This is a genomic window from Arenibaculum pallidiluteum (genome assembly GCF_017355985.1).
Classification (GTDB): Bacteria; Pseudomonadota; Alphaproteobacteria; order Azospirillales; family Azospirillaceae; genus Arenibaculum; species Arenibaculum pallidiluteum.
In genome coordinates this window covers 278,142-332,643 of record NZ_JAFIQU010000005.1, presented here as the reverse complement: position 1 = coordinate 332,643, position 54,502 = coordinate 278,142, and the positions used below count along the sequence as shown (strand labels likewise).

Here is a 54,502-nt window from a genome sequence, read left to right as displayed (position 1 = left end):
GATGATGTCGGCCACGATCCGCATGCTGGGCCCGGGCGGGTAGATGTAGGTGTTGCGGACCATGAACTCCTTGAGGATGTCGTTCTGGATAGTCCCCGAGAGCTTGTCCTGGGAGACGCCCTGCTCCTCGGCGGCGACGATGTACCCGGCCAGCACCGGCAGCACCGCCCCGTTCATGGTCATGGACACCGACATGCGGTCGAGCGGGATCCCGTCGAACAGGATCTTCATGTCCTCGACGCTGTCGATGGCGACGCCGGCCTTGCCCACGTCGCCGACCACCCGCGGATGGTCGCTGTCATAGCCACGGTGGGTCGCCAGGTCGAAGGCGACAGACAGGCCCATCTGACCGGCCTTCAGGTTCGCCTTGTAGAAGGCATTGGACTCCTCGGCCGTCGAGAAGCCGGCATACTGCCGGATCGTCCAGGGCCGGTGGGCGTACATGGTGGCCCGGGGACCGCGCAGGAAGGGCGGGAAGCCCGGCAGCGTCTCGGTCTCGAGCCCCTCGAGGTCCGCTGCGGTGTAGAGCGGCTTGATGGCGATGCCCTCGGGCGTCTGCCAGACCAGCCCGTCTGGCCCAGTCCCGCCCGTGTCCTTCGTGGCCAGGGCTTCCCAGTCGGCCAGCGTCTTCTTCGGGAAATCGGTCATGGGTCCCCCCCCGAGGCTTCGGTCTACCGGGCACGCGCCGCGGCGCGGTCCCCGGCCGGGATCGGCCCGAAGGCTCCCGTCGCATGGTCGAGCATCAGCAGCTCGCCGTTCATGATGTCGAACAGGCAGCCTTCGAGGTTCAGCGTCCCCGCCTCGACCCGCTCGCGGATCCAGGGGAAGGTCATCAGGTTGCGCAGCGAGATGCGGATGCCCTCGAACTCGCCCATGCGCTGGGCCTCATCGGGCGGATGCCCCGCACAGGCCGTGCGCGCCTCCTCGGCGATCGCCATCCAGGGCCCGACGAAGTCGCCCTGCTCCACCCCGTTCGTCAGCAGCGAGTGGATGCCGCCGCACTGGCTATGGCCCATCACGATGATGTGGCGCACGCCGAGCCCACGCACCCCGAACTCGATCGCGGCGCTGGTGCCGTGATATTCCGCCGTCGGCTGGTAGGGCGGCACCAGGTTCGCGACGTTGCGGACCACGAACAGGTCGCCCGGGCCGGCCGAGAAGACCATCTGCGGGTCGACCCGGGAGTCGCAGCAGGCAAGCACCAGGGCCTTCGGCGACTGGCCCCGCTGGACAAGCCGGCGGAAGCGGGCGGATTCGGTCCGAAAACGCGTTTCCCGGAACTTCCGGAATCCTGCGATCAACTCGTCCATTCTGTCCTCGGCGAAGCCCTCTCCCCCGCGAAGGGGGAGAGGCGCGTTCCAACAGGCGGGGCGGTCAGGCCGACCGGCGCGCGACCACGTGCCAGGCCGCCTGCATGAGGGCGCAGCCGAGCGCCGTCTTCAGGAGCGTGGCCGCGACGAAGGGCGTCACGCCGAGCGCGATCGCCTTTTCCAGGCCGGTCGCCAGGGAGAGCCAGGCGACGCCCGGAACGAACAGCACGACGTGGCCGATCGCCATGGCGGCGAGGGCCGAGGCCCAGTGGCGGTCCCAGCCGCGCTCGGCCAGCAGGCCGACCAGCGCCGCCGCCATCACGAAGCCCAGCAGGAAGCCCGCGGTCGGGCCTGCGAAATAGGCCGGACCCGCGAGCGGACCGGCGAAGACCGGCAGGCCCGCCAGCCCCTGGGCGAGGTAGAGGGCGACGGTGGCAGCGCCGAGACGGCTGCCATAGGCCATTCCGAGCGCCAGCACGACCAGCGTCTGCATGGTCATGGGAACGGGCTGGAACGGCACCTGCACCTTGGCCGAGACGGCGAGCAGCACGCTGCCGAAGACGGCCAGCAGGGCGGCGCGGGCGAGGCCCCGCTCGGGCATCACCGCGTCGAGCAGCGTCGCGGGACGGGCGGTCAGGGACTGAGCGGACATAGGGGATCTTCCTTCAGGCGAATTCGATGATGATCTGGTCCACGGCGAGCGAGGCGCCGGGCTGGGCATGGATGCGGGCGACCTTTCCGTCGGCCTCGGCGCGCAGGATGTTCTCCATCTTCATGGCTTCCACGATGGCAAGCTCCTGCCCGGCCTTGACCTCCTGGTCCGCCTCCACCGATAGCCGGGTCAGCAGCCCCGGCATCGGCGAAAGCAGGTACTTCGACATGTCGGGCGGCTGCTTGACCGGCATGTGTCCTGCCAGCGCCGCAGCCCGCGGCGCCAATACCACGACATCCAGTATGGCGCCACCATGGGTCAGCCGCCAGCCGATGCCGCGCCGCTCGATCTGGACGGCCAAGGTCTCACCATCGATGGCGCCCGTCCACAGGATCTGGCCGGGCTCCCACGGACCCGCGACCGCGAGCCGGCTCCCGTCCACCTCGACAAGGAAGTCGCCGCCCGCTTGGCCCGGCTGTATTTGGCAGTCGTGGCGCTCCCCACCCACCAGGGCGGTCCAGCGGTCGTGACGGCGCACGGCATCCTGGCCGGGGATCTGGCCGCTGATGGTCCGCTGGCGCTCGGCCATCCGGTGCTGCAGCATGACGGCCAGCGCGGCCAGGCGCAGGTTCTCGGCGCCGCCGGTCTCCCGGCCGTGGAAGCCCTGGGGGAACTCCTCGGCGATGAAGTTCGTCGTCAGCTCGCCCGCGGCGAAGCGCCGATGGCCCAGCAGCGCCGCGAGGAACGGGATGTTGTGGGCGACCCCGCCGATCACGAACCGGTCCAGCGCGCCCTGCATCCGCTCGATCGCCTGGCCGCGCGAGCTGCCGTGGGCGACCAGCTTCGCGATCATGGGATCGTAGAACATCGAGATCTCGCCACCCTCGAAGACGCCGGTGTCGACACGCACGCCGGACGCCTCCGCCGGCGGGCGATAGCGGGTCAGGCGGCCCGTCGATGGCAGGAAGTTCCTGACGGGATCCTCGGCGTAGATCCGTGCCTCGATCGCCCAGCCTTCGAGCTTCACATCCTCCTGGCTGAAGGGCAGCCGCTCGCCCGCGGCGATGCGGATCATCCACTCCACGAGGTCCAGGCCGGTGATCATCTCGGTCACGGGATGCTCGACCTGCAGGCGGGTGTTCATCTCCAGAAAATAGAAGTTGCGATCGGCATCGACGATGAACTCGACGGTGCCGGCGGACCGGTAGCCGACGGCCTTGGCGAGCGCCACGGCCTGCTCGCCCATGGCGCGGCGGGTCGCCGCGTCCAGGAAGGGGCTCGGCGCCTCCTCGATGACCTTCTGGTGCCGGCGCTGGATCGAGCACTCGCGCTCGCCGAGATACACGGTGTTGCCGTGGGAATCCGCCAGCACCTGGATTTCGATGTGGCGCGGCTGCGTCACGTATTTCTCGACGAAGACCCGGTCGTCGGCGAAGGAGGAGCGCGCCTCCGACCGGGCGGAGCGGAAGCCCTCGCGCGCCTCGGCATCGTCCCGGGCGATGCGCATGCCCTTGCCGCCGCCGCCGGCCGAGGCCTTGATCATGACGGGATAGCCGATGTCCCGCGCGATCCGGACGGCCTCCTCCTCGTCGGCGATGGTGCCGAGGAAGCCCGGAACGGTCGAAACTTTGGCCGCATGGGCGAGCTTCTTGGACTCGATCTTGTCGCCCATGGCGCCGATGGCATCCGGGCCGGGGCCGATGAAGGCGATTCCGGCCGCCTCGAGTGCGCGGCAGAAATCGGCCTTTTCGGACAGGAAGCCGTAGCCGGGATGCACGGCCTGGGCCCCGGTGCGGCGGCAGGCCTCGACGATGGCGTCGATGACGAGGTAGCTCTGCGCCGAGGGTGACGGCCCGATGGCGACGGCCTCGTCGGCCATCACCACGTGCAGGGCGCCGGCATCGGCCTCGGAATAGACCGCGACCGTCTTGATGCCCATGCGGCGCGCGGTCTTGATGACCCGGCAGGCGATCTCGCCGCGGTTGGCGATCAGGATCTTCTCGAACATCGCGGACGCCTCAGAGCGGAATGTTGTCGTGCTTCTTCCAGGGGTTCTGGAGCTGCTTGTTCCGCAGCATCGCAAGCGCGCGGCAGATGCGCCGGCGCGTGCCGTGCGGCATGATCACGTCGTCGAGATAGCCGCGGGATGCCGCCACGAAGGGGTTCGCGAATTTCTCTCGATACTCCTCGGTGCGCGCGGCGATCTTGGCCTCGTCCCCCATGTCGGCGCGGAAGATGATCTCCACCGCCCCCTTCGGTCCCATCACCGCGATCTCGGCGGTGGGCCAGGCGTAGTTCACGTCGCCGCGCAGGTGCTTGGAGGCCATCACGTCGTACGCCCCGCCATAGGCCTTGCGCGTAATCACCGTGATCTTCGGAACGGTGGCCTCGGCATAGGCGAAGAGCAGCTTCGCACCGTGCTTGATGATGCCGTTGAACTCCTGCGCGGTGCCCGGAAGGAAGCCGGGAACGTCCACGAAGGTCACGATGGGTATGTTGAACGCGTCGCAGAAGCGCACGAACCGGGCCGCCTTGATGGCGCTCTGGATGTCCAGGCAGCCGGCCAGCACCATGGGCTGGTTCGCGACAAAGCCGACCGTCGAGCCGCCCATGCGCCCGAAGCCCGTGATGATGTTGCGGGCATAGTCCGGCTGGAGCTCGAAGAACTCGCCCTCGTCGGCGACCTTCAGGATCAGCTCCTTCATGTCGTAGGGCTTGTTCGGGTTCGCGGGCACCAGCGTGTCCAGCGAGAAGTCCTGGCGGTCGAGCGGGTCCGTGCACAGACGGCTCGGCGGCTTCTCACGGTTCGACAGTGGAAGGAAATCGAAGAGGCGCCGGAGCTCGAGCAGCGCCTCCAGGTCGTTCTCGAAGGCGAGGTCGGCCACGCCCGACCTCGCGGTGTGCGTCGCGGCCCCGCCGAGTTCCTCGGCGGTCACGACCTCGTGCGTCACGGTCTTCACCACGTCGGGCCCGGTGACGAACATGTATGAGCTGTCCTTCACCATGAAGATGAAGTCCGTCATGGCCGGCGAGTAGACGGCGCCGCCGGCGCAGGGGCCCATGATCATCGAGATCTGCGGCACGACGCCCGAGGCCATCACGTTGCGCTGGAAGACCTCGGCATAGCCGCCGAGCGAGGCGACGCCCTCCTGGATGCGCGCTCCGCCGCTGTCGTTCAGGCCGATCACCGGCGCGCCGACCTTCATGGCCTGGTCCATGACCTTGCAGATCTTCTCGGCATGCGCCTCGGACAGCGAGCCGCCGAAGACGGTGAAGTCCTGGGAGAAGACGAAGACGGGCCGCCCATTGATGGTGCCGTGGCCGGTCACCACGCCATCTCCGGGCACCTTCTGCTCGGCCATTCCGAAATCCGCGCTGCGATGCTCGACGAACATGTCCCATTCCTCGAAGGACCCTTCGTCGAGCAGCACGTCGAGCCGCTCGCGCGCCGTCAGCTTGCCCTTGGCGTGCTGCGCCGCGATCCGTCGCTCGCCGCCGCCGAGCTTGGCCGCCGCGCGCTTCTCCTCGAGCTTCGCAAGGATCTCCTGCATGCCTCGCCTTCCGCTTGCCTGGCCGGGGCTTGTCCCGGCCGGCTGCACTGTATTGACACCGCGGACGGGCTGGCAATCGGCCCGCGGGCCGAAAAGAGCAAAGTTGCGAAGATCGCTGCGACACGTGATAACAATTTGCGAATTTTGCGAAGACGCGGAACTTCCCATGCAGAAGAAGCTGTTCCTGGGCTACAAGCTGCGCCGCCTGCGCGAGCAGAAGGGCCTGACCCAGGCCGCCCTGGCGAAGCTGCTGGAGGTCTCGCCCTCCTATCTCAACCAGATCGAGAACAATCAGCGGCCGCTGACGCTGGCCGTGCTGCTGCGGATCTCCGCGCTCTATGAGGTCGACCTGACCTCCTTCGTCGAGGACGCCGAGGCGCGCCTGGTCTCCGACCTGCGCGAGGCGCTGGCCGACCCCTTCTTCGCGGGGCCGCCGCCCGGCACGGCCGAACTGAAGAATGCGGTATCGGCCTCGCCCGAGCTCGCCCGCCGGGTGCTGGTGCTGCACCAGGCCTACCAGAAGCTCCAGGAGCGGCTGCAGTCGCTGGCGGACACGCTGAACTCCCGCGAGGGTGGTCCGTCCCCGGCGGGAACGCAGTTCCCCTACGAGGAGGTCCGTGACTATTTCCATTACTGCAACAACTACGTGGGGCCGCTCGACGAAGCGGCGGAGCTGCTGGCCGCGCGCGCGGATCTCCGGATCGGCGACATGCAGGCCGACCTCGTGCGCCACCTGAAGGAACGGCACGACGTGCGCGTGCGCCTCGTCCCCGACGAGGAGGCCGGCACCGCCATGCGCAGCTTCGATGCGCCGAGCGGGACGCTGCGGATCTCGGCGCTGCTCGACGGGCCCGCCCGGACCTTCCAGCTCGCGCACCAGATCGCGCTGCTGGACCAGCGCGACACCATCGACCGCCTCGTCGCCGAGGCCAAGTTCACCTCCGAGGATGCGCGATCCATCTGCCGCGTCGGCCTCGCCAACTACTTCGCGGGCGCCCTCGTGATGCCTTACCGCGCCTTCGCGGCGGAGGCCCGGGCGCTGCGCCACGACGTGGAGCGTCTGCAGAACCGCTTCGGGGTCAGTTTCGAGCAGGTCTGCCACCGCCTCAGCACGCTTCAGCGCCCGGGCGCACGGGGCGTTCCCTTCTACTTCGTCCGCGTCGACCCCGCGGGCAACATCACGAAGCGCCACAGCGCGACCCGCTTCCAGTTCGCGCGCTTCGGAGGGGCATGCCCGCTCTGGAACGTGCACGAGGCCTTCGCCCAGCCCGGCAAGATCCTGGTCCAGAGGGCGCGCATGCCCGACGGCGTCGACTACATCTGCATCGCCCGCACGGTGACCAAGCCCGGCGGCGCCTATCTGCGGCCGACCCGGCACTTCGCGATCGGCCTCGGCTGCGAGGCGGCCTACGCGCCCGAGCTCGTCTACGCGACGGGGCTGGACCTCGACGATCCCACCGCGGCGGTTCCTATCGGCGTGAGCTGCCGAGTCTGCGAGCGCACGGACTGCCAGCAGCGGGCCTTCCCGCCCTTCGGCAGCAAGCTGACGGTCGACCAGGACCTGCGCAGCTTCGTCCCCTACCTTTTCTCGCGCGCGCCGGCCGCCGGTGTGACCTCCGACTGACGTTCCGAAGACTGGCGAAATCGATCGGACGGCCTCATACTTCCGACGCGAGGAGCCATCTGGATCTGGTCATGCACACTGCCGACGAGCGTCTCCGCCGCGACCGCGACCGCTTCGTCGCCTTCGCCTTCAGCACCGCGCACCTTCTCCTGGAGATCCGGCCCGACGGCACCATCACCTACGCGGCCGGCGCCGCCTGCGGCCTTGCCCCGCACACGGACGCCCTGGTCGGAGGAAACGTTCTGGACCTCTGCACCGCGGCCGAGCGCGAATACGTCGAGAACCTGCTGCGGCGCTTCGTGAAGCGGGTCACCACGGATCTGGTCCGCGTCTCCCTGCGCACGCTGAACGCGTCCACGACGGAGTTCCTGCTGGGTGGCCAGACCATCGACGGCATACCCGACAGGATCCATCTCGGCCTCATCCTCGCCCCCTCGGCCGTGCAGCAGCGCCCCTTGGGCGCCAACGGGCTTCACACGCGCGAATCCTTTGCCGCAGTCGCCCAGGCGCATCTCGACGTCTCTGGCCGCACGGGGCTGGACGAGGGGCTGACACTGCTGGTGGTCGAGGGACTGTCCCGGCTCGCCACCCGCCACGGCCCCGAGGCGGTCGGTCCCGTCGCCCGGCGGATCGGTTCCTATCTCCGCTCGATCTCCGCGGGCGGGGACGCGGTAGGCGACCTCGGCACGGGGAAGTTCGGCCTGATCCGCGCGCCGGGGGTCAGCGAGCCCGACGTGAAGACCCGGATCGCGGAGATCCTGGCCGAGGAATCCGTCGAGGGGCGCCCGCAGAGCATCAGCCTGTCCTTCGCGACCCCGGGCCTTTCCGAGGCGGATGCGGCGCGGGCGCTGGCCTATTCCATCCGGCGCTTCGTGGATTCGGGGCCGCGGGACTTCTCGATCCGCTCGCTGCAGGACGGCGCATCCGCATTGCTGTCGGAGGCCTCGAAGCTCGTCGTCCAGGCGCGGCAGGTCCTGGACGAGCGCAAGGTCGAGGTCGTCTACCAGCCCATCATTCAGATGGACAATGGTGAGGCCCACCACCTGGAGGCGCTGGCACGGATCTCGGGCGTCTCGTCCATCGGCGATTGGATGCGCTTCACCGAGGAGAGCGGGCTCGCCAACGACTTCGACCTGGTGATGACGGGCAAAGTCCTGGAGACGCTGGAGGAGCATGCCAAGGCCGGATGGCGCCCGCCGGTGGCGATCAACCTCTCGGCAAAGTCGCTGGGCAGCGGCCTCTTCCTGGAGCAGTTCTTCCGCGTCGTGGACGCGGCCCCCGCCTCCGCGCGGCAACTGCTGGTCGAGATCACCGAAACCGCCAGCATCGCGGATTTCGACCAGATGACGAAGGTGGTCTCGGCCCTCAGGGACCGCGGCTTCAAGATCTGCCTGGACGACGTCGGCTCGGGCACGACGTCATTCCAGACGCTGCGTGCGCTGCAGTGCGACTACGTCAAGCTCGACGGCGCGCTGGTCCGCAACGCAGCGCATGACCGCCGCGATCGGGCGGCGCTCCAGGCGGCCGCGCGGCTGGCCCTCGATCTCGGGGCCGAGCTGATCGCCGAGCAGATAGAGACGCGCGAGCAGGCCAACGCCATGCGCGCGATCGGCTGCCGCTTCGGCCAGGGCTACCTGTTCGGCCGGCCGACCGCCGATGTCCGGCTCCACCGGGACCGCTTCCAGATCGCGGAGATCGTGGATCCCCAGTGGACCGCGATCCAGGCACCGCCGCCTCCGCCGCCCGCCGGGCGGCGGAGAACCTGATCCCAGGCCGCCCGCCGGGCGGCGGAGAACCTGATTCCAGGCCACCCGCCGGGCGGCGGAGAACCTGATTCCAGGCCACCCGCCGGGCGGCGGAGAACCTGATTCCAGGCCACCCGCCGGGCGGCGGAATACTTGGGACAGGGCTGCCCGGCTGCGGCTGCGCGGCGCGCCTTGCGGTCCAGCCCGGGCCTGCCAAATTGAGGGGGCTCGGTCCGGCCTTTGTCAGGCCGGGCCTCCGACGCGTTCCCAAGGACCTCTTCCATGATCATCGAAAGCGACCTGAAGCTCGATTTCAAGGACGTGCTGATCCGTCCCAAGCGCAGCACGCTGCGCTCGCGCAGCGCGGTGGACGTGACCCGCGGCTTCCGTTTCCTGCATTCGGGCTCCGAATGGTCGGGCTTCCCGCTGATCGCCGCCAACATGGACGTCATCGGCACCATGGGGATGGCCCGCGCGCTTGCCGGCTTCGGGGCCATGACGGCGCTTCACAAGCACTACCGCGCCGAGGACCTGGCCGCCTTCTTCGCCGAGGAGGCCTCGGCCAATGCCTTCTATTCCATGGGCACTACCGAGGCCGACTACGAGAAGTACGAGGCGGTGCGCCGCCAGGTGCCGGTCACCAGGATCTGCCTGGACGTCGCCAACGGCTACACCGAGCTCTTCGTCGATTTCGTCCAGCGCGTCCGCGAGGGGAACCCCGAGGCCGTGATCATGGCGGGCAACGTGGTCACGGGCGACATGACCGAGGCCCTCGTGCTTGCCGGCGCCGACATCGTGAAGGTCGGAATCGGCCCGGGCTCGGTCTGCACCACGCGCAAGATGACGGGTGTCGGCTATCCGCAGCTTTCGGCGATCATCGAATGCGCCGACGCGGCCCACGGGCTGAAGGGATGGGTCTGCGCGGATGGCGGCTGCACGGTCCCGGGCGACGTCAGCAAGGCCTATGGCGCGGGCGCCGACTGGGTCATGCTCGGCGGCATGCTGGCCGGCCATGACGAGTGCGAGGGCGACATCCGCTACGAGGAGCGGGAAGGCGAGCGCGTTCCGGTCGCCATGACCTTCTACGGCATGTCCTCGGATACGGCGATGCGCAAGTACGCGGGCGGCGTCGCCCGATACCGTGCCTCGGAAGGAAAGACTGTCGAGGTTCCCTATCGCGGCCCCGTCGCGGACACCATGCAGGAGATCATGGGCGGCGTGCGCAGCATGATGACCTATATCGGCGCCACGAAGCTGAAGGAGGTGCCAAAGCGCACGACCTTCGTCCGCGTCTCGAGCCAGCTGAACACGGTCTTCGGAAACTGAGCACGACTGCATGGCCGGCATCTCATGTGCCGGCCCCTCAGGTGCCGAATGTCACTCGCCCGTCCGGCGCGATGGACCATCTCGGATTCCAGGCGATCTCCCATGCGTGGTCGTCGGGATCCGCGACATAGCCCGCGAAGCCTCCATGGGCCGGCTCCGCGGGCGCCTTCAGCAGGCGGCCGCCTGCCCGGAGCAGCCGGTCCATAGCCGGCTGCACGTCGGCGCGCGCAGGAACGTTGTGCGCAAGCGCATGGGCTCCAGGTCGATGGATCGCCGCACGGCCGCTGTCCGCCGCCAGCGCCGACTCGAGCCAGGTGCCCAGGACGAAGCCGTTCATCTGGTAGAACACGATCTCCGCATTCTCGAAAACCGGGCTCCAGCCGAAGCCCTCGCAGTAGAAGCGCCGCGAGCTTGCCAGGTCGCCCACGCCCAGGGTGATGACCGAAACCTGCTGCTGCATCGCGGTTCCCCGCCGGAATGGGCCACCCGGATGCGCGGCACCCAGGAGCCGGGCATTCTAGCCTGCCGCAGCCGGCGCCGCGCCACGATTCCGGATCCTGGCTCTAGCGCTCGGCCGTCGCCTCGCCGAAGGTGTCGCAGGCGCGGAGGTCGCCGGTGCGATAGCCCCTCAGGAACCATTCGGCGCGCTGGCGTGCGCTGCCATGGGTGAAGCTCTCGGGGTCGACCGTCCCGCGCGCCTGCCGCTGGATGCGATCGTCGCCGACCGCCGAGGCCGCGGTGATCGCCTCCTCGACATCGCCGGGCTCCAGCGTGCCGGCGCGCCGTGCCGCATCGCCCCAGAACCCGGCGAGGCAGTCGGCCTGGAGCTCCAGCCTCACCGAAAGCGCATTCCCCTCCCCGGGCGAGGCGCGACGCCGCGCGGCCTGGATCTCGTCCGAGATGCCCAGCAGGTTCTGGACATGGTGCCCGACCTCGTGGGCCAGGACATAGGCCTGGGCGAAGTCGCCGGGGGCCCCGAACCGGTCCCGCAGGTCCCGGTAGAAGCCAAGGTCGATGTAGATGCGCTCGTCGAGCGGGCAGTAGAATGGCCCCATGGCGGCCTGCGCGGCGCCGCAGCCAGAATTGACCGCGCCCGTGAACAGGACGAGCGTCGGCTCTCGGTACTCTCGGCCGAGCTGGTCCCGGAAGACCCGATTCCAGGTGTCCTCGGTATCGGCCAGCACGGTGGCGACGAACGTCTTCAGCTCATCGTCGGAAGCGCTGCGGCCGTGCTGGGGCGCCGTGTAGCCGTATGGCGCCCCGGTGTCGTAGCCGCTCCCCTGCCGTGGATCCCCGTAGCCCGTCTCGTCGAGCAGGATCGACGGATCGACGCCGAAGAACAGCGCGATCAGAAGGACGGCGACGCCGCCGAGCCCGCCGCCGACCAGGCCGCCGCGGCCGAAGCCGCCGCCCCTTGGGGCGGCGCCCCGCAGGTCCTGCACGTTCTCGCTCTGCCTCCGGTCACGCCACAGCATCATGCCACCCCGAGTTCTTTTGCCCTCCGTCCAACAGGGCATGGCGCCCGAAGGGCACGGGCTCGGGAAAAGCGCTAATCCCTCGCACCGATGCCGCTCAGCCGGCCGGGACGGATTCAACCGCCGCGTGGTGCCTCTTTTCTGTCACAGCGACCTTCCGGAGGATCGACTTCCGCCGTTTCCACCACCGGGGCAAGCCCAGGCTACCCTTTCCTTCGCCAGGCCGCGTCGAAGGAGCGAGGAGACCATGCCCAAGGCCATACGGAATGCCGCCTATCTGCTCGTCGCCCTGACCGGAGGTTGTGCCGCCGGCCCGGGCGAGATCCCCGTCGTGCGGCACGAGGCGCCGCCGGTCCAGCTCGCCTCCGCGGGTCCGGTCGAGGCCGAGGCGCCGCGGCGCGCCGAGATCGTCGTCGCCGCCATGGGAACCCCGGCCGACGAGGCTTGGCCGAAATTCGACCTGGTCGTGAATGGGCGCACGGTCGGAACGGCGACCGCCGACACCCGCGCCCTCGTGCACCACGTCTTCGCCGTCGACCTGGACGAGGACGCCATCGAGCGCATCACGGTGCGCTACACCAACGACACCAAGCGCCGGGGTGACCGCAACCTATTCGTCCCGTATGTCAGGGTGAACGGCAGGACCTTCGACGCCGACGGCGACACGGTGACTTTCGCGCGCTCCGGGCGGCCGGAGGTGCAGCCCGGGCGGGCCGCCATGTACTACAACGGGGACCTGACCTTCCGGATCATCGGCCGTTCCTGACGGGAGCCGCCTCAGGAACGGAGCCCAGCCGGCGCAGCAGCGCCGCGCTGGGCTCGCCGGTCACGGGCAGTCCGGAAGCGCGCTCGAACGCCTCGATGGCGGCACGGGTCCTCGGCCCGGCGAAGCCGTCCGGAGTGCCCGCATCGAAGCCGCGCTCGCGAAGGCGCCGCTGGATCTCGCGAATGCCCTCCCGGTCCAGGGGGCCCGGCACTGCCACGCTATCGGCGGCGGTGGCCGGCGGCGGCTTCGCCGTGCTGGCCGGAACCGGCGTGGCCGTCGGGCTCGACGGTAAGGCGGAGACCGCAGCCGGCGCCGCGCGGACCGGCAGGGGCGGCGCACGGTCGGGAGCCGGTGCGCTCAGCGCCGCGATGAAGGCGAGCAGCAGCGCGATGCCCGATGCGCCCGCAACGATCACGGTATCGGGGTGCCAGGGCCTGTAGGCTCGCCGCGCTGCCGTCGCGGGCGTTCCCGCATCCGCGGGCTTCAACTCGGCGGGCGCGTGCACCTCCTCGCGCCAGTATCCATCCTGCATGTCGCGCGGCTCGCTCATGACGGCAGCATAGCATTTCGGCGGCCGTCACGCGTTCGTGACTTCTCGGCGGGCCGGCGCTTCCCACATGTTCTGGGAACGATCGAGGGAGTTTCGCAGATGATGGGGATGTTTCGCGACAAGACCGCCATGCCCGCGCCGGAGCAGGCGCTTCCGGGCCGCGAGCATGCGATGCCGGTCCCCGAGCGTCATCATGTGAACGGCCATTCCCTGAAGGGACCATGGCCCGATGGCTTCGCGACCGCGGTGTTCGGCCTCGGCTGCTTCTGGGGTGCGGAGCGCAAGTTCTGGCAGGCCAGGGGCGTCCACGTGACGGCCGTCGGCTACGCCGGCGGGCACACGCCGAACCCCACCTACGAGGAGGTCTGCTCCGGCAGGACCGGGCACACCGAAGTCGTGCTGGTGGTCTTTGACCCCTCGGTGACGAGCTACGACGACATGCTCCGCATCTTCTGGGAAAGCCACAACCCGACCCAGGGTATGCGACAGGGCAACGACATCGGCACGCAGTACCGCTCGGCCATCTACGTCGCGTCCGAGGACCAGCGGCGCCGGGCCGAGGCGTCACTGGAGGCGTACCAGCGCGAGCTGACGTCCGCGGGATACGGCCGCATCACCACGGAGATCCGCGAGGCGCCGCCCTTCTACTACGCCGAGGACTATCACCAGCAGTATCTCGCGAAGAACCCCGGGGGCTATTGCGGCCTCGGCGGCACGGGGGTGTCCTGCCCGGCATCGCCGCTCGCGGCGCAGGCCTGAACTGGCAAACTGCAACCGGCAGCCTGCCTGGCCCGACACGGGAAAGGATCAGCAGCAAGGCCCGGGCGGCAACGCCCGGGCCTTCGCCTATTTGACCTCCCTGCTCGACAGGTCGGAGGGATTCTCCGATCGCGTCGGCTCGTTGCGCATGTCCGGGTTGCTGCCGACCTCGTTGGGGCGCGGGATGCGGTTGCCCTGAACGTCGGGCGGCGCCTCGTAGAAGTCGGCCAGCGCGGACTGGAGATCCTGGCCCGCGGTGTTGCCGTTCGTTGACGCCTTGGGCGACCGGACGCCCTGCGCGTTCGGCTCCGGCTGCTGGCTGTCCCGCACGGCGGGCGACTGCTGCACCGCCTCGGCCTGGCCGCCATCGGCGGGCTGCTGGGCCATGCCGGGGCACGCGATCAGCGACACAGCGATCATCCCCGCAAGGACGCGAAACGGTGGCACGTGCAAGCCCTTCTCCTTCCATAGGCAGAGCTGTCCTTATGGACCCGAAACAATCGGGTTCCACAGGTGTTCCCTCACCGGAAGCAGGGAATAGGGCGCCGCGATGACCGATGGACGGGCCGGCCTTCGAGGGCCGAGCACGTAGCGTTCGACCCGAAATGCCCCCGGCCTCGGCAGGGCGGCAGCTCGGGTCCGGCCGGTCCGCGCCGTCCTCCCCCTCGCCCTCCGGCGACGTCACAAGAGAACAGCCGCGCGCAGGTGCAGGCGACGCGATGAGGAGCACGGGGATGAGCCGAGACGACACGAAGCCCGGACTGGAACGCCGGCAGTTCCTGAAGACGGTGGGGCTGGCCAGCGCCGGAGCGGCCGCGATCGCCGCGACGGGCACCGAGGCCGAGGCGCGGGAGACACCGCAGGAGCAGGTGAAGCCGCGCTACCAGAGCAGCGAGCACGTGAAGCGCTACTACGCGCTGAACCGGCTCTGAGGGGGATCCGGCCATGCTGACCAAGCGCCGCGCCGACGCACCCGCCCGCCGCTCCCTGTCGCCTGCCCTGGCCGGGGCCGGCGGCGGCATGGACCGACGCTCGTTCCTGCGCAATTCCGGTCTCGCCGCGGGCGGACTGGCGGCTCTTGGCGCCCTCCCGGGCACGGTCGCCCGGCGGGCCGAGGCCGCAGCCATACAGCCCGGCATCGAGACCGTCACCCGCAAGAACATCTGCACCCATTGCTCGGTTGGCTGCACCGTCATCGCCGAGGTGCAGAACGGCGTCTGGGTCCAGCAGGAGCCCGGCTGGGAGAGCCCGATCAGCCAGGGCACCCACTGCGCCAAGGGGGCTTCGGTCCGCGAGCTCACCCATGGCTCGCGGCGCCTACGCTATCCCATGAAGCTCGTCGACGGCGAGTGGCGGCGGATCGGCTGGGACCAGGCCATCGAGGAAATCGGGAACGAGCTGCTGGACATCCGTCAGAAATCCGGGCCGGAGTCGGTGTTCTGGCTGGGCTCTGCCAAGTTCTCGAACGAGGGCGCCTATCTCTACCGCAAGCTGGCGGCGTTCTGGGGCACCAACAACGTCGATCACCAGGCGCGGATCTGTCACAGCACCACGGTCGCAGGTGTGGCGAACACCTGGGGCTACGGCGCCATGACGAACTCCTACAACGACATCCAGAACTCCAAGGCCCTGATGATTGTCGGCGGCAACCCCGCCGAGGCCCATCCGGTATCCATGCAGCACATGCTGCGTGGCAAGGAGCGCAACCGTGCGCCCTTCATCGTCGTCGACCCGCGCTTCACCCGCACGGCGGCCCACGCGACCGAATACGTCCGGATCCGCCCGGGCACCGACATCCCCTTCGTCTGGGGCATGCTCTGGCACATCTTCGAGAACGGCTGGGAAGACAAGGAATACATCCGCCAGCGCGTCTACGGCATGGACGAGGTCCGGGCCGAGGTGAAGAAATGGACGCCCGAGGCGGTCGAACGGGTCACCGGCGTCCCGCCTGACCAGGTCAGGCGCGTCGCCGAGACCATGGCGAAGAACAAGCCCTCGACCATGATCTGGTGCATGGGCATCACCCAGCACACGACGGGCACCGCCAACGTCCGCGCCCTTTCGATCTTCCAGCTCGCCGTCGGCAACATCGGCGTCGAGGGCGGCGGCGCGAACATCTATCGTGGCCACTGCAACGTGCAGGGCGCGACCGACTTCGGCCTCGACGTCACCTCGCTGCCGGCCTACTACGGCCTGGCCGAGGGCGCCTGGAAGCACTGGGCGCGCGTCTGGGACGTCCCCTACGACTACATGATCTCGCGCTTCGCCTCCAAGGAGCTGATGGAGACGAAGGGCATCCCGACCACCCGCTGGTTCGACGGCGTCCTCGCGAAGAAGGAGGAGATCCAGCAGCCTGACACCCTGAAGGCGATGATCGTGTTCGGGCACGGCGGCAATACCGTCACCCGCATGCCCGACATGCTGGCCGGGCTGGAGCGCCTTCGGCTGCTGGTGGTTGCCGATCCGCACCCGACCACCTTCGCCTCCTTCGCGCAGCGTCGCAACGGCACCTACCTTCTGCCGGCATGCACCCAGTTCGAGACCGACGGGTCGCGGACCTGCTCGAACCGTTCCATGCAGTGGGGCGAGAAGGTCGTCGAGCCGATCTTCGAAAGCCGCGACGACTACACCATCATCTACATGCTCGCGCGCAAGCTCGGCTTCGCGAACGAGATGTTCAAGCACATCACGGTCGAGGGCATCCGCCCGGTCCCCGAGGACATCCTGCGCGAGATGAACAAGGGGGCACTGGCCGTCGGCTACACCGGGCAGTCGCCCGAGCGCCTGAAGCTCCACATGAAATACCAGGCGAACTTCGACAAGATCTCCATGCGGGCTTCCAGCGGCCCGGTCGCGGGCGACTACTACGGGCTGCCATGGCCGTGCTGGGGCACGCCTGAGATGCGCCATCCGGGTACGGCCGTACTCTACGACACGTCCAAGCACGTGATGGACGGCGGCAGCACCTTCCGCGCCCGCTTCGGCGTCGAGCGGAACGGCCAGACACTCCTGGCCGAGGGCTCCTACTCCAAGGGCTCGGAGCTCACCGACGGCTATCCCGAGTTCACCATGGCCATGCTGAAGAAGCTCGGCTGGGACAAGGACCTGCTCCCTGAGGAGCTGGCGGTGATCCAGGCCATTGGCGGCGACAAGATCGACGACGTGAGCTGGCAAACCGACCTGTCGATGGGCATCGTCCGCGTGGCGCTCAAGCACGGCTGCGTGCCCCACGGCAACGCCAAGGCCCGCGCGGTCGCCTGGAACCTGCCGGACCCGGTACCCGTGCACCGCGAGCCCATCTACTCGCCCCGGCCGGAGCTGGTCCGCGAGTTCCCGGCGATCGAGGACAAGCGCGACTTCCGCCTCCCCATGCTGGCGCGGTCCGTGCAGTTCCAGGTGACGGACCGGAACATCCAGCGGGATTTCCCCATGATCCTGACCTCGGGCCGACTGGTCGAGTACGAGGGCGGCGGCGAGGAAACGCGCTCCAACCCGTGGCTGGCCGAGCTGCAGCAGGACATGTTCGCCGAGATCAACACCGAGGATGCGCGGCGTCTCGGGATCGAGAACGGAAAGCTGGTCTGGGTCTACGGTCCCGAGAACCGCTCGAAGGCACGCGTGATGGCGCTGGTCACCGACCGCGTTGCGGCCGGCGTCGTCTTCATGCCCTTCCACTTCTCCGGCGTCTGGCAGGGCCAGAGCCTGCGCGGCAACTATCCGGAGGGCACCGACCCCATCGTACTCGGCGAGGCCGTGAACGGCGTCACGACCTACGGCTATGACCCCGTGACGGCGATGCAGGAAACGAAAGTCACGCTTTGCCGGGTCGAACCGGCCTGAGGGAGGACGAGCCGATGGCCCGCATGAAGTTCCTGTGCGATGCGGAGCGCTGCATCGAGTGCAACGCCTGCGTCACCGCCTGCAAGAACGAGCACGAGGTGCCCTGGGGCATCAACCGCCGTCGTGTCGTCACGCTGAACGACGGGCGCCCGGGCGAGCGCTCGATCTCCATGGCCTGCATGCACTGCACGGACGCGCCATGCGCCGCCGTGTGCCCGGTCGACTGCTTCTACCAGACGGCGGACGGCGTGGTCCTGCACTCCAAGGATCTCTGCATCGGCTGCGGCTACTGCTTCTACGCCTGCCCCTTCGGCGCGCCGCAGTACCCGCAGGCCACCAATTTCGGCTCCCGCGGCAAGATGGACAAATGCACCTTCTGCGCAGCCGGGCCCGAGCAGGACAACACGCCCGAGGAATACCAGAAATACGGCTCGAACCGCTTGGCCGAGGGCAAGCTGCCGCTCTGCGCCGAGATGTGCTCGACCAGGGCGCTGATGGCCGGTGATGGCGACGAGCTGGCCGACATCTACAAGGAGCGGGTGGTCCGCCGCGGCTACGGCTCCGGGGCCTGGGGCTGGTCCACCGCCTACCGTGACCGGCAGGGTGACTCCTTCCGGCCGGGGAGCCCCAGCATCGAGCAGCAGACCTGACGGGACGGAGGACGCCGCGATGACATGGCTCAAGAAGGTCCTTCTCCCGGCACTGCTGGGGCTTGTGCTGCATGCGGGCGCTCACGGCGCGCAGGCGCAGCTCTATCAGGTCCCGGGCCAGGCGCCGGCCGCCAGCAAGGACGAGGTCCAAATCTACATGGACCGGGAATCCGAGCTGCGGGGTATTGTCTCGATCCCTGACCGGAAGCTGTCGGTGCTGGTGCAGCCCGAAGGGCGCGAGTGGCGCGAATGGCGCACCTCGACGCTTCGCATCGTCGCGGCAGTGCTGATCCTCGGCATGATCGCGGCAGTCCTGATCTTCTATCTGTTCAAGGGCACGATCCGGATCGAGGCGGGGCGGTCGGGCCGCATGATCCCGCGCTTCAACGGGCTCGAGCGCTTCGCCCACTGGTCGACGGCGACCAGCTTCCTGGTGCTGGCCATCAGCGGGCTGGTGGTGACCTTCGGGCGCCCGCTGCTGATCCCCCTGATGGGCCACGACGCGTTCACGGCGACGGCCATCGTGACGACCTGGCTGCACAACTTCTTCAGCGTGCCCTTCGTGGTGGGCCTGCTGCTGATGATCGTCCTGTGGATCCGCGACAACATTCCCGAGAAGTCCGACATCGCCTGGATCAAAGCCGGCGGCGGCTTCCTGGGAAAGGGGCCGGGAGGGCATCCCGAGGCCGGTCGCTTCAACGCCGGGCAGAAGGGCGTCTTCTGGATGGTCGTGCTGGGCGGCCTCGCCATGGCGATCACAGGCTACCTGATGATGCTGCCCTTCTACGTGACCGACATCAGCGGCCAGCAGATCGTCCACGTGATCCATGGTCTCGGCGCGGCGGTGATGATCGCCGGCATCGTCGCCCACATCTACATCGGCACCCTGGGCATGGAGGGCGCCTTCGACGCCATGGGCCGTGGCGAGGTCGACGAGAACTGGGCGGTCGAGCACCACAGCGGCTGGTACCAGACCATGCGCAAGCGCCTTGGCCTGCGCACGCCGCCGCGCCGGCACGAGATCGGCGAGATCGATCACCACCCCGCCGGCGCGGACTGATCGCAAAGTATCCTGGCCGGGCCGCCCTTGCGCCCGGCCAGGCATCGGCGCCCGAGCCTCAAGCGCCAGGAATCAACGGCTGGGAATCAACGGCCGAGCATCACCGCAACCTGCGGGAGATCAGCGGGCCTCCCCCGAGAAGCCCCTGGCGGCAATCGACCCGTCATCCCCGACGCGGACCGACGGCGACGCGAACGTCTCGTCCGCGGGGCGCGAGAACAGGTCCTGCATGGCGAAGCCGGATAGGACCGCCAGCCCGACGGAAAAAGCGACCCCGAGCAGAAAAGCCTTCATGACACCTCCTCCTCTCCCGTGAGAACGGCCGGAACGGGATGGCCGTTGCACGCCGGCGTCGCGGAGCGCCAGCTTCGCCCGACGAACGCGCGGAACGGCTCCGTCATCGGGGCCATTGCGCCGGAGTCAGTGCAACGTGCGCCAGGAGACCTCGCAGAAGCGCCGCAGGAAGCCGCCGCTCTCCACCAGGACCAGCTCGCCGTCCCTTTCGCGGCGGTCCAGGTCCCAGAGCTGCTCGGGGGTCAGCATGCCGAGATAGTCCTCGGACATGATGATCAAGGCGCTATAGCCGGGCGGGACGTACAAGGGCTCCCCATGTGGGCCGTGACCGACGCCAGCATAACAGCCGTGCCAAGGCATCAGCCAATCGGAAAGGCCGGGTAATCCCAGGGGGTTGGTCAGCGCACGGCCACAGTTTCGCGACGCTGTAGTTCGGTCGGTGCGATCCGGGCGTCGTATTTCTGTGCGATGTCCGGGCTGCGGCCCCGGCGTGACCTTGGGAGCCACTGGACCGTTCGCACTGCCGCCGGGCGTCGCGCTGTCCCGGAGGACAGGCTGCCCGGCGGAGGCGATGGCGCCGCGCCTTTGCGCGGAACACCGTGGACGTTCCCTCCCTGCCCCGCCGGGTCTCCGGTCTGCCGCCGTCATTCCCGTCGGGCAGCCACCATTCTGTTCGTGTGGCCAACTAATTATATGCGCGGTATCGTGAAGCGCGTCAAGCAAGGCTTGCAGTCCGGCCTGCCCCTCCGGGGAGGACTTTGGGCATATGACGCCACTCACCCCGACGCCCCCTTGCCGGTCCTCCCGGGCGCCGCGCAGGATTGGACGGATTCGGGCTTCCCCGGGGTGTCGCGCATGCGGTCCATAAATGTCGACGATCCTCTCTGGGAGGCACTGCTGGGCGTAGGACTGCCCGCGGGCCGTGCCGAGCGCGCGCAGGCGGAGCCGGCATGGGAGCTCTACGCGCCGCTCGCCCGGCGTGACCGCCCGCTTGTCCTTGCCCAGCTCGGCCAGTCGCTGGACGGCCGCATCGCGACGGTCACTGGCCATTCCCGGACGATCTCCTGCGATGAGGCGCTTGTGCACCTGCACCGCTGCCGCGCCCTCGTGGACGCGGTGGTGGTCGGCGTCGGCACGGTGCTGGCCGACGACCCGATGCTGAACGTCCGCCACGTGCCCGGCCCGGACCCTGCCCGCGTGGTCATCGATCCGCGCGGCCGGGTTCCCGACGGCGCGAAGGTGTTCCGCGACGACGGCTGCCGCCGCATCGTGATCCAGACGGCCCGCGTGCCGCGCCCGCCGGGTGTCGAGGTGGTCGAAATCGCGGCAGATGGCGATAACGGCTTGCCGCCCCGCGCAATCGTTGCGGCGCTGGCCGAGCTCGGGCTGCGCCGCCTGCTGGTCGAGGGCGGGGCGAAGACCATCGCCCGCTTCATCGCGGCAGGCGCCGTGGACCGGCTGCATGTCGGCATCGCGCCGCTGATCATCGGGGCTGGGCCCGTGGGCCTGTGCCTGCCGCCCATCGAGCGGCTCGATTCCGCGATCCGCCCGCAGGCGCAGGTCTACGCGCTGGGCAGGGACGTGCTGTTCGACTGCATGCTCGGCAGCAGCGGCCGCCTCGCAGAAGGCCCCGGCGGATCCGCCGGGCTCAGCGGTCCCTGAGGTCCGGCGGCAGCGCGAGCAGGTCCAGGTGCCCGATCTCGGCGGTGCCGGTCGTGGCCTCGCGGCGCCGGAACACGAGCCACGCATCGACGACAGCCGCGGGAAGAAGATCCAGGTCGCGCGCCGCCTGGCCGTAGCCTTCGGCGAGAGCCTGCTGTAGGCGCGCCTGGGCAGGACCGAGCACCCAGGGACTTTCCGCCTGGAAGACCGCGTAGCCCTGCCGCCGCATCAGCTCGGCGAGGCGCGGGGCCGCATCCGGACCGAGGGCGGATCCCAGACCCTTGTCCGTGCGCTGGTGTCGATTCAGCGCCGCCGCCATGTCGGCATCGCGCGCGTGGACGGGGCACCAGCTCGTCCTCCCGTCATAGGTCAGCGCTGCATAGAGCGGCAGCGCGAGGGAGGCGATCCGGGTCGCGAAGGCCCGCAGCCAGGTGTCCGGCAGCAGGTCGAGCAGCGCCGAGGCCGTCACCAGCGTTGCCCCCTCCAGAGGCAGGGAGGCGATGTCGCCGAGGTCCTGCTCCACCTGTTCGACCACGGTGCCGGAAGGCGCCACCTCCGCGGCCCGGCGGCAGGCCTCCGCCAGCAGGGCCGGGTCGCGGTCGATTAGACGCCAGGTCTGGCGCGGCGCCAGCAGCGGGCCAAGGGCGCGCATGGTCGCGCCCGTCCCCGCGCCGAGATCCACCACCACCGGCGGATCGGACCGCGCAGCCACCCTGGCCGCGCGGCTCAGCAGGTCCATGTCGCGGCCCGCCCGGTCCGCGGGCTCGCGCAGGTCGAGCCATCCGGCATCGAAGCTGCTCACGCCCGTCCCTCCCCGCTCTCCGATGCCACCTCGAGGGCCCGTGCCACCACGGCCGCCGTCCCGGACCAGCGCGGCTGCGCCGCCGCCGCCGCCCAGGCGGCATCGGACATGCCCCTCCGGCGCGACGGGTCGTCGAGGAGCGCGGCCAGCGCCCCGGCCAGCGCCTCGGGATCATCTGGGGGAACCAGGATCCCGGCCGCTGGCGGCACCACTTCGGGGATCGCGCCGCCAGTCGTCCCGACCACCGGAAGGCCACGCGCCAGCGCTTCCGCATAGGCCATGCCATAGCCCTCGTAGCGGGACGCGAGCACGAAGAGGTCCGCGCCGCCGAGCAGGTCCCCGACGTTCCGGGTCTCGCCAAGGAGTTCGACCCGGTCGCGGAGGCCGAGCCGGAGCACCAGCGCCTGCAGGTCCGCCGCGGCGGCGCGGTCGCGATCGAGGCTTCCGACGATCCGGCAGCGCCAAGGCCGGTTCGCCACCGAGGCCAGCGCGCGGACCAGGACGTCGAAGCCCTTGCGCGGCGTGACGGTCCCGACCGAGAGGATCAGCGGCGGGTCTCCATCGGCCGGTGCCCGGGGCGCGGGATCGGTGCCGGGTGGCGCCACATGAAGGCGCGCGGGATCGACCCCGTACTCCGCCGCGAGGATGCCCGCGGTGGTGGCACTGGTGGCGACCACCGCGCGCGCATGCCGCAGGGCGTGACGCTCGCTCTCGCACAGCCCGCGCACCGCCGCGTCAGAAAGGCCGCTCTCCAGCGCCAGCGGGTGATGGACCAGCGCCACCAGGCGCAGGCGCCGCGCCTCGCGCGCGGCCAGCGCCGGGAGCACGCCGTAGGCGAGCCCGTCCGCCAGCACCAGGGATCCGTCGGGCAGCGCCGAGAAGGCTCCCTCGGCGGCCTCGCGCGCGGCCGCGTCGGGAAACGGGAAGCCATCGGGCAACCGCAGGAACGACGCCGACCGGCCGAGTGCGCCGAGCTCGGCGACGAGACGACGGTCGTAGCCGTAGCCGCCGGTCAGGGTCTCCGGATCCCCGGGGACCGCGAGAAGGATCTCAGCCGTCAACATCCGCCTCGAACCAGGCGCGCGCCACATGGGATTCATGCAGCGTGACCCGGAGGCGCCGGATCTCCCGGCCCGCTGGGCCCAGGCGGCCTGCGCGGATCGCATCGGCGAGCCGGTCGAAGATGTGGCGGGCCAGGAACTCGGTCGTCGTCTTGCGTCCCTTCATCTCCGGAACCTCGTCGAGGTTTCGGTAGCGCAGCGGCTCCAGCGCGGCGGACAGCGCCTCGGTCGCAAGGCCGATATCGACGACGATCTCGTCCTCGTCCAGGCGCTCGCGGAAGAAGGTCGCATCCACGACGAAGGTCGCCCCGTGAAGGCGCTGCGCCGGGCCGAAGGTCTCTCCCGGCAGGCTGTGGGCGATCATGATGTGATCGCGGACCTCGACAGCGTACATGCGACCTCCCTCAGGCGTCGTAGCGGACGCGGTGGCACAGGGTCCCGGGCGCCCCCAGGACGGCGGGATAGGTGTCGGGCAGCTCCCGCAGCGGCGTCGCGCCCGTCAGCAGCGCGTCCAGTCGTCCGTCCGCCAGCAGGGAGATGGCCTTGTCCATCCGCCGCCCGTGGCTCCACCGCGCCCGCCGCGACTCGGCGACCGATCCCACCTGGGACGAGACCAGCTTGATTCGCCCCGCATGATAGGCGCCGCCCAGGGGCACAAGGACCGCGTTGTTCCCATACCAGCTCAGCTCAATCACGCGGGCCTCGAACCCCGCGCAGCCGATCGCGGTGGCGAGGCCCGCAGCGCTGGCGCTCGCATGGAAGACGAGGTCGCAGTCATGGGGCGCGTGCTCTGGAGCGGCGAACCCGACGCCGAGCGCCGCCGCCAGGGCCGCGCGGGACGGATCGATGTCCACCAGCGTGGTCTCGGTTCCCGGGATCCGTCCGCACAGATAGGCCGCCAGGGCGCCCACCACCCCGGCGCCGACCACCGCGATCCGGTCGCCCGGCCGCGGCCCTCCGTCCCACAGGCCGTTCAGAGCCGTCTCCATGTTCGCGGCCAGGACGGCGCGCCCGGGCGGCACGTCGCCGGGCACCGGGTGCAGCGCCTCGACCGGCACCACGAAGCGATCCTGATGGGGATGCAGGCAGAAGACGCTGCGGCCGAGAGTCGCGTCCGGCCCCGCCTCGACCACGCCGACCTGCGCATAGCCGTATTTGACGGGAAAGGGAAACTCGCCCTCCTGGTGGGGGCAGCGCATGCGCGCGTGCTCGGCTTCCGGCACGCCGCCGCGCAGCACCAGCGCCTCGGTGCCGCGGCTGATGCCGCCCCAGTCCGCCCGGACGAGCGCCTCGCCAGGTCCCGGTGCGCGCAACGCCACGGGCCGCAGCTCGGCGCGGCCGGGTGCGGTGATCCACAAAGCCTCCGCCAATCCGATTGACACGCGGCTCCCCCGACATACTGCTTGTTGGCCCAGGAATGTCGGCGCGGGACTGGTCCCGTCAACCGTCATCGGGAGTCATCGGGTACGGGGCAGCGGGAACAGTCATGGGGCAACGTGCGGGAACGGCCGAAGAGCCGTGCAGGCGGATTCTGGTCCGGCGCCGCGCGCTGGTCGCGGCCCTCACCCTTTCGGGCCTCGTGGCCATGGCGGGGACCATGGCGGCGCTGCTCTCGGTCAATGGCTGGCACTGGCTGGAGGCCGTCATCATGGCGGCATTCGTCCTTGGCCTGCCCTGGACCATGCTGGGCTTCTGGAATTCGGCCCTGGGCTTCGCGATCGCGCGCCTGGCCCGCGACCCGGCCGGGCTCGTCTTCCCCGGGCTGCGCGCCCATGGCGAGGAGGATCCCCTGACGGCGCGGACTGCGCTGGCGGTCTGCATCCGGCACGAGGACGCCGGGCGGGTCCTCCGGCGCGTCGAGGTGATGCTCGACAGCCTGGACGCCACCGGCTGGGGGGCCATGTTCGACGTCCATGTGCTCAGCGACAGCGCGCGCCCCGAGGTCGTGGCCGCCGAGGAGGCCGCCATGTCCGCCCTGCCGCGCCGCCACGCCGGGCGCGTGCACTACCGCCGGCGCGACGAGAACACCGGCTTCAAGGCCGGCAACCTGCGCGAGTTCCTGGCCCGCAGCCGCGGCACCTATGCCTTCGTCGCCGTGCTGGACGCCGACAGCCTGATGTCCGGGCCCTCGCTCGTGCGCATGGTGCGGGTGATGCAGGCGAACCCGCGCCTCGGCATTCTTCAGAGCCTCGTGGTCGGGCTGCCGAGCGGCAGCGCCTTCGCCCGCATCTTCCAGTTCGGGATGCGCCACGCCATGCGCGCCCACACGCTCGGGGCCGCGTGGTGGCAGGGCGACGGCGGCCCCTTCTGGGGCCACAACGCCCTGATCCGCCCGGAACCCTTCCTGGAGCATTGCCGTTTCCCGGACCTGCCCGGCCGCGGCCCCCTCGGTGGCCAGGTGCTCAGCCACGACCAGGTCGAGGCCGCCATGATGCGCCGGGCCGGCTGGGAGGTCCGCGTGCTCCCCGAGGAGATCGGGAGCTGGGAGGAGAACCCGCCGAGCCTGCCCGACTTCGTGAAGCGCGACCTGCGCTGGTGCCTCGGCAACATGCAGTATCTCCGCCTGCTGGGCCGGCTCGACCTGCATCCCATGGGGCGGTTCCAGCTCGTGAACGCGGTGTTCATGTATCTCGGCGCGCCGCTCTGGCTGCTGATGCTGGCCTGCGGCCTCGCGATGCTCTGGGTGCCTGTCCCGCCCGGGGCCGAGCCGTTTCCTGCGGCGCTGGGAGCCGGCCTCTTCGCCGCTTCGATCGGCATCGGCATGGCGCCCCGCCTGCTCGGCGTGCTCGGCGTCCTGCTGGACCGGCACGAGCGCCGGCGCTTCGGCGGCGGACCGCGGCTCCTCGCAGGGGCGCTGCTCGAGACGGTGTTCTCCTGGCTCGTCGGCCCTGTGATGATGGTGGCCGAGGCGATCTTCATGGCCGGGCTGCCTTTCGGCGCCAAGGTGATCTGGGAGGCGCAGAACCGCCGCGACCGGACTCTCGCGCCGCGGGAGGCGGCGGCCGGTCTGTGGCCCCAGACGGCCCTGGGCGCCGCGGTCGCGGGGCTGCTCGCCTGGAAGGCTCCGGGCACCCTGCCCTGGGCCGCGCCGTCGCTGGCGGCATGGCTCGGCTGCATCCCCTTCGCCTGCGCGACCTCGAGCCCCGCGGTGGGCGCCTTGCTCGCAGACCTGCGTCTGTGCGCGATCCCCGAGGACCTCGCCCCGCCCCCCGAGATTACCCGCCTGCTCGAGCCCTCGGAGGAGACGGCATCCGAGCCACCGGCCCAGTCGGCCGGCAACCAGCCGGTGCCCGAGCCAGCCCCCGCCTCCTGAGCGTCAGAGCATCCGGTGCAACGTGCCGTCGCGGCGCAGGACGTGATGGAACAGCACGCCGCCGACATGGAGCGCGAGAAGCACCAAGATCGTCCATCCCAGCGTCTCGTGCACCGCTGAGAGAAGCGGAGCGATCGCCTTGTCCTCGCCCAGTGGGCTCGGTACCGGGAAGAGGCCGAACCAGCGCAGCGGGAACCCCCATGCGTTGGTCGCGAGGAACCCGCTGACCGGCATCGCGATCAGCGCCGCATAGAGCAGCCAGTGTACGGCTCCCGCCACGACGCGCAGGGGCGCGGGAAGCGCATCGTGCGGCGGCGGCGGGTTCAGCAGCCGGAAGACCAGCCGCACAAGCATCACGGCCAGGACCACGAGCCCCAGGGATTCGTGGACGGCGTAGAAGTCCAGCTTCACCTCGTCCTTCACGAATTTGATCACCGCGCCCATGGGCAGGACAATCAGGAGAAGGACGACGGTCGTCCAGTGCAGCGCCTTGGCCGGCCAGCGGTATTCCGGCGCCCCGACCTCACGCATGCGCATCTCGGACCTCCGCCTCACGGACCCGCTCGCGGTCATTGTGCCACGGCATGCCGGGCGCGGACACTCGGCGCTGCACCTTCAGCCCCGGGCCGGCGCGGCCACGGCCAGATGGCCATCGAGGATTCCGAATTCGGCGGCGAAGCCGCGCCGGCCCGGCGCCGTGATCGCGACCGCGCGGCTGTGCGGCACCGGCGCGATCCAGCCGAGCTCCAGGCAGCGGTGGCGAAGGGCCGAACCGAGCCGGCCGGCCAGATGCGGACGGCGCTCGCTCCAGTCCAGGCAAGTCCGGCAGGCCGGCCGCCGCCCCGGCGCAAGGACCGACGGATCGATCCCGAACCCGGCCAGGAACTCCTCGCCCGAAGCCGTGACGAGGCCGAGCCCGTCGGCGATCACCAGATGCTCCCGCGCCACAAGGGCATCGGTCAGCGCCGTGCCGAGCCGGCCGGCCAGATGGTCGTAGCAGGTGCGGGCAAGGCGCATCGCCTCGTCGCGCGGGCCGCAGGGCCGATGGCGGCGTGGCCCCGCCGCAGCGGCCGCCATCAGCGCCTCGACCGCACGGGCGACGTCCGCACCCGCCAGCCGGTAGTAGCGGTGCCGGCCCTGCCGCTCGACGTCCAGCAGCCCGGCATCGGCGAGCTTCGCGAGATGCCCGCTGGTGGTCGAGGCGCTGACCCCGGCATGCCAGGCAAGCTCGCCCGCGGTCAGCGCCCGGCCATCCATCAGCGCCAGAAGAATGTTGGCGCGCGCGACATCGCCGATCAGGGCGGCCACGCTGGCCAGGGCATTGCCGGAGATCATCGCCGGACCGGCAGGCGGAACGGTGCTCGTCATGACGGGAGCCTAGCGCAGGCCATGGGTCCGGTCACGGCGCGAGACTTCGGCCGTCGCCGCAGCATCGCCCGGGGACCGGCTCGGCGAGGCATGGCAGAGTGCCCGCCCTGCTCCCCATCCGCCAAGGCCCGTCCATGCTAATCAACCATGCGCCCACCCGCCTTCCCGTGGAGCTGGCCCTCCTTGCGACCCTCGCCTTCCTGTGGGGCGCCTCCTACACCTTCATCAGGATCGGGGTCGGGACGATCCCGCCGGTGACGCTGATCGCGGCGCGCACGGCCATGGCGGGGCTTCTCCTGCTCGCCCTGATGCGCCTTAGGGGCATCGCGCTGCCGCGCGACAGGGGCGTCTGGGGTCGCCTGATGGTGCAGGCGTGCCTCAACAGCGCGGTGCCCTTCACGCTGATCGCCTGGGCCGAGCTGACGGTGGAGGCCGGCCTTGCGACGATCCTGAACGCCACCACGCCGGTCTTCGCCTTCCTGCTTTCGCTGGCTCTCGCCCGCGGCCAGGCCACCGACCGAAGAAAGCTCGCGGGCGTCGTCCTGGGGCTGGCGGGAATCTGCCTGATCGTGGGCCCCGGCGTGCTGGGTGGGCTTGGCAGGGACGTGGCCGCGCAGCTCGCCATCGTCGCCGCGACGGTGTGCTATGCGGGGGCCGCCCTGTTCGGGCGCAACTTCTCGGGCCTGCATCCCATGGTGCCCGCGGCGGGCTCGCTGATCTGCGGCGCGGCCCTGCTTATCCCGCTGAGCCTTGTGGTCGACCGCCCATGGACGCTGTCGCCCTCGCCCGCCTCGCTGGGTGCGCTGCTGGGCCTGTCGGTCTTCTCAACGGCGCTCGCCTTCGTGATTTACTTCCGCCTGATCCGGACACTCGGGTCCGTGGGAACCACGGCGCAGGCCTATCTGCGCGTTCCCTTCGGCGTCGCCATCGGCATGATCTTCCTGGGCGAGCAGCCGACGCCCACGGCCTGGGCCGGCCTTGCCTTCGTGGTCCTCGGCGTTGCGGCCATGACCATGCCGGCCCGCGCGGGCGCGCGGGTCCCGGCCGCACAAGCGGCGGGCGACACCGCGGTGGCCGGCATCAGAAGATCAGCTTGAGAACGCCGAAGACGACCAGGAGGCCGATGATGAAGATGATCGCGATCAGCCACCCCAGCACCTTGAGCATCGAGTTCCCCTCCCCGTGACGACGGCGCGGACGCGCTCCCGGATAGAAGCCTCGGCCGTGGCGGGCGTTCCATCTTCCGGGCGAGGCACCCCGCCTTCGGTCGGGCCGCGTGAATTCAGGGATACCGCCACCGCCGGCCTCCCACAGCAGCGCCAGTCGCTGCAGTCTGGTGGGCCACGGAGGCCGCCATGGACCAGGGCCGGCAGCAGCTCGTCACGGCCGGGCAGCGCGCGATACGGCGCTGTCGGGAAGCCATTGCGCGGTCCGAGGAGAAGCTGAGAGCGGCCCGACTGCTGCTGGAGCACGCCGCGGGACGACCGGCCGGAGATGCCGCCGAGCCTTCCGAGGCCGAGCCGCCGACGCCTGCGGAAGGAACCGAGAACCCGGCACGGCGCTGACGGGACGCCTCACCCCGTCAGCAGGTCCGAGAAGGCACGAAAGGCCGTGAGGTCGAGAAGCGCGAAAACGACGCGCCGCCCGGGCCCCGCCACGACGAACTCCCTGGCCGCCGCGACGCCGATCGCGGCCGCCGCATCGGGCGGCCAGCCGTAGATCCCGGCGCCGATGGCGGGAATGGCCAGCGAACGTGCGCCGCTTGCCGCCGCCACCCGGAACACGGCGGCATAGCAACGCGCAAGCCCCTCGGCCTCGCCCCTCCCACCGCCCGACCACGGCGGGGCCACGGCATGGATCACCATCCGCGCAGGCAGCGCGAAGCCCGGCGTCGCCGCCGCCTCGCCCGGCGCCAGCGGTCCCAGGGGCCCCGCCGCCCGGGCGAGCTCGGGCCCGGCGGCGCGATGCAGCGCGCCCGAGACGCCGCCACCCGGCAGCAGCGTCGGGTGGGCCGAGAGCACGACCGCATCGCAGCCGATCCGGGCGAGATCCTGGTTCACGGCCACGACCCGCCCCTCGAGAACGGTGTCCTCGATCCGGAAATCCATCTCCATGCCGTCCTCCGGCGTCTCAGAGCCCGAAGCGGGTCGGACTCAGATTCAGGGTCTCGCAGACGCGCCGCGCGGCCGCGACCTGGCCTGGCGCCATGGCGCCGGGACCGCCTGCGGCGCGCAGCAGCGCCTCCATCACGCCGGCGGCGGCCGCGGCGTCTCCCTTCGCGGGGCCAAGGGCCTGGACCACGGCCACATCGCCGCCATCGGATTCCCGCAGATGCCCGAGATGGCGGTCGAAGGCGTCGAGCAGGCCGGGATCGTCGCTCCCGAGACGCCGGCGCAGGGCCGCCGCATCCGCGCCGTCCGCGGCGGCCAGAAGGGCCGCGCCGGCGGCCAGGGCATTGTCGGGGGCGGAAGGCTGCATGGTCATTCTCCGGCAAGAGGGCGCCCGCCGGACCGGTCCGGCCCCGCGGCCCTGTTCCAACAGCCGGGATCGCCGAAGGGCCGCCCGCCCGGCGGAATCAGCCCCAGCCCTCGCGCGTACCGCGGCGCCTTGCCGCACGCGCGGGGGCGAGCGGGGGCGGCGCATAGACCGGGGCGTCCGCCGGGCGGCCGAAAAGATAGCCCTGCGCCAGCTCGACGCCCCAGGATGCGAGCTGCTCTGCCTGCGAGCCCTCCTCGACGCGCTCGGCCACGACCTTCGCGCCGAGCTGGTGGCAAAGCCCGATCATGGAGCGCAGGATCGTGTCGTCCCGGGCACCGTGCCCGAGGCGGTCGACATAGATGCCGTCGATCTTCACGAAGTCGATCTCCAGGGCCTGGAGATACGGGAACGAGGCCGCCCCGGCACCGAAATCGTCCAGACAGACCCGATGGCCGTCGGCGCGCAGCGTCGCGATCACCCGCGCGGCGCGCTCGAGGTTCGGGATCGAGCTCGATTCCGTGATCTCGATCATCAGAGAGCGGCGGAGCTCGCCGGCATTCAGCGACAGGCGCCGGAACGTCTCGATGAAGAGATCGCTGCCAAGGGATTCCGCTGACATGTTAACGGCGATGCCCGCCCCCACCCGCCCCGCATTGGCGGCAAGCACGTCGAGTGCCTTCCGGCAGACATGCAGGTCCAGGTCCGGCGCCATGCCGACCTGCTCGGCGAAGGCGACCGTCGGCCCGGGGGCGCCCGCGGGAAAGCGCGACAGCGCCTCGAAATGGTGAAGCGAGCGGTCCCGCAGCGTGACGACGGGCTGAAACTGCAGTGCGACCCGGCCGTCCAGCAGTGTGCTGCGCAGACCCGACACCCGAGAGACCGTGTCCTCCACGAGGCTGCGCAGGCCGCCCTTGAGGTCGCCAATGGCCGTCCCGCCGACCTCGGCGAAGCGGCGCACCGCGAACAGCAGGACACGCCCGGCATCCTCGACGGCGATGTCGGGGGCGTTCAGCTCCACGGTCGAGGCCTGCGCCTCTATCCCGTCGATGCGTTCCGCGCGGACTGCCTCGGCAAGGTCGGCCTCGATCCGCCCGGCGGTGACCGCTTGCCCGTGCACGAGGCCAAAGCGGTCGTCGGCGAGCCTTCCCGCCAGCTCATCCTCCACGGCATGCTCGCGCAGAAGAGCCCCGACCTCCTCGAGCAGGCGCCCCGTAGCCTCGGCGCCAAGACGCGAGCGCACCGCCGCGAGCCCGTCCAGCTTCAGCAGCGTCAGCCTTTCGCCAGGCCCGGGCTCGACGCCGTAGCGTGCCCCGAGCCGCAGCTCGAAGGTCTCCGCCGTCGCCAGGCCCGTCTCAGCGTCCTGTACCCCGCGGGCGAGCTTTCCCGGGCGCTCCGACCGGGTCAGGGTCAGGTTGCGCAGGACGCTTCCGGCAAGCCGGAACCCCGCGAGCGTTACCGGCACCCCGCCGTCGGGGCTGGGGAGCTGGAGCTCGCGCGGACGCAGGCGTGCATTGGGCGTGAGGTTGCGAACCAGCCGCCTGACGAGGCCGCGGTCCTGCGGCCCGACGAGGTCATGCAGATGGCGGCCCAGCAGGTCGGACTGTCCGGCGCACAGCAACGCCTCCAGCGCCCCGGCCGCGAAGGTGATCCGCCCCTCGACATCCGCCTCGATCAGCACGTCGGCGTTGGCGAAGGCGAAGGCCAGAAACCGGGCCCGTTCCGACATCGCGTGTCTCGCCTCCTCAGTTCGCACCGTTCCGGTGGCCGGTGCCTCCGATCGAGATGCTTACAATATTATGCAACTTTGTCGTGATGCACGACATTTCCGCGACATTTCATCCTTTCGGCCGAGACGCCGCAGCGGCACAGGCTCGGACCGCGGCATCGCTTCCTGCTGCACCTTCGGCCTAGGGCCACCGACGCGGCGAGGGTTTTCCCTTGCATAGATACGCCGTTTCCCCCATCTCGGAACCATCATTCGGCTTCTTCTCGGCCGGAGCCGCATCCCGTGGCACCGATCGCTTTGTGTTCCGGATGCCACCCAGGGTGCCGTCCGGAAAGGAAGGCACCCCTTCCAAGCAAAGGAGGACGCGATGCCCGTCGGCACCGTGAAATGGTTCAACGCCACCAAGGGCTTCGGCTTCATCCAGCCCGACACCGGTGGTCCCGACGTCTTCGTCCACATCTCGGCGGTGGAGCGCGCAGGCCTGCGCGGCCTGGTCGAAGGCCAGAAGATCTCCTATGAGGAGCAGCGCGATCCCAAGCGCGGCAAGACCTCGGCCGAGAACCTGAAAGCGGCCTGAGCCACAGGCCGACAGTCGGTACGGGGCACCAGGAGACTGGTGCCCCTTTGCATTTCCAAACCGTCGAAGCGCATCCGGAACGCCCCATGGCTCGCAAAATCAAGAAGCAGAACACCGATAGCGGCTTCGTCCTGTTCGACGTCGTCTACCAGGACGGCGCGCGCAGTTCCAACCGCCGCGTCCCAAGCGCCGAGCTGGACGCGCCCGACCCGGAAGCCGCCGCGCGCGCCTTCATCGAGGCGCAGGACCGCAAGATCGCCGAGATGTCCGGCAATCCGCGCGGCCCCATCAAGACGATCACCCGTTCACCGGGCTGAAATCATGAGCCGGCAGCCGCTCGCCATGCGCAGCCGCGGGCAAATGGGCGTAGCCGTGCGCGCGGCGCTCCTCGGAACCGTGATGCTCGCCGGCTGCGCGGGGCTCGACGCTGGAAACCCGCTGATCGGCCGCTGGAACGCCACCGCCGCCGCGCTTCCCGGCGTCAGCCTGGGAACCTATGAGTTCCGCCGCGGCAGCATGACGGCGATGGGCGTGACGCAGCCGGTCGAATACACGGTCGAGGACGGTCTCGTCCGTGTGGTGCCCGCCGAGGGCCCTGGGCTCGCGCTCGACGTGACCCTGCTCGATGCCGACACGGCCCGCGTCGAGATGCCGGTGCTGGGCGGCGTGGTGACCCTGAGGCGCCTGCGCAGCCGCGGGCTCTTCTGACCGAGCCATCGCCGCACGGCATGGGTGGGCGGCGCGCCGCGCCCTTGCCCTTCCCATCCGCTTGGAACCACATTCGCGCATGCGAGATCAACCCGAAGCCCCGCTGTCCCGCGCCGCCGGACGGGCGGGCGAGATCCATTTCGTCGAATTCGTCGGCCTGATCGCCCTGATGATGGCGATCACGGCGCTGTCGATCGACATCATGCTGGTGGCGCTGCCCGACATCGCCCACAGCTTCGCCGTGGCCCGGCCCAACGACCGCCAGCTCGTGGTCACGACCTACATGATCGGCTTCGCCGTCGGGCAGCCCTTCCATGGGCCGCTGTCGGACCGGTTCGGGCGCAAGCCCGTGCTCATCCTGGGGCTGCTGATCTTCTCGATCGGGGCGGTCGGCTCGGCGCTCGCCACGGGCTTCACGGGGCTCCTGGCGGCGCGGGCGCTGCAGGGGTTCGGCGCCGCCGCACCGCGCATCGTCGCGATCGCGATCGTGCGCGACTGCTTCGCCGGGCGCGACATGGCACGGGTGATGTCCTTCGTCATGATGGTCTTCATCATCGTGCCGGTCCTGGCCCCGGCGCTGGGCGAGGCGATCCTCCAGTTCGGGCCATGGCCGTGGATCTTCGGCTTCCTGCTTCTGACGGCGGCCGCGGCACTGCTGTGGTCGGCCCTGCGCCTGCCCGAGACGCGCCCGGCCGCCGACCGGCTGCCGCTGTCGGGCGCCGCCCTGACCGGCGCCTTCCTGAAGGTCGTCACGACGCGCCGGACGCTCGGCTACACGGTGGCCATGGGGTTCCTGTTCGGCGGCCTGCTGAGCTACGTCGGCAGCGCGCAGCAGATCTTCGTGGACGTCTACGGGCTCGGTTCCATGTTCGCCGTCATGTTCGGCGCGATCGCCGTCACCATGGCGCTGGCCTCGCTCGTCAACGCGCGCCTGGTGGTGCGGCTCGGCATGCGCCGCGTCTCCCATCTGGCGCTGGCCGGCTACGTCGCGGCCGGCCTCGCCATGGCCCTGCTGGGCTTCCCGACCCACCCGCCGCTCTGGCTCCTGGGCGCGTTCCTCGGGATCGTCTTCTTCTGCTTTGGCCTGATCGCGCCCAACTTCAACGCGCTTGCCATGGAGCCGCTGGGCCGAGTCGCGGGGATGGCGTCCTCCTTCATCGGCTTCTACACCACCGCCTTCGGCGCGCTGGTCGGCTGGGCGGTCGGCCAGGCCTTCGACGACACGGTCCGGCCGCTCGTCGTGGGATTCGCGGCGATGGGTGCGCTGGCGCTGCTGACGGTCCTGAAGACCGAAGGGCGCCTGCTCGTCCGGGGTGGCGAGGAGCCGGCCGCGCCCCCTGCGCGGGAGCGCTGACGCGCCCCGCGGCGGCACGCCGCATTCGATCCCCGCGGCGGCACGCCGCTCCGAGGCTCCAGCGTCAGGAACGCGCCATCAGGTGGTCCGCAAGCCGGATCGCCAGCGCCACCATGTTCGCCGTCGGCATGGTCGATCCCGATGTCGGGAAGACAGAGCCGCCGGTCACGAAAAGGTTCGCCATCCCGTGAACGCGGCAGTCGGGATCGACCACGCCGAGCCGCGGGTCCTCGTGCATGCGGGTACCGCCCATGAAATGGGCCTGCAGGTTCGCGCCCGGCCATGGCTGGTCGAGGGAGGTGAACTCGGCCTTGAGGCGCCCGATGCCGAGCCGCCCGAACTCGCGCGCCATCAGCTCCTGCATCCGGATGACCGTCAGCATGTCGATCTCGCTGGCGGACCAGTCGAGCCGCAGCTTGCGCTGGCCGAGCGGGTCGACCGCGCTGGACAGCAGCAGACGGCTGTCGCGGTTCGGCGCCTGCTCGCAGAACCAGCGCAGGTTCACGGTCACCGGGCCGGATCCCGACCCGCCGGCGAAGCGTCGGTACAGCACGTAGCCGATCCGGTCGACCTCGCCCACGACCACGCCCAGGTCATGGGCGAGCTGGGGCGGCATCTCGCCACGCCGCAGACGCCGGGCCATCTGGCGCAGCGTGCCGTATCCCTCGTCCCGCTTCCCTTCCACATGCGGCTCGAAGAAGACCGTGCAGTTCAGGATTCCCTCGCGCTCCTGCACGGCGGGCGACGGCTGCACCCCGACATAGAAATCGACGTCGCGGCCGGTCTTCTCGCTGCGCCAGCGGACTGCGTCGTAGAAGAGTCCCACCTCGGGCGGTGCGTCGAGGATCATCTGCCCGGTATAGATCCGCGGATGCCCCATGAAATAACGGCCGACATTGTCATGGCCGTTGCCGAGCCCCGCAGGCCGCGCCCGGTTCGAGAGCAGCATCAGGCGGGCGTTCTCTGGGCCGGCCGCCAGGACGTAGGTGCCGGCCTTGAAACGGTGCCTGTGGCCGGCGAGATCGGTTGCGCGCAGGCCGGTAACCGTCCTTCCGTCCGCGTCGGTCTCGATCTCGAGCACATGGGCGTGCAGAAACACCCTGGCCGGGCTGCCGGGCTCCTCCAGCGCCGCACGGTGGACCTCCCCGAAGCGCGTCGGCGGGCTGCGCAGGAACACCTTGTGGTTCAGCGCGGCCGCGTCGAGCGGCAGCTTCACGGAGCGGAACTCCTCGGAGGAGCGCGCCCAGGCCTCGGCGTCGTAGTTGCTGGACCCGAGTTCGCAATAGGCCGCGGCCCTCTGGAAGTAGCGGCCGAACTCCTCCGCGGAGATGGGCCAGCCGCTGTCCGGCACCCAGGCCCGGGGGGAGAGCTCATGCGGGGAGAAGGGGGCGCAGTTGCCGCCCCAATGTCCCGTGGATCCGCCGAACTGGCGCAGCCGCGCGAAGTCGAAATCGGCCCGGACGCCCTTCTCCTCGGCCTCGCACAGGGCCTGGACATCGGCATCGAAATCGAGGCCGCCGCTTTCCAGCAGGGCGACTGAGATACCCTTGCGGACGAGCTCGTTGGCGAGGGTGATGCCGGCCGCGCCGGCGCCGACAATGCAGATGTCGGCCTCGACCAGGGTTCCGTCGGGCAATGTGCGCGCGTCGATGATCATACCGGGCTCGTCGGCTCTTTCCGCCTGCATCGCAGCATGACGGGGACACGGCCGTCGCTCACCTGTTCAAGCCGCGGGCGGGAAGCGCCGCCGGACTAGCCCGGACTGAGCGCCACTGCCGCCGAGGGTGGCAGACACCCCCAAGCCGTTCGGACGAGCCGCTTCAGGCGAGATCCCGGTGGAAGGCGCTGAGCGGGTTCGCGCAGGGCCGGTCGTAGGGATCGTAGAACCCGGCGTAGTCGAGCCTTGCGCCGGTCCGGACGACCTGGAGGATGTTGGTCGAGAGGACGAAGTACTGCACGATGTCGTCGTCCAGCGCCTCGATGCGGCGCGACATCAGGCCGAGCCGATCGCCGCCGTAGTCGAGATAGGTTTCGATCAGCGTCCCCTGCAGACCCCGCTTCGCGATGCGCAGACGGGCATAATCCTCGAGGAACGTGACGACCGCCGGGTCCGCCGCCACTCCGGGGCCGAACTGGCGCCGGATCAGCGCGAGGCCATGCTCCACCGTCCCCTCGCGCGCCAGCGGCACCGCGGCCAGTGCGCCGCAGGCGATCCCACCGGCAAGCAGCCCCCTGCGCGAGATCCGGACCCTCATGACAGCGCCCGCCCTGCCAGCAGCGACAGCGCGCTCAGCGTCAGCGTGGGGTTCGCGGGCGAGCAGGTCGGAAAGGCCCCGGCTCCGAGCGCCAGCAGGTTGCGCACCGCGAATGTGGTGAGGTTCCGGTCCACGACGCCCTCGCTCTCCGTCCGGCCCATGCGGGTCGTGCCCTGGATGTGCCCTTCGGTCTTCGCCAACTCCGTGAAGCGGATGCGTTCCACGGGAAAGGGCATGAGACCCGGGAGCTTCGCCCGCGCACGGGCCAGGCCCGCATGGGCGTAGTCGGAATGACCGTGCCAGGTGATCGAGGGCTCGTCGTCGGCGAGCGTCACCCGGTTCTCGGGGCGCGGCAGGTCCTCGGCGATCAGCTTCACGCGCAGGCGGTGCGTCCATCGGCCGGGCTCGCTGCGGAGCTCGGGCGGGGAATTGTAGTTCTCCAGCAGCACGGCGGCAGCCTCGCCTCGGTCGACCCCGGGGTAAAGCGCATAGCCGTGCCCCGTGATCGAGGTGCCGCCGTAATAGTTCTCCTGCCAGACGTCGACCATCGCGTTCTGGCTCGCCTGCTCGTGGATGCCGGCCCCGAGATGCGGGTTCGACAGCCCGGACCGGAGCAGGATCGCCGCGTTGAAGATCGCGTTGGCGCCCAGGGCGAAGAGCTGGCCGCCGATCTCGTGCTCCCGTCCGTCGGCCGTGCGAACAAGGGCCGTCCGCGCGGTCCCGCCTTCGGTCCGGATCGCGCGCAGCTCGGCTCCCGTCACGCAATGCAGCCCGTCCCTGTCGAATTGGTCGAGGCCGTTCAGGATGGTGAACTTGGAATCGATCGGGCAAAGGGTGCAGACGCCGTTCGCGCAGCACTGCGGGCGGCGCGTTCCGCTGCTGCGCGCCGTCGGCTGGGCGAACCAGTCGCGGCTCCCGGCACGCAGCAGCAGGTCGGACAGCGCGGGGGCGTGGGCGGGGCTCGGAAAGGGGCGGCTGCGGGGCAGCAGATGGTCCGAGCCGCCGCCCGCGATGTCCATCACCTCCTCGACCTCGCAATAGGCCTCTTCGAGCTCGTCGTAGGAGAGCGGCCAGTCGGTGCCGACGCCGTGCAGCGTGCGCAGCCGGAAATCGTCGGGATGGAAGCGCGGCGTGCAACCCCACCAGCAGTTGGAGTTGCCTCCGAACATGGTGTGCGCCGTCCAGATCTTGGGGTGCGCAGCGCGATGGTCCTTCCGGAAGCTCTCCAGCGGCCCGACGCGCCGGCTGGCGACCTGCTCAGCGTGATCGCGCATGCGGCCCTTCTCGATGAACAGGACCGAGCCGGGATCGCTGAGGCCGCGCGCGAAGAACATGGCGGCGAAGCTGGTGCCTGCGATCACGACGTCCCAGGTCCGGCTCTTCGCGTCCTCGACATCGATGAAGCGCATTGCGGAAAAAGCCTTGCAGCGGCGGCGCCCGCCGTGCGGGTTCAGTCCCGAACCTATCCGTGCTCCGGGGCCAGTCCCAAGATGGAAGAAGGTGAGCCGCACCGACCGCGCATCCCGATCGGATTAACCACCCGGCGCGGAAAAGCACCATTCAGCATGATCTGACGAAATAAGATTACCAACAGCATCAGCAACCCTGACCGACTCCGTGCGTTTCGGCTGCCGTGAATTCCGCCCAGTATAACGCGCCGCGTTCCACAGGAACGCTGGTCATTGCGAATATATCAATAATATTTAATTTCAAATATGGAAGACATCATGCAAGACCGAAAGGCTTTTTATGCGCCCTGCGTCTTGTTAATAGTGGCAACGCAGATTGTTTGCCAGTACCTCATTTCTGGTCTTGATGCGGATTACATATCTACGCACCTATTCTTCGATGATGTATTTTATTATATGAACATAGCTTGGAACTTCTTCGAATATGGGTTCTTCACGTTCGACGGCATCCACGCCACCAATGGCGTCCAGTTGCTATGGTTCCTGGTGATACTCGACATCGCGGCCTTCGCACCGACGAAGACCGACATGACCATCGCGGTGATGGTTGCGGTGATTCTGCTGAATGCGGCCGTTCACTATCCGCTCTGGCGGATCGGCCGTCTTCTCGCGAGACCGGGGCTGGGTCTCGCGCTCTCCGCCGCGCTGCTCTATGTGAACGTCTCGGGCACGGCCTACCTGAACGGAATGGAGGCCTCGCTCCATCTGCTGATCCTGGCCTGCCTGGCGGCCACCCTGCTCCAGGCGATGCAGCGTGCCCGGCGATCCGCGATGACCGGGCGCGACTTCGGCGCGGTTACGTTCCTGCTTGCCCTGTCGGTCTGGACACGGATCGACACGGCCATCTTCGCGGCCCCGCTCTACCTCGTTCTGATTTGGATCTATGCCGGCGGAACCCGGACCTGGCACTGGCCGCCCGTGCTCGCCTCGACCGCCCTTGCCGGAGCCATGGCGCTCACCATGCTCGCGGCCTTCCAGCACATGGGGGGAACCCTGCTGCCGGTCTCGGGGCTGGTGAAGCAGTCCATGTTCAACGAGGGCTTCGCGGCGAACCTGCCCGAGGTCCTCGCGCAGGTCCTGAAGCTGACGAATCCCTTCCTCAACGAGGTGGCCGAGGCGGCGCGGGCGGTCCAGAAACGCCAGCCCGTCGCCGTCGAGGGGCTGGTGCTGGCGGCCGCCCTGGGCCTGCCGCTGCTTGCCGGGTGGCTGCTCCTGGAGCGGCGGCGGAGCGCCGACGGCAGCGGCCGGCGCTGGCGGGCCGCAATGGCGCCCCTGCCCGGCCTGTGCGGACTGCTGGCGCTGGTCACCCTGCCCCATCTGCTCTACGTCGCCAGCTATCCCGCCTACATGGTCTGGTACACCTCGCCCTATGTGCTCCAGGTGATCCTTGCGACGGGACTGCTGATCCATCGGGTGGCGTGGCTCGCCACCGAGAAGCCGCTCCGCGATGCTGCCGCGCCGGCCGTCGCGCCGGTGCCGGCGCCCGCCTGGCCGCGCCCCGTGGCTGCCTGCATGGCGGCTGGGATCGCGGCCATGTCGGCCTGGACCCTGTCGCGCGAGAACCTGGCGACGGCGGCAACCAACCCTGCCACCCGGTGGATGGTGGCCCTTCAGGAGGAGCGGCTCGAGATCGCACGCTGGATCGCGGAGGACCTCGACCGCGACATCGTCGCGGCCGCCTGGAATGCGGGCCTGCTGGGCTATTACGGCGAGCGGCGGCTGATCAACCTCGACGGGCTCGTCAACGATGCCCGCTACCTGCGCGAGGTCCTGCCGCGCCAGGCCGAGGTGCTGCCCGGCTATCTCGCGCGCAACCGCGTCGCACTGGTGATCGACCGCACGGACTACGACTACGCCAGGCTGAGTGGCTTCGAGCCGGTGGAGCTCCCGGACCGGTTCAGACTGATGCGCATGGTCCGCAGCATGCACCTGCCCGCCGAGGCGCTGGCGCTGGAACAACTGATCGCCGCCGACGACGGCGGCTGAGGCGAGGACCTTACCGCGGCGGGGCTCAGGCGGCTTCCGCCAGGATCAGCGCCGCCAGCTCCTCCGGCAGCTCGCCGCGCACGGCCATCAGCCGCGCCTTCAGCAGCGCGATCTGGCTCTGGGCATGGCTGATCCCGCCATTGCAGGCGAGATCCAGGGCCACGCGGAACGGCACGCGCCGCACGTCCAGCACCTCGGTCCCATCGGGACGCGGCTCTCCCTCCTCCAGCCCCCAGGCAAGGAAGCCGAGGGTCCGGCCGTCGGTGAACCCCGTCGCATCGTCGCAGCGGAAGAGCTCGATCACGTGGCGGGCCAGGAGGCCGGTCTCCTCGGCGAGCTCGCGGCGCGCAGTCACGGCCGGCGCCTCACCGGGGTCGCTGCCGCCGGACGGCAGCTCCCAGGAATAGCGGCCGATGGGGTGGCGGTGCTGCCCGATCAGCGTGACGCGGCCGCGCCCGTCGATGGGCAGGACCAGGATGCCCAGGCTCTTGCGGTGAATCACGCCGTAGATGCCGCTGGCACCCGAGGGCGCGACGACCTGCTCGTGGCGGACGCTGATCCAGGGGTTGTCGTAGACGACCTCGCTGCGCAGCGTGCGCCATTCGCGGTCCGGCGCGTCGGCATCGGCGGAGAGCAGCGTGACGGTCATCGGTCCACCCTGGTGAAGCAGTGGCGCAAGGCTCACCCGTCTTGGTTAATGATCCATGAAGCCAGCTGCCCGGATCGCAGTCCGTGCCCGGCGTCGGCGCGGCCGCCCGGGCGCGTTGCGCGCCGGCCGGCACCCCCATCACCGCTTGCCGCTCGGGCCGGGGCGTGCCACGGTTCGGCCTGCCGCGGCGTCACGGCCCAGGCAGGCGCTGGAGAAGGGCATGCGTGACCAACGCTCGTCGGATGGAGGCTTGTGGCTGGCGGTCGCGGCGATGATCCTCGTCGTGACGGCCTCCAACATCCTGGTCCAGTACCCGATCAACGACTTCCTGACCTACGGCGCCTTCACCTATCCCGCGAGCTTCCTGGTCACGGATCTGACGACGCGCCTTGCGGGCCCGGCCCGAGCCCGGCGCGTGGCCTGGATCGGCTTTGCAGCGGCGGTGGCACTCTCGGCCCTGCTGTCGGAGCCGCGCATCGCCCTCGCCTCGGGAGCGGCCTTCATCAGCGGGCAGCTCCTCGACATCGCGGTGTTCCAGCGCTACCGCGACGGCGCTTGGTGGCGGGCGCCGCTCGTCTCCTCGTCCGTCGGATCGGCCCTCGACACCGTCATCTTCTTCGGCCTCGCCTTCGCCGGAACCGGCCTGCCGGTGCTCTCCATGATGCTGGGCGACCTCGGCGTGAAGCTCGCGCTCGCGGTGCTCTTCCTCGCGCCGTTCAGGGTGGTGCTCGGCATCGCCCTCGGGCGCAGCCCCGCCTGAGGGCGGCCATGGACGCGGGCTGCTGCAGCCATGGCTGCCCCGCGGGAGCGCCGGCTCCGGACCCGGCCTACCGGCGGGTGCTGGTGCTCGCCCTGCTGGTGAACGCGGCCATGTTCGCGGTCGAGGTCGTTGCCGGCGCGGCCGCGGGCTCCGTCGCGCTGAAGGCCGACGCCATGGACTTCCTGGCCGATGCGTCGAACTACGCCGTCAGCCTGTACGTGCTCGGCCGAACGCTCGCCCTCCGGTCCCGCGCCGCGTTGCTGAAGGGCGTCTCGCTCGGCGCGATCGGGCTGTGGGTCGCCGGCGAGACCGCGTACAACGCCATCCATGCGACGGTGCCGGATGCGCCGGTCATGGGCGTCGTGGGCATCCTCGCGCTGGCGGCGAACCTGGGCGTTGCCGCGATGCTCTTCGCCTGGCGTCGGGGCGATGCGAACATGCGCTCGGTCTGGATCTGCTCGCGCAACGACGCGATCGGCAATCTCGCCGTCGTGCTGGCCGCCGCGGGCGTCTTCGGGACAGGCACCGGCTGGCCGGACCTCGTGGTGGCGGCGATCCTCGCCTATCTCGCGACGACCGGCGCCGTGCAGATCATCCGGCAGTCCTGGCACGAGATCCGTGCGGACGGGAAGCCACCCCGTCGGGCTTCGGCATGAGGAAGCGGCGCACCCGGCCGCGCTCCTGGGCGGAGGTCATAGCTCGATTGGCTTATCGGCGCCCGGGCAGCCGCCTCTGTAACATGTCGCCGCCGACGCAAGCGGCGGAGAAGTGAGGATGGCGAATTCCGGGCATGTGCAGCAGGCCTGGCTGACAGCCGTCGTCGAATCCTCCGACGACGCGATCGCCAGCAAGGACCTGAACGGCATCGTGATGAGCTGGAACGGCGCGGCCGAGCGCCTGTTCGGCTACACCGCCGAGGAGATGATCGGCAACCACATCTCGGTCCTCGCCGCGCCGGGGTGCGAGGACGAGATGCCCAGCATCCTGGAGCGGATCCGGCGCGGCGAGAAGATCGACCATTTCGAGACCCGACGCCGGCGCAAGGACGGGACGCTGGTGGACATCTCGCTGACGGTCTCGCCCGTGCGCGACGAGTCCGGCACCATCGTGGGCGCCTCCAAGATCGCGCGCGACATCAGCGAGCGCAAGCGAACCGAGCGGCAGCTCCAGCTCATGAGCAACGAGCTCAACCACCGCGCCAAGAACGTGCTGGCCGTCGCCCAGGCCATGCTGCGGCTGACCAGGGCCGACACGATCGAGCAGTACCTTGCCGCCGTGCAGGGCCGCATCGCGGCGCTGGCGCGGGTGCACACCCAGGTCGCCACCAGCGAGTGGAAGGGCACCGACCTGCGCACCCTCGTCCAGTCCGAGATGGAGCCGTTCCACTCGGACACCGTGCAGATCCGCATCGACGGCCCCACGGTGCGCCTCGATCCGATCGCGGCGCAGTCCATCGTGATCGTCCTGCACGAGCTCGCGACCAACGCCACCAAGTACGGAGCCCTTTCGGTCGAAGGCGGCACGCTCGACGTCTCCTGGGACATGGCCCCGGGACGGGGCGATCTCGTCCTGCGCTGGTCTGAGGCGAAAGGGCCGCCGGTCAAGGCCCCGCTCGGGCGGAGCTTCGGCTCGCGCGTGATCGAGCGCCAGGTTCCCGAGCAGCTCGGCGGCACCGCCCGCATCGACTGGCTGCCCACGGGGCTTCGCGGCGAATTCACGATCCCGCCGCGCTACACGCTTCCGATCCGTTGAGCGGCCCGCCGGCAGCCTTTGCCGGTGGGCAGATCCGACCTCGATCCAAAGGCTGAGCCGCCGGCCGGCACGGCGCGCGGAACCCGCATGTTTCGGCGCGGAGCCGCCGTCGGCGCCCCTGGCATGGCGCGTGCTCGTGCAGCCGCGCCAGGGCCGCGACGGACCGGGAAAGGGCGCGGCCAGAACGGGCGCAGAGATGAAGCGATCAGCAGGCGAGTATTACGGTGTCGAGGATTTCGCGCGGGACGGCTGGGCCGTCGTGACCCGTCGCGGCGCGCCCTTCGAAACGGGACTGACGGAGCGCGAGGCGCTGAAGCTCGCCAAGCAACTCAACACCGCCTATGCCGTCGGCTATGCCGAGGCGAAGGACGACATCAGGCAGACCATCGAGCTGATGCCGCTGACCGGCACCTGATGCCGCCCCGCCGCGCCCCGAATGCCAATGCTGCAGCCCTGCCGGGCCGTCCAACGAACGGCTGAGGCTGCGGATTAATGCATCCCTATCCGCAAGTTTCCTTGAACCCGGCGCCGTGATCGCAATGGATCGGGCGATGGCGGCGCATCGCGGGCGGCGGGCGCGGCCGGTTCATTTGAGAGGCGGAATCCAGGAATGTGGAGCCAGGTCTACGATCCCTTCGGCAGCTCGGTGCTGTCGACGCTGTTCGCGGCGCTGCCGGTGGCCGTGCTGCTCGGTCTCATCGCATTCGCGCACATGCAGGCGCATCTCGCGGCGCTGATCACGCTGGTGATCGCGCTGGCCGTTGCGATCCTCGGTTTCACCATGCCGGCCGGGATGGCCTTCCAGGCGACCATCCTGGGGGCGCTGACGGGGCTGTTCCCCATTGGCTGGATCGTGCTGAACGTGATCTTCCTGTACCGGCTGACGGTGGAGAACGGGTCGTTCAGGGTCCTCCAGGATTCCATCGCGGGCATCACGCCTGACCGGCGGCTCCAGCTCCTCCTGGTGGCCTTCGCCTTCGGCGCCTTCTTCGAGGGCGCAGCCGGGTTCGGCACGCCCGTCGCGGTGACGGGCGCGATCCTGATCGGCCTCGGCTTCTCGCCGCTGGCGGCCTCGGGCCTGTCGCTGATCGCCAACACGGCCCCCGTGGCCTATGGAGCCCTTGGAACGCCCATCATGACGCTGGCGGCCGTCACGGGGCTCGACGCCTTCGAGCTCGGCGCCATGGCGGGGCGCCAGCTTCCCTTCTTCTCGGTGCTGGTGCCGTTCTGGCTGATTTGCGCCTTCGCGGGCTTCGGCGGCATGCTGCAGATCTGGCCGGCGATCCTGGTCTGCGGCGTCGCCTTCGCGGTGCCACAGTTCCTGGTGTCGAACTATCACGGCCCTTGGCTGGTGGACGTGGTGGCGGCGCTGGTCTCCATGGGGTGCCTGGTGGCCTTCCTGCGGGTCTGGCAGCCGCGCACGGTGTGGACGAGCCCGGCGCTGCGCGGACGTCACGACCCCAGCGCGGGGCCGCAGCCCTCCTCGGTCGGAGCAGCCGCCACGCCCACGGGCTTCCAGCGCCATGCGCCGGGCGCCGTGCTCCGCGCCTGGGTGCCGTGGATCATCCTCTGCGTCTTCGTCTTCGTCTGGGGCACCCAGACGTTCAAGGACCTCGTGAACCCGCTGTTCTTCCCGCGCTTCACCATGGAAGGCCTGCATAACCTCGTGCAGAAGGTGCCGCCCGTGGTGGCGCGGCCGACGCCCGAGGCGGCGGTGTTCGGCTTCAACATCCTAACCATGACCGGCACCGGCATCTTCCTCGCCGCCCTGGTCAGCGGCTTCGTGATGGGCTACACGCCGGCGCGGCTGCTGCGGGCCTACGGGCAGACGCTGTGGGTCGTGCGCTATTCGCTGGTCACCATCGCCGCCATGCTGGCGCTGGGAACGCTGACGCGCTACTCCGGCGTCGACGCGACGCTGGGCCTCGCCTTCGCGGGCACGGGGCTCCTGTTCCCGTTCTTCTCGGCGCTGCTGGGCTGGCTGGGCGTGGCGCTGACCGGGTCCGACACGGCCTCCAACGTGCTGTTCGGCGGCCTCCAGCGGATCACGGCCGAGCAGCTCGGCCTTTCGCCGACGCTGATGGCGGCCACCAACTCGACCGGCGGCGTGATGGGCAAGATGATCGACGCCCAGTCGATCGTCGTCGCCTCGACGGCCACCGGCTGGTTCGGACACGAGGGCGAGATCCTGCGCTACGTGTTCTGGCACTCCATCGTGCTGGCCTGCATGGTCGGCGGGCTGGTGATGCTGCAGGCCTATGTCTATCCCTTCACCGCCATGGTGGTCGGCGGCTAGGGTCGCACGGTGCCGGACGGGGCGGCGGAGCCCCGTCCGGCGCGCCTTTCGACGCCCCTTCGCCGCTCCCTTTGCCGGACTCTTCGCCGAACCTGGGCGGATCCCCTATCCGCCGAAGGAGGCCAGCACCACCTCGCCGTCGCCGACGCGCTGGGCCACGGACCAGCGGGTGAAGGCGGTCGGCGGGATGCCCGGACGCTCACCATAGGCGATGCCGGTCTCGGCATCGACGAGGTACTCGCCTACGGGCGAGGAGGCGACGACGATGCAGGGTGAGGAGTCGACGAAGGCGACCATGCCGGGGACGAGCCGATCGCTGGCTTGCATCGAGGCGAGCTCGACCTTCAGGTACACGTCGAAGAGCTCGAAGACGCTGTCCGTCCCCAGCGCGCTCATGCTGCGCCGGCCGGGAACGCCGCGGAAATCCCGGCCTTTGGGGTCCAACTCGACGGCGAAATGCCCCTCGGCCCCTTCCCAGGGCGCCTCGCAGCGCATGAACAGCACGGGATAGCCGTCCCGCCCCATGTGAAGGAACACCGATCCGACGGGCACCGTGGCGAAGGTCCGGGTGGCACCGATCGCATGCGTCTTCATAGCCGCCTCCGCAGCAAGGTCTCGCCTAGCACAAAAGTATTATAAATTACCTGGAATTGATAGGAGCGGATGCAGGGTGCCGCACGTGCGGATTCGGGACGCCCTCTTCTCCCCGGACTTGGCATGCCGTCCGAACCCAGCTCAAGCTGCGAGTCCCAAAAGATTGCCACCCCGTTAAAAACACAAAATTTTATCCGGATTGTCATAATCCCTTCGGATTTGTAGCGTGCGTGCGTCTCCGGCTCGACACCCCAGGATTGCACGCCCCCGCTACCATGGTCCTTTCCGACGACGTCCCGAAGCTCCGTTCAGCAATGATCGCCCTGGTGCGGCGCGGCGGCTCATGCGCGGCAGGCGCGGCGGCCGCGGCACTCGAGCTCTTCCTCGCGGCGCTGCCGACCATCGCCATCACGGTGCTGATCGCGATCATCAATCCCTTCGGTGTCAAGGACGCTGCGGAGGATGCATCGCTCGACGTCTACGAGCGGCTGATGGCCCCGTGGTATCCGCGCGCGGGCCAGGAGCAGATCGCGGTCATCCTCATGGACGACACGAGCCTGAGAGCGCTGGGGCAGCGCTTTCCTCCTGATTTCACGACCTATGCGCGGATCGGCGATGCGCTGACGGCGATCGGGGCGGAAGCCGTCTTCTTCGACTTCAACTTCATTGACCGGCGCGGCGATGACGCTGATATCGCGTTCTTCGCGGCAAGCCTCGGCAACCTGCCGACCTTCCTTGCCGCGACCGAGCCGGCCAGCACCGCGGAGACGTGCCAGGAGGTCAATGTCGTCAACCTGCCGGACATCGCCAAGGCGGTCCGGTCGGAGCCGCATCCTCTGATCCGCAACGATGGCCGGCGCGTCGAGCTCTGGCGCCAAGAGCCCTGCGCGCGTCAGGCGGACCGCCTCCCCGGCGCGGACCAGGCGGACTGGCCGTCCGGCCTGCGCCCGGCAGCCGCCCTGGAGCTGTACCGCTGGTACTGCTGGAAGACGGATGGTTGCCGCGGCAGCGCCGACGACCCGCGTGGCAATCCGGACGCGTTCCTGGGCATGACCCTGACGATCGAATGGGGCTCCGCCTGGCCGCGCGGAGCCGAATCGGTCCATCCCGCCTATGCGAAACTCCCGTCCGTGTGCCCCGACGACAGCCCGGCCTCGATCGTCCAGCAGTTCCGGCGTTCGGTGCTGATGGCCGAGAAGAAGGCCGGGGACATCCTGTTCGCGCGCGGCTGCTCTTACCATCCGGTGATCCGGGCGGAGTGGCTGCTGGAACCGGACGCGACCGGTGCCGATGCGGATGCGATCGGCCGCCTGCTGGCCGGGCGAGTCGTGCTGGTCGGCGCCATTTTCGCGGGCCAGAACGACGTCGCGGGCACGCCCGTGTTCGGAGACATGCCGGGCGTAATGCTTCACGCCATGGCCTTCGACAACCTCATCGTGCGCGGTGCCGGATTCCTGGGCACCTGGCCGGATGGCTGGTTCGGCGGTCTCGGCAGCGACGACGCGATCGAGCTTGCGATCGTGGGCGTCATGGCGGCGCTGGGCCACTGCCTCGCGAAGCTGGTCTCCCGCTGGCGCCCCCTGACGGGGCTGGCCGTCGCATGCGTCGTGGCGGCGGCCGGCGGGCTGCTGGGCTTCGGTTGCGTTGTCTTCCTGACGGCATGGCAGCGCTTCGAGCCCGTTAATTGGGTGGGCCTGATGCTGGCCGGCATCGTCCTGTCCCACCCGCTTCTGGACGCGATCACCGAGAACTGGCGCAGGCGCGTCGAGGGTCTGCGCAGCCAACTCCGACTTAGAAAGGAGTAAGGAGATGATTCGAACGACGATACTCGCCATGGGGCTGCTGTGCGCGCTCGCGGGCCCCGTGGCCGCGCAGGCGCCGGTTACGGTCGAGGCGATCAAGGCCGGGCCCGACGGTCAGGTCGCGATTTTCGATGCCTCGGGCAAGCGGGTCGGGGCGCTTCCCCTCGATGCCTTCCCCAAGGCGCCGTTCCCGGCCGCCGGCTACGACACCGGGTCCCGGCGCGTGAAGGTCGCCACCTCCCAGGGCGAGGTCTGGCTGGCGCCGTTCCACGTCAGGACGTCCGAGCGTGCCGGCGTCATAACCGACTGCCAGGCAGCAGAGCGCATGGCCGCGGTGAAGACGGACGCGGGCCGCGCCAGGTCGTCGCGCGGCCTGAGCGGGTGCCAGCAATGAGGGCCGCGCTCTTCGCTGCGCTGACCCTGCCGCTGGCCCTGGCCGGCTGCAAGACCATGGATGCCATGACCGCGGAGATCACGGGGCGGAGCACCTATCAGGCCGTCCCCGGTCGGTTCATCGAGGTCGCCGACAAGCGGCGCGTCGCCAGCGCCGATCAGGACCAGGTCACGCGGCTCGGCGAGACGCTGGCCGGCAGGGGTCCGGCGGTCACACGCGGCCTTGACGGCAGCGTGGAACTGCCCCGGGGGCTCGAGGAGCTGCCTGGCGCCGAGCCGCTCCAACGCTATGCGGAGGGCGTGCTGGCCCGCCTGCTGCGCGGCTGGCCGCACGCGGCCCCGCGGATCAGGGTGGTCGTCTCGACCGACAGCGGCTACGGCGCCCAGGCCTATTCCGGCGATATCGTGGAACTTCACCAGGGGACGCTGGTCAACTGCACGAGCGAGGACGAGCTCGCCTTCATTCTCGCACACGAGGCCGCGCACATCCTGCTCAACCACCTCGATGCCGACCGCCACCACGAGGCCGAGGCCGCGCTCGAGGACGGGGCGGCCGGCATCGCGCTCGCCGCACTCGCGAAGGCCGCGGATGGCAAGGCGCAGGCCTCCCAGGGCGTGGCCCTCGCCTACGGCGCGTACAGGGAGCTTCAGAAGAAAGTTCTGAAGCCGTCCTGGGACCGCCAGCAGGAGGACGAGGCCGACCTGCTGGGGCACGACCTCCTGCTCCTCGCGGGATACAACAACTCGGTCTACCAGACCGTGATGGAGCGGATGCAGGACTTCGAGAAGAAGCAGGAGGAGGAGGAGCGCGAGAAGCAGCAGCAGCTCGACCGGCAGGTCACCGAGCTGATGGAGTCTGGCCAGTTCGACGCCGGCATGAACGCCGCCTTCGCGCGCCTGAAGGAAGGGCCGATGCTCGTGCTCGAGCGGCTAGTCGGGCTCGTTGGCAAGGGTCACAACTCGGCCCAGCGGCGCCTCGACGACCTCGACAGCTACGTGATGCGCGAGGAGCTCTACGAGTCCGCCGGCCGGCCCCTGAACGAGAAGCCCTACCAAGCGGCGGTTTACCAGGGGGCCGGCCTGCGCGTCCTCACGCGCGGCGTCCTGGCCCAGCGCGCCGAGACCCTGATCGGCCGAGGCGAGCATGCCGAGGCCGAGGCGCTGCTGAAGGAGGCCATGAAGGGCGGCTTTGAGGGCGACCCGGAGCTGCGGTACCAGCGGGCGCAGCTGCATGCCGCCCAGGGCAGGACCGATCTCGCCATGAAGGACCTCGAGGTCGCCCTGCGCAGCCCGGCCGCAAAGGAGAAGGTCTACGCCAAGCTGCAGCAGCAGCTTGCCCTCGCCGGAAAGCTCACTCAGGCGCTTGCGGTGCTGGACCAGGCGGATCGCAGGTTCGGCGGCGCCGAAGGCCGCTATCCGCAGCGCATCGCCCTGCTGGCCGCGGCCGGCCAGCACAGGGACGCGGGGGCTGTGTACGACCGCTGCCGTGCGCTGAAAGGCAACCCCGTCGTCCGTCATTGCGACCTAGCGGCCAGGGAGGCGCTCGCTAGGCAGCAGGCGCCGTCTGCGCCGCCAGTGGTCGGCAGCTGAGCCGAGGCCGGGCGGGGCCCCGATGGGTGCCCCGCGCCGTGCCATAAGATGCCGCGCGCCGGGCGTGCTATAGAGGGCGCTCCGATCCCGGCATTGGCAGTGGAGCCAAGCAGATGGACGCCCAGACCCTCATCCTCCACGAGCAGGAAATGGTGCGGTGGGACGGGGCAAGGGGCGAGGCTTGGCAGGCTCGACGCTGCACCGCCTCGCGCCCCAGGGAATGGGCGCGGGCGGCGACTTCGAGATCGCGACCAATGGCGAGGACGCGGTTCTCCAGAGCCTCGGCCGGAAGTTTGGCGCGCAGCCGTGCGCGATCGTCTTCGACGTCGGCGGCAATCGCGGCACTTACACGAAGGCGGCCCTGAACCGCTTCCCCAACGCGGAGATCTACGTGTTCGAGCCTACCCGGCATGCCCATGCCGATTTCATCGGCAACGTATCGGACAGCCGGTGCACGGCGCTCAATTTTGGGCTTTCGGATACCGGCCGGGAGGTCGTGCTCCATTCGACCGTCCCGGCATGCGGCCTCGCCCCGATCTACAAGCGGCAATTGGATCACTATAACATGAGCATGGACTAAAGAAGATCGTAACCCTGAGGCGGCTCGACGACGTCTGCCGGGAACGGCAGATCTCCAGGATCGACCTGCTGAAGCTCGACACCGAAGGGAACGAGCTGGCCGTACTGAACGGCGCCGGCGCCATGCTGGCCCCCGACACCATCCGGGCGATCCGGTTCGAGTTCGGAGGGACATGCATCGACGCGCGGATCTTCCTCCAGGACTTCTGGTACCTCCTGAAGGACTATTCGCTGTTCCGCATCCTGAAGAACGGACTCGTCAAGGTGGAGGCACTCAGAGCTCGACGAGAACTTCGCGATGCAGAACTTCCTCGCCCTTGCGCCTGAACTGGTGCCGTAAACGGGTCTCGCGGTTCGGTGCCGACAAGTGATCGCCGACGGCAGCGGTTTGAAATGAGTCCGCGAAGTCCGGTCGCAGCAAGACCGCGCGCATCGTAGCAACCGAGAGGAGCATCTTACGTCGGGTGAGTGTCATCGGCGCACAGCCTCGAAGCCCGGCGAGTTCCGCATTGCCGACTGGTCCGCGAGACGATCGCATGGGCGGGATCGTGGAAGAGGCGCGGCGGAATGAGCCGCGATTCCGCAGGGTCGCGCAACATGCCGCGGGGACTGCGACGGCGTACTGCACAAAAACAAAGCCCCGCACGAGGCGGGGCTTTGTTTTCTGGCAATCGGTGGCGTCCCCTAGGGGAGTCTCCCCCATTTCAGCCGTGTAGGTGGCGGAAATGCTAGGGAGAGGACGGCTTGCAGCTAAGCGGATCGAGGGCCGGACGGGCAATTGCTACGGCATTTGCTACGACGGACCACATGACCGGCATCGCAAACCTGCAACTCAGAGCAAACGGGATCTACTATCTACGTCTGTTCATTCCATCGGATCTCAGAGGCCGCTTTGGGCGAAGCGAGATCACGCGGACGCTTCGAACTTCCGACAAATCCGTCGCAGAAAGGTCATTAGCCCTGACCAAAGCTGTAGGGCTAAGGCTCTTCGCCATGACGCGAGCCAATCCGAACCTGTCCGAAGCCGACCTCAAGGAGATCACCCGACGCCAATTCGCTAAGGCACTGGCTGAGGCCGATGACCTGCGGCTCAGGACGTGGATCAACTTCGAAGCTCCTGCGGATGCCATTGATCTGCAATCCGAGCAGTTGGACATGGCCCGAAGCAACCTGCGCACGAACCGTCTCTATGGGGCCGAGGAAACCATCAGGGAGATCGAGGCAGCAGAAGGTATCTCTATCCCCCTCGGCACCCCGGCCCATAGGAAGCTGGCACACCTGCTGACCAGGGCTGACGTGGAGATCAAACGGATCATCTTCGACCGCATGTGCGGAGACCTGGATGCCGGTCCGGAAGATCCCATGTTCGTGGATGGTCAGGAGCCCGCTCCCCTGCCCACACCCCAGGATGCCGAGGTCAAGGCTAAACCGCCCCTGACGCTGACTGCGATCTACGCGAAGTACGACGCAGAGCGCGGCTTGCCGCCGAAGAGCAAGGCCAAATTCGATACGGCTGTTAGGCGGTTCTGCGACGTGAACGGCGACCTCCCTATCGCGGCGATCACGAAGGCTCATGTCCGCGATCTCAAGGACGCTCTGCTCAAAATGCCGAGGACGCTAACCGCTGCTCAGCGCGCTATGCCGATCCCTGAAATCGTGAGGGCGTTCGAAGGCAACGACGCGGAACGGCTGAGCGCGGGATCAGTCAATGCCGACATCGCCGCCCTGAGCGCCATCTTCGGCTGGGCTCAGAACAATGACTACTGCGCTACGAACCCGGCCCATGGGATCAAGGTGGCGGAGGCTAAGAACGTCGATAAGCGGCGCCTGCCATACGATGCTGCGGACCTTGCTCGGATCTTTAACTCCCCCGTCTTCCGAGGAAGGCGCTCCGAGCACTATTCGACCAAGCCGGGCTCAATGATGCTCCGGAATGCGGACTATTGGCTGCCCCTGCTGGCGCTCTTCGCGGGCGCTCGGCTGGAAGAGCTTGGTCAGTTGCGCGCATCCGATGTGCGGCATGACGACGGGGTGACCTACATCGATATCAACACGTTGGACGAGGGAAAGAGCGTCAAGACGCGCCAATCGCGGCGAAAGGTGCCACTCCATCCGGAATTGGTCCGTTGCGGCTTCCTGGCCCACGTCGATGAACGACGGAAGGCGGACAGTCCCTTGTTGTTCCCGGATCTCAAGGGTGACAACAAGGGCCATGCCACCGGCAATTGGAGCAAGTGGTGGGGCCGATACGCTCGGGCCATCGGTATCACCGACGGGCGGAAGGTGTTCCACTCATTCCGGCATGGGTTCAAGGATGCCTGCCGGGCTGCACGGATCGAGGAAGAGGTTCACGATGCCCTAACTGGCCATTCGGATGGCGGGGTTGGCCGCTCCTATGGCGGAAACGGGGTGCCGTTGGCTGTACTGAGCGAGGCTATGGCGAAGATCACCTATAAGGGCCTGGATCTCTCGCACCTTCACCCCTGAGCCCATCTAAGCCCGTAGAATGCCCCGCGGCTGAGTCCGGCTCGCCTGGCTAGATTGCTAGTAGCGAGGCGTGGCGGACTCTCCACGGATTTACCTGCTATTCTTCCATTCCTAGACGCATCAAAGAGACCCGAGCCGCACACTGAATGCATTCAAGATAACCAGAAGCAGGACAATCAACGTACGGCACCACTAGTGCTAGTAAGCACCGTCAACATAGCAGGTTTCCGGCGCGCAGCAGAATACGCATGGTCACATGGGCTAGGGAGGGAAAATCTATGCTAAAATTTCCCAAGCTTCCTCTGACCGCATTTGGGAAGCAAATGTATTCTCGCGCTTACAGATTGCAGGCCCGCATAGATGGCGCCAGAGAGTACGCAAAATTACTTTCCGATGACACCGCGAAAATAGCCGCAGTAAAGTACGCTGATATCGCCGAAAGCGCATTATCGGCCGACCAACTCGAGCGGTCCGCGCAAACTATTATTCTAGCAGAACGGCTAATCATAAATACATACTCCGACGCTCAAATATCTGCCCTTGCAGCGTCCCTGGCAGCCAAAGCAAGTGCCCTACTCCCCTCAGTTCATGGCAAACCAGTTCTGGATCTATTAGCAACGCTATCCAGCGACCCCAAAAAACAAGGCCACGACCTAAGAGCCGTCGTAATAGAAGCGTTTGATCTTTATGAGAAGCAAGTCATTTACCTCTACGACACACGAGAACGCACATCGTCGCGAATATTTTGGCTTACGATTATATTAGCATCTTTCATATGCGCCCTGGCATACCTGATATATACGAGACCAGACCTCGCTGCAAAGTTGTACCAAATCAAAGAAGTTAGCACAGAGGACATGGATAGCGATGTTATGGTTGCAACATTTGTTCTTGGAGGGCTTGGCGCCTGCTTGAGCGCCCTCCTAACACTCACAACTTTGGGCCAATCACCAAGCGCCTATGAAGGGCTAGCTGTTACTGTAGCACGGCCTCTTGTCGGGGCAGTTACCGGGCTAGTTGCCGTAATGTTTGTGCAGGCCAGTTTGGTAACATTCAAGAGCATCGGAGCAGTAGGTCTGGTGGCCTTCTTATTCGGCTTTAGTGAACGTCTGCTTATCGGCGCAGTTCAGCGATTTGAGTCTTCTCAACGATAACAGCCTTGGGCAGCAAGCCCGCTTCGTCAAAGGTAAAGACTCGGCGCATCGAAGGGCTTACCGAATTTCAACGCCTTCTGAATGC

The 54,502-nt window shown here is 69.0% G+C and carries 57 protein-coding genes (2 of these 57 only partly in view); 31 read left to right on the top strand and 26 right to left on the bottom strand.

Features of this window, described 5'->3' with window-relative positions; all coding sequences use genetic code 11:
* From scpA to JUB13_RS13520, 5 genes are all read right to left on the bottom strand, one after another.
* Window positions 1–648 carry the beginning of a methylmalonyl-CoA mutase gene (scpA, locus tag JUB13_RS13540; RefSeq protein WP_207479715.1) on the bottom strand. It extends 1,506 nt beyond the left edge of the window, so only the first 648 of its 2,154 coding nucleotides appear in the window; it begins with the start codon at window positions 646–648; the stop codon falls past the left edge of the window.
* A gap of 23 nt (window positions 649–671) precedes the next feature.
* On the bottom strand, window positions 672–1,310 hold the full coding sequence (locus JUB13_RS13535) for a carbonic anhydrase (RefSeq protein ID WP_207479713.1): 639 nt from the start codon (window positions 1,308–1,310) through the stop codon (window positions 672–674).
* 64 nt (window positions 1,311–1,374) lie between these two features.
* Window positions 1,375–1,962, bottom strand: a complete 588-nt coding sequence (locus JUB13_RS13530) for a biotin transporter BioY (RefSeq protein ID WP_207479711.1) — start codon at window positions 1,960–1,962, stop codon at window positions 1,375–1,377.
* Between the two features lie 13 nt (window positions 1,963–1,975).
* Window positions 1,976–3,970 (bottom strand): acetyl-CoA carboxylase biotin carboxylase subunit, encoded by a 1,995-nt coding sequence (accC, locus tag JUB13_RS13525; RefSeq protein WP_207479709.1) that lies wholly within the window; start codon window positions 3,968–3,970, stop codon window positions 1,976–1,978.
* A gap of 10 nt (window positions 3,971–3,980) precedes the next feature.
* Window positions 3,981–5,513 (bottom strand): acyl-CoA carboxylase subunit beta, encoded by a 1,533-nt coding sequence (locus tag JUB13_RS13520; protein ID WP_207479707.1) that lies wholly within the window; start codon window positions 5,511–5,513, stop codon window positions 3,981–3,983.
* A 166-nt stretch (window positions 5,514–5,679) separates the two neighbouring features.
* Here JUB13_RS13520 and JUB13_RS13515 point away from each other — a divergent pair, with 166 nt between their 5' ends.
* The 3 genes from JUB13_RS13515 to JUB13_RS13505 all read left to right on the top strand — a co-directional run bounded on the left by JUB13_RS13515 (window position 5,680) and on the right by JUB13_RS13505 (window position 10,208).
* Window positions 5,680–7,137: a helix-turn-helix domain-containing protein gene (locus JUB13_RS13515; protein ID WP_207479705.1), complete on the top strand. Its 1,458-nt coding sequence runs from the start codon at window positions 5,680–5,682 to the stop codon at window positions 7,135–7,137.
* Between the two features lie 71 nt (window positions 7,138–7,208).
* Window positions 7,209–8,903, top strand: a complete 1,695-nt coding sequence (locus tag JUB13_RS13510; RefSeq protein ID WP_207479703.1) for an EAL domain-containing protein — start codon at window positions 7,209–7,211, stop codon at window positions 8,901–8,903.
* Window positions 8,904–9,164: 261 nt separating this feature from the next.
* Window positions 9,165–10,208, top strand: coding sequence for a GMP reductase (locus JUB13_RS13505; RefSeq protein WP_207479701.1), 1,044 nt, complete (start codon window positions 9,165–9,167; stop codon window positions 10,206–10,208).
* A 37-nt stretch (window positions 10,209–10,245) separates the two neighbouring features.
* On the opposite strand, the gene JUB13_RS13500 is transcribed toward JUB13_RS13505, so the two are convergent.
* Complete coding sequence (locus JUB13_RS13500) at window positions 10,246–10,668, bottom strand: VOC family protein (protein ID WP_207479699.1); 423 nt, start codon at window positions 10,666–10,668, stop codon at window positions 10,246–10,248.
* A gap of 103 nt (window positions 10,669–10,771) precedes the next feature.
* A complete protein-coding gene (ypfJ, locus tag JUB13_RS13495; protein WP_236024925.1) occupies window positions 10,772–11,686 on the bottom strand; it encodes a KPN_02809 family neutral zinc metallopeptidase in 915 nt (304 codons plus the stop codon).
* 244 nt (window positions 11,687–11,930) lie between these two features.
* Here ypfJ and JUB13_RS13490 point away from each other — a divergent pair, with 244 nt between their 5' ends.
* Window positions 11,931–12,449, top strand: a complete 519-nt coding sequence (locus JUB13_RS13490; RefSeq protein WP_207479696.1) for a carbohydrate-binding domain-containing protein — start codon at window positions 11,931–11,933, stop codon at window positions 12,447–12,449.
* On the opposite strand, the gene JUB13_RS13485 is transcribed toward JUB13_RS13490, so the two are convergent.
* On the bottom strand, window positions 12,433–12,999 hold the full coding sequence (locus JUB13_RS13485; protein WP_207479693.1) for a peptidoglycan-binding domain-containing protein: 567 nt from the start codon (window positions 12,997–12,999) through the stop codon (window positions 12,433–12,435). The genes JUB13_RS13490 and JUB13_RS13485 overlap by 17 nt on opposite strands.
* A gap of 99 nt (window positions 13,000–13,098) precedes the next feature.
* On the opposite strand from JUB13_RS13485, the gene msrA reads away from it, so the two are divergent.
* Window positions 13,099–13,758 (top strand): peptide-methionine (S)-S-oxide reductase MsrA, encoded by a 660-nt coding sequence (gene msrA, locus JUB13_RS13480; RefSeq protein WP_207479691.1) that lies wholly within the window; start codon window positions 13,099–13,101, stop codon window positions 13,756–13,758.
* An 87-nt stretch (window positions 13,759–13,845) separates the two neighbouring features.
* Here the strand turns inward: msrA and JUB13_RS13475 are convergent, their stop codons facing one another.
* Complete coding sequence (locus JUB13_RS13475; protein WP_207479689.1) at window positions 13,846–14,169, bottom strand: hypothetical protein; 324 nt, start codon at window positions 14,167–14,169, stop codon at window positions 13,846–13,848.
* A gap of 323 nt (window positions 14,170–14,492) precedes the next feature.
* Between JUB13_RS13475 and JUB13_RS13470 the strand changes: the two genes are divergently transcribed.
* From JUB13_RS13470 to JUB13_RS13455, 4 genes are read left to right on the top strand one after another with little or no spacing between them, the layout of a single operon-like run.
* Entirely contained in the window at window positions 14,493–14,690 is a 198-nt protein-coding gene (locus tag JUB13_RS13470) for a twin-arginine translocation signal domain-containing protein (RefSeq protein ID WP_207479687.1), read from the top strand.
* 13 nt (window positions 14,691–14,703) lie between these two features.
* The gene (locus tag JUB13_RS13465) at window positions 14,704–17,598 is read left to right on the top strand and encodes a formate dehydrogenase subunit alpha (RefSeq protein WP_207479686.1); all 2,895 of its coding nucleotides are present in this window, start codon (window positions 14,704–14,706) and stop codon (window positions 17,596–17,598) included.
* Window positions 17,599–17,612: 14 nt separating this feature from the next.
* A complete protein-coding gene (fdh3B, locus tag JUB13_RS13460) occupies window positions 17,613–18,248 on the top strand; it encodes a formate dehydrogenase FDH3 subunit beta (RefSeq protein WP_207479684.1) in 636 nt (211 codons plus the stop codon).
* A gap of 19 nt (window positions 18,249–18,267) precedes the next feature.
* Window positions 18,268–19,308, top strand: a complete 1,041-nt coding sequence (locus JUB13_RS13455) for a formate dehydrogenase subunit gamma (protein WP_207479682.1) — start codon at window positions 18,268–18,270, stop codon at window positions 19,306–19,308.
* A gap of 120 nt (window positions 19,309–19,428) precedes the next feature.
* Here the strand turns inward: JUB13_RS13455 and JUB13_RS13450 are convergent, their stop codons facing one another.
* Window positions 19,429–19,602, bottom strand: a complete 174-nt coding sequence (locus JUB13_RS13450; RefSeq protein ID WP_207479680.1) for a hypothetical protein — start codon at window positions 19,600–19,602, stop codon at window positions 19,429–19,431.
* 126 nt (window positions 19,603–19,728) lie between these two features.
* Entirely contained in the window at window positions 19,729–19,881 is a 153-nt protein-coding gene (locus JUB13_RS13445) for a hypothetical protein (protein ID WP_207479678.1), read from the bottom strand.
* 576 nt (window positions 19,882–20,457) lie between these two features.
* Between JUB13_RS13445 and JUB13_RS13440 the strand changes: the two genes are divergently transcribed.
* Window positions 20,458–21,264, top strand: a complete 807-nt coding sequence (locus JUB13_RS13440; protein ID WP_207479676.1) for a RibD family protein — start codon at window positions 20,458–20,460, stop codon at window positions 21,262–21,264.
* Here the strand turns inward: JUB13_RS13440 and JUB13_RS13435 are convergent.
* Genes JUB13_RS13435 through JUB13_RS13420 form a run of 4 tightly spaced genes read right to left on the bottom strand, consistent with a single transcriptional unit; the run spans window position 21,251 to window position 24,509 of the window.
* Window positions 21,251–22,066, bottom strand: coding sequence for a class I SAM-dependent methyltransferase (locus JUB13_RS13435; RefSeq protein WP_207479673.1), 816 nt, complete (start codon window positions 22,064–22,066; stop codon window positions 21,251–21,253). The two genes, JUB13_RS13440 and JUB13_RS13435, sit on opposite strands and share 14 nt — an antisense overlap.
* Window positions 22,063–23,127, bottom strand: coding sequence for a glycosyltransferase family 4 protein (locus JUB13_RS13430; protein ID WP_207479671.1), 1,065 nt, complete (start codon window positions 23,125–23,127; stop codon window positions 22,063–22,065). Before JUB13_RS13430 ends, JUB13_RS13435 begins: the two co-directional genes overlap by 4 nt.
* Window positions 23,117–23,521 (bottom strand): 6-pyruvoyl trahydropterin synthase family protein, encoded by a 405-nt coding sequence (locus JUB13_RS13425; protein WP_207479669.1) that lies wholly within the window; start codon window positions 23,519–23,521, stop codon window positions 23,117–23,119. The genes JUB13_RS13430 and JUB13_RS13425 overlap by 11 nt, the downstream gene beginning before the upstream one ends.
* 10 nt (window positions 23,522–23,531) lie before the next feature.
* Entirely contained in the window at window positions 23,532–24,509 is a 978-nt protein-coding gene (locus tag JUB13_RS13420; RefSeq protein WP_207479667.1) for an MDR/zinc-dependent alcohol dehydrogenase-like family protein, read from the bottom strand.
* 104 nt (window positions 24,510–24,613) lie between these two features.
* Between JUB13_RS13420 and mdoH the strand changes: the two genes are divergently transcribed.
* Complete coding sequence (mdoH, locus tag JUB13_RS13415; RefSeq protein WP_207479665.1) at window positions 24,614–26,440, top strand: glucans biosynthesis glucosyltransferase MdoH; 1,827 nt, start codon at window positions 24,614–24,616, stop codon at window positions 26,438–26,440.
* Window positions 26,441–26,443: 3 nt separating this feature from the next.
* Here the strand turns inward: mdoH and JUB13_RS13410 are convergent, their stop codons facing one another.
* Both JUB13_RS13410 and JUB13_RS13405 read right to left on the bottom strand, forming a co-directional pair.
* Window positions 26,444–26,977, bottom strand: a complete 534-nt coding sequence (locus JUB13_RS13410) for a cytochrome b (protein ID WP_236024924.1) — start codon at window positions 26,975–26,977, stop codon at window positions 26,444–26,446.
* A 78-nt stretch (window positions 26,978–27,055) separates the two neighbouring features.
* The gene (locus JUB13_RS13405; RefSeq protein ID WP_236024923.1) at window positions 27,056–27,808 is read right to left on the bottom strand and encodes an ArsR/SmtB family transcription factor; all 753 of its coding nucleotides are present in this window, start codon (window positions 27,806–27,808) and stop codon (window positions 27,056–27,058) included.
* Between the two features lie 134 nt (window positions 27,809–27,942).
* Between JUB13_RS13405 and JUB13_RS13400 the strand changes: the two genes are divergently transcribed.
* Window positions 27,943–28,905 carry a DMT family transporter gene (locus JUB13_RS13400; protein WP_207479663.1) on the top strand — a complete coding sequence of 321 codons (963 nt, stop codon included), beginning with the start codon at window positions 27,943–27,945 and terminating at the stop codon, window positions 28,903–28,905.
* Here JUB13_RS13400 and JUB13_RS32350 read toward each other — a convergent pair.
* On the bottom strand, window positions 28,889–28,975 hold the full coding sequence (locus JUB13_RS32350; RefSeq protein ID WP_456237111.1) for a small membrane protein YohP: 87 nt from the start codon (window positions 28,973–28,975) through the stop codon (window positions 28,889–28,891). The two genes, JUB13_RS13400 and JUB13_RS32350, sit on opposite strands and share 17 nt — an antisense overlap.
* Window positions 28,976–29,163: 188 nt before the next feature.
* Here JUB13_RS32350 and JUB13_RS13395 point away from each other — a divergent pair, with 188 nt between their 5' ends.
* A complete protein-coding gene (locus JUB13_RS13395) occupies window positions 29,164–29,373 on the top strand; it encodes a hypothetical protein (protein WP_207479661.1) in 210 nt (69 codons plus the stop codon).
* 9 nt (window positions 29,374–29,382) lie between these two features.
* Here JUB13_RS13395 and JUB13_RS13390 read toward each other — a convergent pair whose 3' ends face one another.
* The 3 genes from JUB13_RS13390 to JUB13_RS13380 all read right to left on the bottom strand — a co-directional run bounded on the left by JUB13_RS13390 (window position 29,383) and on the right by JUB13_RS13380 (window position 32,012).
* Window positions 29,383–29,922 carry a macro domain-containing protein gene (locus JUB13_RS13390; RefSeq protein WP_236024922.1) on the bottom strand — a complete coding sequence of 180 codons (540 nt, stop codon included), beginning with the start codon at window positions 29,920–29,922 and terminating at the stop codon, window positions 29,383–29,385.
* Between the two features lie 16 nt (window positions 29,923–29,938).
* The gene (locus tag JUB13_RS13385) at window positions 29,939–30,286 is read right to left on the bottom strand and encodes a hypothetical protein (protein ID WP_207479659.1); all 348 of its coding nucleotides are present in this window, start codon (window positions 30,284–30,286) and stop codon (window positions 29,939–29,941) included.
* Between the two features lie 97 nt (window positions 30,287–30,383).
* The gene (locus tag JUB13_RS13380) at window positions 30,384–32,012 is read right to left on the bottom strand and encodes an EAL domain-containing protein (protein WP_207479657.1); all 1,629 of its coding nucleotides are present in this window, start codon (window positions 32,010–32,012) and stop codon (window positions 30,384–30,386) included.
* A gap of 367 nt (window positions 32,013–32,379) precedes the next feature.
* Here JUB13_RS13380 and JUB13_RS13375 point away from each other — a divergent pair, with 367 nt between their 5' ends.
* The 4 genes from JUB13_RS13375 to JUB13_RS13360 all read left to right on the top strand — a co-directional run bounded on the left by JUB13_RS13375 (window position 32,380) and on the right by JUB13_RS13360 (window position 34,651).
* Window positions 32,380–32,589, top strand: coding sequence for a cold-shock protein (locus JUB13_RS13375; protein ID WP_207479655.1), 210 nt, complete (start codon window positions 32,380–32,382; stop codon window positions 32,587–32,589).
* Window positions 32,590–32,636: 47 nt separating this feature from the next.
* Window positions 32,637–32,906, top strand: a complete 270-nt coding sequence (locus tag JUB13_RS13370) for a hypothetical protein (RefSeq protein WP_328702932.1) — start codon at window positions 32,637–32,639, stop codon at window positions 32,904–32,906.
* A gap of 4 nt (window positions 32,907–32,910) precedes the next feature.
* The gene (locus JUB13_RS13365) at window positions 32,911–33,297 is read left to right on the top strand and encodes a hypothetical protein (protein WP_207479654.1); all 387 of its coding nucleotides are present in this window, start codon (window positions 32,911–32,913) and stop codon (window positions 33,295–33,297) included.
* 79 nt (window positions 33,298–33,376) lie between these two features.
* Window positions 33,377–34,651, top strand: coding sequence for a multidrug effflux MFS transporter (locus tag JUB13_RS13360; RefSeq protein ID WP_207479653.1), 1,275 nt, complete (start codon window positions 33,377–33,379; stop codon window positions 34,649–34,651).
* 64 nt (window positions 34,652–34,715) lie between these two features.
* On the opposite strand, the gene JUB13_RS13355 is transcribed toward JUB13_RS13360, so the two are convergent.
* From JUB13_RS13355 to JUB13_RS13345, 3 genes are all read right to left on the bottom strand, one after another.
* Entirely contained in the window at window positions 34,716–36,308 is a 1,593-nt protein-coding gene (locus tag JUB13_RS13355) for a GMC oxidoreductase (protein ID WP_207479651.1), read from the bottom strand.
* 163 nt (window positions 36,309–36,471) lie between these two features.
* The gene (locus tag JUB13_RS13350) at window positions 36,472–36,906 is read right to left on the bottom strand and encodes a hypothetical protein (protein WP_207479649.1); all 435 of its coding nucleotides are present in this window, start codon (window positions 36,904–36,906) and stop codon (window positions 36,472–36,474) included.
* Window positions 36,903–38,315, bottom strand: a complete 1,413-nt coding sequence (locus tag JUB13_RS13345; protein WP_207479647.1) for a GMC oxidoreductase — start codon at window positions 38,313–38,315, stop codon at window positions 36,903–36,905. The genes JUB13_RS13350 and JUB13_RS13345 overlap by 4 nt, the downstream gene beginning before the upstream one ends.
* A 456-nt stretch (window positions 38,316–38,771) precedes the next feature.
* Here JUB13_RS13345 and JUB13_RS13340 point away from each other — a divergent pair, with 456 nt between their 5' ends.
* Window positions 38,772–40,361 (top strand): hypothetical protein, encoded by a 1,590-nt coding sequence (locus JUB13_RS13340; protein WP_207479645.1) that lies wholly within the window; start codon window positions 38,772–38,774, stop codon window positions 40,359–40,361.
* Window positions 40,362–40,386: 25 nt separating this feature from the next.
* Here the strand turns inward: JUB13_RS13340 and JUB13_RS13335 are convergent, their stop codons facing one another.
* Window positions 40,387–41,010 carry an NUDIX domain-containing protein gene (locus JUB13_RS13335; protein WP_207479643.1) on the bottom strand — a complete coding sequence of 208 codons (624 nt, stop codon included), beginning with the start codon at window positions 41,008–41,010 and terminating at the stop codon, window positions 40,387–40,389.
* Window positions 41,011–41,230: 220 nt separating this feature from the next.
* Between JUB13_RS13335 and JUB13_RS13330 the strand changes: the two genes are divergently transcribed.
* The 5 genes from JUB13_RS13330 to JUB13_RS13310 all read left to right on the top strand — a co-directional run bounded on the left by JUB13_RS13330 (window position 41,231) and on the right by JUB13_RS13310 (window position 45,818).
* Window positions 41,231–41,770: a VUT family protein gene (locus JUB13_RS13330; protein WP_207479641.1), complete on the top strand. Its 540-nt coding sequence runs from the start codon at window positions 41,231–41,233 to the stop codon at window positions 41,768–41,770.
* Window positions 41,771–41,778: 8 nt separating this feature from the next.
* A complete protein-coding gene (locus JUB13_RS13325) occupies window positions 41,779–42,426 on the top strand; it encodes a cation transporter (protein ID WP_207479640.1) in 648 nt (215 codons plus the stop codon).
* Window positions 42,427–42,544: 118 nt separating this feature from the next.
* Window positions 42,545–43,522 (top strand): PAS domain S-box protein, encoded by a 978-nt coding sequence (locus tag JUB13_RS13320; protein WP_207479638.1) that lies wholly within the window; start codon window positions 42,545–42,547, stop codon window positions 43,520–43,522.
* Window positions 43,523–43,718: 196 nt separating this feature from the next.
* On the top strand, window positions 43,719–43,937 hold the full coding sequence (locus tag JUB13_RS13315) for a hypothetical protein (RefSeq protein ID WP_207479636.1): 219 nt from the start codon (window positions 43,719–43,721) through the stop codon (window positions 43,935–43,937).
* 195 nt (window positions 43,938–44,132) lie between these two features.
* Window positions 44,133–45,818 carry an L-lactate permease gene (locus JUB13_RS13310; RefSeq protein WP_207479634.1) on the top strand — a complete coding sequence of 562 codons (1,686 nt, stop codon included), beginning with the start codon at window positions 44,133–44,135 and terminating at the stop codon, window positions 45,816–45,818.
* A 105-nt stretch (window positions 45,819–45,923) separates the two neighbouring features.
* On the opposite strand, the gene JUB13_RS13305 is transcribed toward JUB13_RS13310, so the two are convergent.
* Window positions 45,924–46,412, bottom strand: coding sequence for a hypothetical protein (locus JUB13_RS13305; RefSeq protein ID WP_207479632.1), 489 nt, complete (start codon window positions 46,410–46,412; stop codon window positions 45,924–45,926).
* A gap of 314 nt (window positions 46,413–46,726) precedes the next feature.
* Between JUB13_RS13305 and JUB13_RS13300 the strand changes: the two genes are divergently transcribed.
* The 8 genes from JUB13_RS13300 to JUB13_RS32215 form a co-directional block, all read left to right on the top strand.
* Window positions 46,727–48,217, top strand: coding sequence for a CHASE2 domain-containing protein (locus JUB13_RS13300; protein ID WP_207479630.1), 1,491 nt, complete (start codon window positions 46,727–46,729; stop codon window positions 48,215–48,217).
* Between the two features lie 4 nt (window positions 48,218–48,221).
* The gene (locus tag JUB13_RS13295) at window positions 48,222–48,608 is read left to right on the top strand and encodes a hypothetical protein (protein ID WP_207479628.1); all 387 of its coding nucleotides are present in this window, start codon (window positions 48,222–48,224) and stop codon (window positions 48,606–48,608) included.
* Window positions 48,605–50,197: a M48 family metalloprotease gene (locus JUB13_RS13290; protein WP_207479626.1), complete on the top strand. Its 1,593-nt coding sequence runs from the start codon at window positions 48,605–48,607 to the stop codon at window positions 50,195–50,197. Before JUB13_RS13295 ends, JUB13_RS13290 begins: the two co-directional genes overlap by 4 nt.
* A gap of 157 nt (window positions 50,198–50,354) precedes the next feature.
* Window positions 50,355–50,777: a class I SAM-dependent methyltransferase gene (locus JUB13_RS13285; protein ID WP_207479624.1), complete on the top strand. Its 423-nt coding sequence runs from the start codon at window positions 50,355–50,357 to the stop codon at window positions 50,775–50,777.
* A gap of 5 nt (window positions 50,778–50,782) precedes the next feature.
* Entirely contained in the window at window positions 50,783–51,103 is a 321-nt protein-coding gene (locus JUB13_RS13280; protein WP_207479837.1) for an FkbM family methyltransferase, read from the top strand.
* 480 nt (window positions 51,104–51,583) lie between these two features.
* The gene (locus JUB13_RS13275) at window positions 51,584–53,263 is read left to right on the top strand and encodes a site-specific integrase (RefSeq protein ID WP_207479622.1); all 1,680 of its coding nucleotides are present in this window, start codon (window positions 51,584–51,586) and stop codon (window positions 53,261–53,263) included.
* A 278-nt stretch (window positions 53,264–53,541) separates the two neighbouring features.
* On the top strand, window positions 53,542–54,417 hold the full coding sequence (locus tag JUB13_RS13270; protein ID WP_207479621.1) for a hypothetical protein: 876 nt from the start codon (window positions 53,542–53,544) through the stop codon (window positions 54,415–54,417).
* Window positions 54,418–54,422: 5 nt separating this feature from the next.
* Window positions 54,423–54,502, top strand: partial view of a site-specific integrase gene (locus JUB13_RS32215; RefSeq protein ID WP_207479619.1) — the beginning only. 460 nt of this gene lie beyond the right edge of the window; the window shows 80 of its 540 coding nt (coding positions 1–80); the start codon lies at window positions 54,423–54,425; its stop codon lies beyond the right edge, outside the window.

Coding starts and splice junctions, on each gene's coding strand:
- JUB13_RS13535 (WP_207479713.1), bottom strand. CDS start 1,310: ATGGACGAGTTGATCGCAGGATTCCGGAAGTTCCGGGAAACGCGTTTT.
- JUB13_RS13530 (WP_207479711.1), bottom strand. CDS start 1,962: ATGTCCGCTCAGTCCCTGACCGCCCGTCCCGCGACGCTGCTCGACGCG.
- accC (WP_207479709.1), bottom strand. CDS start 3,970: ATGTTCGAGAAGATCCTGATCGCCAACCGCGGCGAGATCGCCTGCCGG.
- JUB13_RS13520 (WP_207479707.1), bottom strand. CDS start 5,513: ATGCAGGAGATCCTTGCGAAGCTCGAGGAGAAGCGCGCGGCGGCCAAG.
- JUB13_RS13515 (WP_207479705.1), top strand. CDS start 5,680: ATGCAGAAGAAGCTGTTCCTGGGCTACAAGCTGCGCCGCCTGCGCGAG.
- JUB13_RS13510 (WP_207479703.1), top strand. CDS start 7,209: ATGCACACTGCCGACGAGCGTCTCCGCCGCGACCGCGACCGCTTCGTC.
- JUB13_RS13505 (WP_207479701.1), top strand. CDS start 9,165: ATGATCATCGAAAGCGACCTGAAGCTCGATTTCAAGGACGTGCTGATC.
- JUB13_RS13500 (WP_207479699.1), bottom strand. CDS start 10,668: ATGCAGCAGCAGGTTTCGGTCATCACCCTGGGCGTGGGCGACCTGGCA.
- ypfJ (WP_236024925.1), bottom strand. CDS start 11,686: ATGATGCTGTGGCGTGACCGGAGGCAGAGCGAGAACGTGCAGGACCTG.
- JUB13_RS13490 (WP_207479696.1), top strand. CDS start 11,931: ATGCCCAAGGCCATACGGAATGCCGCCTATCTGCTCGTCGCCCTGACC.
- JUB13_RS13485 (WP_207479693.1), bottom strand. CDS start 12,999: ATGAGCGAGCCGCGCGACATGCAGGATGGATACTGGCGCGAGGAGGTG.
- msrA (WP_207479691.1), top strand. CDS start 13,099: ATGATGGGGATGTTTCGCGACAAGACCGCCATGCCCGCGCCGGAGCAG.
- JUB13_RS13470 (WP_207479687.1), top strand. CDS start 14,493: ATGAGCCGAGACGACACGAAGCCCGGACTGGAACGCCGGCAGTTCCTG.
- JUB13_RS13465 (WP_207479686.1), top strand. CDS start 14,704: ATGCTGACCAAGCGCCGCGCCGACGCACCCGCCCGCCGCTCCCTGTCG.
- fdh3B (WP_207479684.1), top strand. CDS start 17,613: ATGGCCCGCATGAAGTTCCTGTGCGATGCGGAGCGCTGCATCGAGTGC.
- JUB13_RS13455 (WP_207479682.1), top strand. CDS start 18,268: ATGACATGGCTCAAGAAGGTCCTTCTCCCGGCACTGCTGGGGCTTGTG.
- JUB13_RS13450 (WP_207479680.1), bottom strand. CDS start 19,602: ATGAAGGCTTTTCTGCTCGGGGTCGCTTTTTCCGTCGGGCTGGCGGTC.
- JUB13_RS13440 (WP_207479676.1), top strand. CDS start 20,458: ATGCGGTCCATAAATGTCGACGATCCTCTCTGGGAGGCACTGCTGGGC.
- JUB13_RS13425 (WP_207479669.1), bottom strand. CDS start 23,521: ATGTACGCTGTCGAGGTCCGCGATCACATCATGATCGCCCACAGCCTG.
- mdoH (WP_207479665.1), top strand. CDS start 24,614: ATGGGGCAACGTGCGGGAACGGCCGAAGAGCCGTGCAGGCGGATTCTG.
- JUB13_RS13410 (WP_236024924.1), bottom strand. CDS start 26,977: ATGCGCATGCGTGAGGTCGGGGCGCCGGAATACCGCTGGCCGGCCAAG.
- JUB13_RS13405 (WP_236024923.1), bottom strand. CDS start 27,808: ATGACGAGCACCGTTCCGCCTGCCGGTCCGGCGATGATCTCCGGCAAT.
- JUB13_RS13400 (WP_207479663.1), top strand. CDS start 27,943: ATGCTAATCAACCATGCGCCCACCCGCCTTCCCGTGGAGCTGGCCCTC.
- JUB13_RS32350 (WP_456237111.1), bottom strand. CDS start 28,975: ATGCTCAAGGTGCTGGGGTGGCTGATCGCGATCATCTTCATCATCGGC.
- JUB13_RS13395 (WP_207479661.1), top strand. CDS start 29,164: ATGGACCAGGGCCGGCAGCAGCTCGTCACGGCCGGGCAGCGCGCGATA.
- JUB13_RS13390 (WP_236024922.1), bottom strand. CDS start 29,922: ATGGAGATGGATTTCCGGATCGAGGACACCGTTCTCGAGGGGCGGGTC.
- JUB13_RS13385 (WP_207479659.1), bottom strand. CDS start 30,286: ATGCAGCCTTCCGCCCCCGACAATGCCCTGGCCGCCGGCGCGGCCCTT.
- JUB13_RS13380 (WP_207479657.1), bottom strand. CDS start 32,012: ATGTCGGAACGGGCCCGGTTTCTGGCCTTCGCCTTCGCCAACGCCGAC.
- JUB13_RS13375 (WP_207479655.1), top strand. CDS start 32,380: ATGCCCGTCGGCACCGTGAAATGGTTCAACGCCACCAAGGGCTTCGGC.
- JUB13_RS13365 (WP_207479654.1), top strand. CDS start 32,911: ATGAGCCGGCAGCCGCTCGCCATGCGCAGCCGCGGGCAAATGGGCGTA.
- JUB13_RS13360 (WP_207479653.1), top strand. CDS start 33,377: ATGCGAGATCAACCCGAAGCCCCGCTGTCCCGCGCCGCCGGACGGGCG.
- JUB13_RS13355 (WP_207479651.1), bottom strand. CDS start 36,308: ATGATCATCGACGCGCGCACATTGCCCGACGGAACCCTGGTCGAGGCC.
- JUB13_RS13350 (WP_207479649.1), bottom strand. CDS start 36,906: ATGAGGGTCCGGATCTCGCGCAGGGGGCTGCTTGCCGGTGGGATCGCC.
- JUB13_RS13345 (WP_207479647.1), bottom strand. CDS start 38,315: ATGCGCTTCATCGATGTCGAGGACGCGAAGAGCCGGACCTGGGACGTC.
- JUB13_RS13340 (WP_207479645.1), top strand. CDS start 38,772: ATGAACATAGCTTGGAACTTCTTCGAATATGGGTTCTTCACGTTCGAC.
- JUB13_RS13335 (WP_207479643.1), bottom strand. CDS start 41,010: ATGACCGTCACGCTGCTCTCCGCCGATGCCGACGCGCCGGACCGCGAA.
- JUB13_RS13330 (WP_207479641.1), top strand. CDS start 41,231: ATGCGTGACCAACGCTCGTCGGATGGAGGCTTGTGGCTGGCGGTCGCG.
- JUB13_RS13325 (WP_207479640.1), top strand. CDS start 41,779: ATGGACGCGGGCTGCTGCAGCCATGGCTGCCCCGCGGGAGCGCCGGCT.
- JUB13_RS13320 (WP_207479638.1), top strand. CDS start 42,545: ATGGCGAATTCCGGGCATGTGCAGCAGGCCTGGCTGACAGCCGTCGTC.
- JUB13_RS13315 (WP_207479636.1), top strand. CDS start 43,719: ATGAAGCGATCAGCAGGCGAGTATTACGGTGTCGAGGATTTCGCGCGG.
- JUB13_RS13310 (WP_207479634.1), top strand. CDS start 44,133: ATGTGGAGCCAGGTCTACGATCCCTTCGGCAGCTCGGTGCTGTCGACG.
- JUB13_RS13305 (WP_207479632.1), bottom strand. CDS start 46,412: ATGAAGACGCATGCGATCGGTGCCACCCGGACCTTCGCCACGGTGCCC.
- JUB13_RS13300 (WP_207479630.1), top strand. CDS start 46,727: ATGATCGCCCTGGTGCGGCGCGGCGGCTCATGCGCGGCAGGCGCGGCG.
- JUB13_RS13295 (WP_207479628.1), top strand. CDS start 48,222: ATGATTCGAACGACGATACTCGCCATGGGGCTGCTGTGCGCGCTCGCG.
- JUB13_RS13290 (WP_207479626.1), top strand. CDS start 48,605: ATGAGGGCCGCGCTCTTCGCTGCGCTGACCCTGCCGCTGGCCCTGGCC.
- JUB13_RS13275 (WP_207479622.1), top strand. CDS start 51,584: ATGACCGGCATCGCAAACCTGCAACTCAGAGCAAACGGGATCTACTAT.
- JUB13_RS13270 (WP_207479621.1), top strand. CDS start 53,542: ATGCTAAAATTTCCCAAGCTTCCTCTGACCGCATTTGGGAAGCAAATG.